Annotated in this window: 39 protein-coding genes; 12 read left to right on the top strand and 27 right to left on the bottom strand. The window is 73.1% G+C overall.

The genetic code is table 11. The annotated features are described in order from the left end of the window. Positions 1 to 107: 107 nt before the first annotated feature. From ccsB to hemL, 7 genes are all read right to left on the bottom strand, one after another. Positions 108 to 1,187, bottom strand: a complete 1,080-nt coding sequence (ccsB, locus tag ACZ6EJ_RS22045) for a c-type cytochrome biogenesis protein CcsB (protein ID WP_469269358.1) — start codon at positions 1,185 to 1,187, stop codon at positions 108 to 110. Continuing rightward, complete coding sequence (gene resB, locus ACZ6EJ_RS22040; RefSeq protein WP_469269356.1) at positions 1,184 to 2,947, bottom strand: cytochrome c biogenesis protein ResB; 1,764 nt, start codon at positions 2,945 to 2,947, stop codon at positions 1,184 to 1,186. Before resB ends, ccsB begins: the two co-directional genes overlap by 4 nt. Before the next feature lie 4 nt (positions 2,948 to 2,951). Next, positions 2,952 to 3,734: a cytochrome c biogenesis CcdA family protein gene (locus ACZ6EJ_RS22035; RefSeq protein WP_469269354.1), complete on the bottom strand. Its 783-nt coding sequence runs from the start codon at positions 3,732 to 3,734 to the stop codon at positions 2,952 to 2,954. A gap of 4 nt (positions 3,735 to 3,738) precedes the next feature. After that, positions 3,739 to 4,341: a TlpA family protein disulfide reductase gene (locus ACZ6EJ_RS22030; RefSeq protein ID WP_469269352.1), complete on the bottom strand. Its 603-nt coding sequence runs from the start codon at positions 4,339 to 4,341 to the stop codon at positions 3,739 to 3,741. 67 nt (positions 4,342 to 4,408) lie between these two features. Next, the gene (locus ACZ6EJ_RS22025) at positions 4,409 to 5,659 is read right to left on the bottom strand and encodes a polysaccharide deacetylase family protein (protein WP_469269351.1); all 1,251 of its coding nucleotides are present in this window, start codon (positions 5,657 to 5,659) and stop codon (positions 4,409 to 4,411) included. 299 nt (positions 5,660 to 5,958) lie between these two features. Continuing rightward, entirely contained in the window at positions 5,959 to 6,648 is a 690-nt protein-coding gene (locus tag ACZ6EJ_RS22020; RefSeq protein ID WP_469269349.1) for a histidine phosphatase family protein, read from the bottom strand. Beyond that, on the bottom strand, positions 6,645 to 7,916 hold the full coding sequence (gene hemL, locus ACZ6EJ_RS22015; RefSeq protein ID WP_469269360.1) for a glutamate-1-semialdehyde 2,1-aminomutase: 1,272 nt from the start codon (positions 7,914 to 7,916) through the stop codon (positions 6,645 to 6,647). The genes ACZ6EJ_RS22020 and hemL overlap by 4 nt, the downstream gene beginning before the upstream one ends. A gap of 330 nt (positions 7,917 to 8,246) precedes the next feature. Between hemL and ACZ6EJ_RS22010 the strand changes: the two genes are divergently transcribed. Next, positions 8,247 to 8,831 (top strand): hypothetical protein, encoded by a 585-nt coding sequence (locus tag ACZ6EJ_RS22010; RefSeq protein ID WP_469269348.1) that lies wholly within the window; start codon positions 8,247 to 8,249, stop codon positions 8,829 to 8,831. Between the two features lie 293 nt (positions 8,832 to 9,124). Then, the gene (locus ACZ6EJ_RS22005; RefSeq protein ID WP_469269346.1) at positions 9,125 to 9,883 is read left to right on the top strand and encodes an SDR family NAD(P)-dependent oxidoreductase; all 759 of its coding nucleotides are present in this window, start codon (positions 9,125 to 9,127) and stop codon (positions 9,881 to 9,883) included. Positions 9,884 to 9,914: 31 nt separating this feature from the next. On the opposite strand, the gene ACZ6EJ_RS22000 is transcribed toward ACZ6EJ_RS22005, so the two are convergent. Beyond that, entirely contained in the window at positions 9,915 to 11,108 is a 1,194-nt protein-coding gene (locus ACZ6EJ_RS22000) for an RtcB family protein (protein WP_469269344.1), read from the bottom strand. 173 nt (positions 11,109 to 11,281) lie between these two features. Between ACZ6EJ_RS22000 and ACZ6EJ_RS21995 the strand changes: the two genes are divergently transcribed. The 3 genes from ACZ6EJ_RS21995 to ACZ6EJ_RS21985 all read left to right on the top strand — a co-directional run bounded on the left by ACZ6EJ_RS21995 (position 11,282) and on the right by ACZ6EJ_RS21985 (position 14,795). Beyond that, positions 11,282 to 12,097 carry a DUF3558 domain-containing protein gene (locus ACZ6EJ_RS21995; protein ID WP_469269343.1) on the top strand — a complete coding sequence of 272 codons (816 nt, stop codon included), beginning with the start codon at positions 11,282 to 11,284 and terminating at the stop codon, positions 12,095 to 12,097. A 194-nt stretch (positions 12,098 to 12,291) separates the two neighbouring features. Beyond that, the gene (locus ACZ6EJ_RS21990) at positions 12,292 to 13,158 is read left to right on the top strand and encodes a DUF3558 domain-containing protein (protein ID WP_469269342.1); all 867 of its coding nucleotides are present in this window, start codon (positions 12,292 to 12,294) and stop codon (positions 13,156 to 13,158) included. A gap of 194 nt (positions 13,159 to 13,352) precedes the next feature. After that, a complete protein-coding gene (locus tag ACZ6EJ_RS21985) occupies positions 13,353 to 14,795 on the top strand; it encodes a DUF2637 domain-containing protein (protein ID WP_469269341.1) in 1,443 nt (480 codons plus the stop codon). Positions 14,796 to 14,869: 74 nt separating this feature from the next. On the opposite strand, the gene lysS is transcribed toward ACZ6EJ_RS21985, so the two are convergent. After that, positions 14,870 to 16,639 (bottom strand): lysine--tRNA ligase, encoded by a 1,770-nt coding sequence (gene lysS / locus ACZ6EJ_RS21980; protein WP_469269339.1) that lies wholly within the window; start codon positions 16,637 to 16,639, stop codon positions 14,870 to 14,872. Positions 16,640 to 16,839: 200 nt separating this feature from the next. Here lysS and argS point away from each other — a divergent pair, with 200 nt between their 5' ends. After that, positions 16,840 to 18,621, top strand: coding sequence for an arginine--tRNA ligase (gene argS, locus ACZ6EJ_RS21975; protein ID WP_469269337.1), 1,782 nt, complete (start codon positions 16,840 to 16,842; stop codon positions 18,619 to 18,621). Positions 18,622 to 18,709: 88 nt separating this feature from the next. Here the strand turns inward: argS and ACZ6EJ_RS21970 are convergent, their stop codons facing one another. From ACZ6EJ_RS21970 to ACZ6EJ_RS21955, 4 genes are all read right to left on the bottom strand, one after another. Further along, positions 18,710 to 19,057: an antibiotic biosynthesis monooxygenase family protein gene (locus tag ACZ6EJ_RS21970; protein WP_469269335.1), complete on the bottom strand. Its 348-nt coding sequence runs from the start codon at positions 19,055 to 19,057 to the stop codon at positions 18,710 to 18,712. Between the two features lie 145 nt (positions 19,058 to 19,202). After that, complete coding sequence (locus tag ACZ6EJ_RS21965; RefSeq protein WP_469269333.1) at positions 19,203 to 19,640, bottom strand: hypothetical protein; 438 nt, start codon at positions 19,638 to 19,640, stop codon at positions 19,203 to 19,205. A 155-nt stretch (positions 19,641 to 19,795) separates the two neighbouring features. Continuing rightward, positions 19,796 to 21,004, bottom strand: a complete 1,209-nt coding sequence (locus ACZ6EJ_RS21960) for a phospholipase D-like domain-containing protein (RefSeq protein WP_469269331.1) — start codon at positions 21,002 to 21,004, stop codon at positions 19,796 to 19,798. 121 nt (positions 21,005 to 21,125) lie between these two features. Then, positions 21,126 to 22,532 (bottom strand): helix-turn-helix domain-containing protein, encoded by a 1,407-nt coding sequence (locus tag ACZ6EJ_RS21955; protein WP_469269329.1) that lies wholly within the window; start codon positions 22,530 to 22,532, stop codon positions 21,126 to 21,128. A gap of 210 nt (positions 22,533 to 22,742) precedes the next feature. Here ACZ6EJ_RS21955 and ACZ6EJ_RS21950 point away from each other — a divergent pair, with 210 nt between their 5' ends. The 3 genes from ACZ6EJ_RS21950 (at position 22,743) to ACZ6EJ_RS21940 (ending at position 24,945) form a co-directional block, all read left to right on the top strand. Then, positions 22,743 to 23,480 (top strand): DUF4232 domain-containing protein, encoded by a 738-nt coding sequence (locus ACZ6EJ_RS21950; protein WP_469269327.1) that lies wholly within the window; start codon positions 22,743 to 22,745, stop codon positions 23,478 to 23,480. Between the two features lie 198 nt (positions 23,481 to 23,678). Then, positions 23,679 to 24,467, top strand: coding sequence for a DUF4253 domain-containing protein (locus ACZ6EJ_RS21945; RefSeq protein WP_469269326.1), 789 nt, complete (start codon positions 23,679 to 23,681; stop codon positions 24,465 to 24,467). Between the two features lie 112 nt (positions 24,468 to 24,579). Further along, a complete protein-coding gene (locus ACZ6EJ_RS21940) occupies positions 24,580 to 24,945 on the top strand; it encodes a hypothetical protein (RefSeq protein ID WP_469269324.1) in 366 nt (121 codons plus the stop codon). Between the two features lie 123 nt (positions 24,946 to 25,068). Here the strand turns inward: ACZ6EJ_RS21940 and hemB are convergent, their stop codons facing one another. The 6 genes from hemB to ACZ6EJ_RS21910 form a co-directional block, all read right to left on the bottom strand. Next, complete coding sequence (hemB, locus tag ACZ6EJ_RS21935) at positions 25,069 to 26,079, bottom strand: porphobilinogen synthase (RefSeq protein WP_469269323.1); 1,011 nt, start codon at positions 26,077 to 26,079, stop codon at positions 25,069 to 25,071. Positions 26,080 to 26,182: 103 nt separating this feature from the next. Next, positions 26,183 to 27,850: a bifunctional uroporphyrinogen-III C-methyltransferase/uroporphyrinogen-III synthase gene (locus tag ACZ6EJ_RS21930; RefSeq protein WP_469269322.1), complete on the bottom strand. Its 1,668-nt coding sequence runs from the start codon at positions 27,848 to 27,850 to the stop codon at positions 26,183 to 26,185. Then, complete coding sequence (gene hemC, locus ACZ6EJ_RS21925) at positions 27,847 to 28,833, bottom strand: hydroxymethylbilane synthase (protein ID WP_469269321.1); 987 nt, start codon at positions 28,831 to 28,833, stop codon at positions 27,847 to 27,849. Before hemC ends, ACZ6EJ_RS21930 begins: the two co-directional genes overlap by 4 nt. Then, positions 28,830 to 30,317 carry a glutamyl-tRNA reductase gene (locus tag ACZ6EJ_RS21920; RefSeq protein ID WP_469269319.1) on the bottom strand — a complete coding sequence of 496 codons (1,488 nt, stop codon included), beginning with the start codon at positions 30,315 to 30,317 and terminating at the stop codon, positions 28,830 to 28,832. Before ACZ6EJ_RS21920 ends, hemC begins: the two co-directional genes overlap by 4 nt. Further along, positions 30,314 to 31,075 (bottom strand): redox-sensing transcriptional repressor Rex, encoded by a 762-nt coding sequence (locus ACZ6EJ_RS21915; protein ID WP_469269318.1) that lies wholly within the window; start codon positions 31,073 to 31,075, stop codon positions 30,314 to 30,316. Before ACZ6EJ_RS21915 ends, ACZ6EJ_RS21920 begins: the two co-directional genes overlap by 4 nt. Before the next feature lie 272 nt (positions 31,076 to 31,347). Next, a complete protein-coding gene (locus tag ACZ6EJ_RS21910; RefSeq protein ID WP_469269317.1) occupies positions 31,348 to 31,623 on the bottom strand; it encodes a glutaredoxin family protein in 276 nt (91 codons plus the stop codon). Positions 31,624 to 31,759: 136 nt separating this feature from the next. Between ACZ6EJ_RS21910 and ACZ6EJ_RS21905 the strand changes: the two genes are divergently transcribed. From ACZ6EJ_RS21905 to ACZ6EJ_RS21895, 3 genes are all read left to right on the top strand, one after another. Next, positions 31,760 to 32,719, top strand: coding sequence for an HAD family hydrolase (locus ACZ6EJ_RS21905; protein ID WP_469269316.1), 960 nt, complete (start codon positions 31,760 to 31,762; stop codon positions 32,717 to 32,719). Positions 32,720 to 33,080: 361 nt separating this feature from the next. Beyond that, positions 33,081 to 33,860 (top strand): ECF subfamily RNA polymerase sigma factor, BldN family, encoded by a 780-nt coding sequence (locus tag ACZ6EJ_RS21900; RefSeq protein WP_469269315.1) that lies wholly within the window; start codon positions 33,081 to 33,083, stop codon positions 33,858 to 33,860. Positions 33,861 to 34,148: 288 nt separating this feature from the next. Continuing rightward, entirely contained in the window at positions 34,149 to 35,348 is a 1,200-nt protein-coding gene (locus ACZ6EJ_RS21895) for a DUF5667 domain-containing protein (RefSeq protein WP_469269314.1), read from the top strand. Positions 35,349 to 35,429: 81 nt separating this feature from the next. On the opposite strand, the gene ACZ6EJ_RS21890 is transcribed toward ACZ6EJ_RS21895, so the two are convergent. From ACZ6EJ_RS21890 to ACZ6EJ_RS21855, 8 genes are all read right to left on the bottom strand, one after another. Beyond that, complete coding sequence (locus ACZ6EJ_RS21890) at positions 35,430 to 36,452, bottom strand: lysophospholipid acyltransferase family protein (RefSeq protein ID WP_469269312.1); 1,023 nt, start codon at positions 36,450 to 36,452, stop codon at positions 35,430 to 35,432. A gap of 15 nt (positions 36,453 to 36,467) precedes the next feature. Then, the gene (locus ACZ6EJ_RS21885) at positions 36,468 to 37,556 is read right to left on the bottom strand and encodes an NAD-dependent epimerase/dehydratase family protein (protein ID WP_469269311.1); all 1,089 of its coding nucleotides are present in this window, start codon (positions 37,554 to 37,556) and stop codon (positions 36,468 to 36,470) included. Positions 37,557 to 37,749: 193 nt separating this feature from the next. Next, positions 37,750 to 37,848 (bottom strand): 30S ribosomal protein bS22, encoded by a 99-nt coding sequence (locus tag ACZ6EJ_RS21880; protein ID WP_003948845.1) that lies wholly within the window; start codon positions 37,846 to 37,848, stop codon positions 37,750 to 37,752. Between the two features lie 120 nt (positions 37,849 to 37,968). Then, positions 37,969 to 38,181 carry a helix-turn-helix domain-containing protein gene (locus tag ACZ6EJ_RS21875; RefSeq protein ID WP_469269309.1) on the bottom strand — a complete coding sequence of 71 codons (213 nt, stop codon included), beginning with the start codon at positions 38,179 to 38,181 and terminating at the stop codon, positions 37,969 to 37,971. A 128-nt stretch (positions 38,182 to 38,309) separates the two neighbouring features. Continuing rightward, positions 38,310 to 39,125 carry a phosphatase gene (locus ACZ6EJ_RS21870; RefSeq protein WP_469269308.1) on the bottom strand — a complete coding sequence of 272 codons (816 nt, stop codon included), beginning with the start codon at positions 39,123 to 39,125 and terminating at the stop codon, positions 38,310 to 38,312. A gap of 198 nt (positions 39,126 to 39,323) precedes the next feature. After that, positions 39,324 to 40,496 (bottom strand): acetoin utilization protein AcuC, encoded by a 1,173-nt coding sequence (locus ACZ6EJ_RS21865; protein WP_469269307.1) that lies wholly within the window; start codon positions 40,494 to 40,496, stop codon positions 39,324 to 39,326. Beyond that, positions 40,465 to 41,652: an MFS transporter gene (locus tag ACZ6EJ_RS21860; protein WP_469269305.1), complete on the bottom strand. Its 1,188-nt coding sequence runs from the start codon at positions 41,650 to 41,652 to the stop codon at positions 40,465 to 40,467. The genes ACZ6EJ_RS21865 and ACZ6EJ_RS21860 overlap by 32 nt, the downstream gene beginning before the upstream one ends. A gap of 41 nt (positions 41,653 to 41,693) precedes the next feature. After that, positions 41,694 to 42,338, bottom strand: coding sequence for an HAD family hydrolase (locus ACZ6EJ_RS21855; protein WP_469269303.1), 645 nt, complete (start codon positions 42,336 to 42,338; stop codon positions 41,694 to 41,696). Positions 42,339 to 42,453 lie beyond the last annotated feature (115 nt).

The following is a 42,453-nucleotide window of genomic DNA, read 5'->3' as shown; positions in this document are numbered from 1 at the left end:
TCCCTCTCCCTCCCCCCCTCCCCCCCCCCCCCCCCCCCCCCCCCCCCCCCCCCCCCCCCCCCCCCCCCCCCCCCCCCCCCCCCCCCCCCCCCCCCCCGTCGCCGGGCTCAGACCCCCGCGTAGGAGTGCAGACCCGAGACGAAGATGTTCACGCCGTAGTAGTTGAACAGCCAGCAGCCGAAGGCGACGAGCGCCAGGTAGGCGGCCTTGCGGCCCTTCCAGCCGGCGGTGGCGCGGGCGTGCAGGTAGGCGGCGTACGCGACCCAGGTGATGAAGGACCAGACCTCCTTGGGGTCCCAGCCCCAGTAGCGGCCCCAGGCGTCGCCCGCCCAGATCGCACCCGCGATGATCGTGAACGTCCACAGCGGGAAGACGGCCGCGTTGATGCGGTACGAGAACGTGTCCAGCGACGCGGCCGAGGGCAGCCGCTCCAGGACGGACGAGGCGAACCTCCCCGGCGTGGAGCCGGCGGCGACCCTGCTCTCGTAGCGGTCGCGGAAGAGGTAGAGCACCGTGCCGACCGCGCCGAGGTAGAAGACGGCGCCGCAGATGATCGCGGTCGAGACGTGGATCCAGAGCCAGTACGAGTGCAGCGCGGGCACGAGCTGGTCGCTGTCGGTGTAGAGCGTCGTGGTCGCGATGCCGAGGTCCAGCAGGACCGTGGTGACCAGCGGGAGGCCGATCCAGCGCGCGTTCTTCCGCAGCAGGAGCAGCACCAGGTAGGAGCCGACCGCCACCGTGGAGAAGGTGATGGAGAACTCGTACATGTTGGCCCAGGGCGCCCGCCGTACCGACAGGGCGCGGGTGACCACGCCCCCGGCCTCGACGAGGAACGCCACCGCCGTCAGCGAGACCGCGATCCGGCCCCACAGGTCGCCCTTGTACGTGCCGCCCGCCGCGCCCGGCCCGTCCGGCACGTCGCGGGCGCCGGCGGCGGAGCGGGTGACGACCCGGGGCCGCTCCAGCACGGCGGTGGCGCCGGTCCGCACCGCCGGGGCGGCGGAGGCGGGGGCGCTCGCCCCGGCGCCGGACAGCGCGGCGGCCGTGCGGCCGACCTTGCTGCGGCTGCCGAAGACCCACTCCGCGATGTGCGCGAAGAAGGCCAGGGTGTAGACGGCCATCGACGAATAGATCAGCACATTGCTGGTGTGCGCCAGGCTCTCGTTCGTTGCGGCGGCGAGATTCACTTCTCAGCCCCTTCGGCAGGTGCATCGGCAGGGTGGACGGGCCGGCTCCCGGCCTCGTTGGCAGCGTCGGGTGCGCCGGGGGCGCCCGGTGGGCCGGGGTCGTCCTCGGCGACGGGCGCGGCGGTGACGAGGGCGGCCGCGAGGCCGCCCAGCTCCTCGGGGAGCCTCGCGGACTCGCTGCGGCCGAGGCCCGCCATCTCCACGACGGTGACGCCGTCCGCGCCCCGCACCGCCCGCACCCACACCCGGCGGCGCTGGATGAACAGCGAGCCGGCGAGTCCGGCGACGGCGGCGACGGCCCCGGCGAGCGCCCAGCCGTTGCCCGGCTGCTGGGAGACCTGGAAGCTGGCCCACTCCTCGACGCCCTCGAAGGTGATCGACCCGCCGCCGTCCGGCAGGTCCAGCCGCTCGCCAGGGGTCAGCATCTTCTTGAGCAGCTCCCCGTCGGCGTCCTTGAACTCCTTCATCTTGGCGGTGTCCAGTTGGTAGACGTTCTGCGGCAGCCCCGAGTCGACGCCGAGGGAGCCGTGGTACGCGCTGAGCGCCAGGACCGGGAACTCCAGTCCGGGGAACTGGGAGAACATCTGGCCCTTGCCCTCGCCGGCGAAGGTCGGCACGAAGAACGCCTTGAAGCCGAGCTGGGTCTTCTTCCCGGCCGCGTCCCGGTAGCCGTCCATCACCTTGAGCGCGCCGGAGGAGGTGATGTTGTCGTCGATCGGCAGCAGCGGCACGGAGGTGCGCGAGACGACCTGGCCGCGGCCGTCCCGCACGGTGACGACGGGCGCGTACCCGTGGGCGATCAGGTAGACCTTGGTGCCGTCGACCACGAGCGGCTCGTTGACCCGGATCACGCCCTTGCGGTCGGGTCCGTCCACCCCCTCGGAGTACGTCACCCTGGCCTCGAACGTCCGCGGGGTGCCGCGCTGGGGGCCGCTCTCCTCGTACGTGCCGACGAAGTCGTCCAGCGTGAAGCTGAAGGGGGGCAGCGAGTCGGTGTCGTGCAGCGACCCGGCCCGGAAGTCGTCGTACTGGGTGAGCGTGTTGGAGAACCCGTCGCCCTCGACGATCAGCTTGCCGCCCTCGGACTTGAAGAGCTGCCCGGCGGCGAACGCGATCAGCATCACGATCAGCGCGAGGTGGAAGACGAGGTTCCCGGCCTCGCGGAGGTAGCCCTTCTCGGCGGCGACGGCGCCGCCCACCGGGTGCGAGCGGAAGCGCCGCTTGCGCAGCAGCGCGAGGGCCGCCCCGTGGACCTCCTCGGGCGCGGCGCTCGTACGCCAGCTCGTGTACGCGGGCAGCCGCGTCAGCCGCTTGGGCGCGCCCGGCGGGCGGCTGCGCAACTGGCCGATGAACTGCCCGGTGCGCGGCACGATGCAGCCGATCAGCGAGACGAACAGCAGGAGGTAGATCGCGGAGAACCACACCGAGCTGTAGACGTCGAAGAGCTGGAGCTTCTCGTAGATCGGGGTGAGCGTGGTGTGCTGGGCCTTGAAGTCCTGGACCTTCAGCTCGTCGACGCTGGTCTGCGGGATCAGCGATCCCGGAATGGCGCCGAGGGAGAGCAGGAAGAGCAGGATCAGGGCCACGCGCATGGAGGTGAGCTGGCGCCAGAACCAGCGGACCCAGCCGATCACGCCCATGGCGGGCACGGTCCCGCCGGTGTCCGCCGCCTCCTCGCGGGGTGCGGTGGAGAGCCGCTCCCCGGCCGCGCCGAGGGGGGCCTCCCGCTCGCGCTCGTCCGTGCCGTTCGCCTTGCTCATGAACTCAGATCCCCACAACGAAGCCGCTGGACCAGCCCTGCATCTGCTGCATCAGCGCGGCCCACGCGCCGGTCAGCAGCAGGATCCCGGTCACGATCATCATGCCGCCGCCGATCCGCATGACCCACGCGTAGTGGCGCTTGACCCAGCCGAACGCGCCGAGCGCCTTGCGGAAGGCGATCGCGGCGAGGACGAAAGGGACGCCGAGTCCGAGACAGTACGCCACGGTCAGCACCGCACCGCGTCCGGCGGTGCCCTCGGTGAACGCGAGCGTGCTCACGGCGGCGAACGTCGGGCCGATGCAGGGCGTCCAGCCGATCCCGAAGAGGGCGCCCAGCACGGGCGCGCCGACGAGCCCGGTCGCCGGCCGCTTGTGGAAGCGGAACTCGCGCTGCGTCACCCCGGGCAGCCGGCCCATGAAGAAGACCCCCATGAGGATCATGAGGACGCCGAGGACCTTGTTGAGCAGCTCGGCGTGCACCTGGAGCTCCCGGCCGAAGTAGCCGAAGAGCGCCCCGCCGGAGACGAAGACGACGGTGAAGCCGAGCACGAAGAGCGAGGCGCCGGCCACGACCCGGCCGCGCCGGGCGTCGGCCAGGTCGGTGCCGGCGACCCCGGTGACGTAGCTCAGGTAGCCGGGGACGAGCGGCAGGACGCAGGGGGAGAAGAAGGAGATCAGCCCGGCCAGCAGGGCGATGGGCAGGGAGACCAGGAGGGTCCCGCTCAGCACGGCGTCGTTGGCCGCGGCGAGCGTGGCGGTCCCCTGGTACGCGGTGAGCGCGGTCACCGGGTCACTTCTCCGCGATGATCGGGTCGATCATCTCGCGCAGCTCCTCGGCGTCGAGCGCCTGGAGCGTGCGGGCCGCGATCCTCCCGTCCCGGTCGACGACCACGGTGGACGGGATGGCCTGCGGGTTCAGCGTCCCCTTGGGGAAGCGGAGGATGAGCTTGCCGCTGGGGTCGAAGAAGCTCGGGTAGGTGATCCCGTAGTCCTTCTCGAAGTTCACCGCCGCGTCCCGCTGGGCATCGCGGGTGTTGATCCCCAGGAACTGGACGCCCTGGTCCGCCGTCTCCTCGGCGACCTGCGCGAAGTACTTCGCCTCCAGCCGGCAGGGGCCGCACCAGGAGCCCCAGACGTTGAGCACCACGACCTTGCCCCGGTGGTCGGCGAGGTCGAGCGGCTTGCCGGCCAGGTCCGTGCCGTCGAGCTTCGGCGCGGGCGCCCGCTCGCTCCGGGCGACGGTGGAGACGCCCCCGCTGCCGGTGACGAAGTTCGTGTTGCCACCGCCGCCCGCCGTGTCGCCGCCGCCGCACGCGGACAGCGTCAGGGCGCCGGCCGCGGCGGTGGCGGCGAGCAGGGTGAAGCGGCGTCGGGGTGCGCGGCCAGAGCTCATGTGAAAAGTTTCGCATGGCAGTTCCGGAGATCCCCCGCGCCCCCCTCGGTGCCCGGAAAGCCCCTTGTCAGGGCTGTTTAAAGAAGGAGTTCCAGCCCCCGGCGGGCGACTGCCCGACGTCCAGCGTCCGGAGCTTGTCGAGGACGGCGGGATTCTGCACGTCGAGCCAGTCGACGAACTGCCGGAACGAGACGAGGCGCACATCGTCGTGGCCCGCCACTTTCTTGATCACCTCTTCGACGGCGTCCATGTAGATGCCGCCGTTCCACTCCTCGAAGTGGTTGCCGATGAAGAAAGGCGCGCGGTTCGACTCGTACGCGCGCCGGAAAGCGGCGAGATACGCCTCGGTGGCCTGGGTGCGCCAACCGGGATAGCGCGAGGGCATCCCCTTGGTCGAGTTCCGCGACTGGTTGGCGAGGATGTTGTAGTCCATCGACAGGACCTCGAAGGAGTGTCCGGGGAACGGCATCGCCTGGAGCGGGAGGTCCCAGAGGCCGCCGCGCTTCACCGGCCAGGTCTGGCGGCCGCCGGGCGAGCTGGCGTCGTAGCGCCAGCCCAGCTTGCGGGCGGTCGGCAGCAGGTTGTCCTGGCCGAGCAGGCAGGGGGTGCGGCCTCCGACCAGCTCCTTGCGGTAGTCGAACGGAAGCGGATCCTCGTCCTCCCAGCCGGTGTTGGTGCGCCATTCGGTGACGAAGGAGACGGCCTGGTCGATCTCGTTCTGCCATTGGTCGGGCGTCCAGCGCTCCACCGAACCGGACCCGCCGCAGAAGTGCCCGTTGAAATGGGTGCCGATCTCGTGACCGTCGAGCCACGCCTGGCGCACGTACGTCAGCGTGTCCTTGACGTGCTCGTCGGTGAGGTATCCGATGTCGGAGGCGCCGCGGGGATTGTTCGGCGGGCGGTAGAGGGATTTCTTCGACTCGGGCAGCAGATAGATGCCGGAGAGGAAGAACGTCATCGCCGCGTCGTGCTCTTTGGCCAGTTCGAGAAAGCGGGGGAAGAGCCCGTTGCCGACCTCGCCCGCGCCGTCCCAGGAGAAGATCACGAACTGCGGCGGCGTCTGGCCGGGTTCGAGCGGGACGGGCGCGGCGGGCTGGCGGGGCTGCTTGCCGGTGTCGGCGGTGGAGCCGTCGCCGATCAACCGGACCGGGCGCTTCGGGGAACCGTTTCCGCTGCCGCTGCCGCCTGCGGCACCGCCGCCGCCCCGGCCCTCTCCCCCGCTGCCGGAGGGGCCCGAGTCGCCGCAACTGGCGAGCCCGATCGCGGCCGCGGCGCCGAGGCCCGCCCCGAGGAGTCCCCTTCGGTTGATGTCGCGCATACCGTCCCCATCTGCGGTCGTTTCATCTCAAAGTCATATGAACTGCTGAGATGTTAGATGGGGTGTGCATCAAGACGGTTCCGCGTGCTCGACGAGTTTCTGCACGCTTTACCCGGCGGCCCCTCCGGGAGCCCCCTCCCAGACGGGCGGGCCGGCGCCGCCGCCCCGCCCGTACGCGCGGGCCGCAAAAGGGGACGGGACCGGCCCCCGCCCGTGGCGGCGGCCGGTCCCGTCGTGTCCCGCGTACGCGTGTGCTGTCGGGCCCCCGCGTACGCCTCCCGTCGTCCCGTGCGCGGCGGCTACGAGCCGAACGCCTTGGACTGGCCCGGCCGCCTCCTGGCCGGCTTGGCCCCGGCCAGCAGGTGCGCGGGGACCAGGTCGCGGGCGGGCTCCGTGTAGCCGACCGAGACGATCCGATCGCCCCGGTAGGTGAAGCTGGTCAGCGAGGCCAGGGTGCACTGCCGCTTGCGCGGGTCGTGCCACAGCCGGCGGCGCTCCACGAAGGAGCGGACGATCCAGATCGGCAACTGGTGGCTGACGCAGACCGCCTCGTGCCCGCGCGCCGCGTCGCGGGCCGCGTCGAGCGCGCCCATCATCCGGACGACCTGCTCGATGTACGGCTCGCCCCACGAGGGCTTGAACGGGTTGGTGAGGTGCTTCCAGTTGTCCGGCCGGCGCAGGGCCCCGTCGCCGACGCCGAAGGTCTTGCCCTCGAAGATGTTCGCGGCCTCGATCAGCCGCTCGTCGGTGGCCAGGTCCAGGCCGTGCGCCCGGGCGACGGGGGCGGCCGTCTCCTGGGCGCGCTCCAGCGGGGAGGAGACGACGTGGGTGACGTCGCGCTTGCCCAGGTGCTCCGCGACCCGGTCGGCCATCTGCCGGCCGAGGTCGGAGAGGTGGTAGCCGGCGCGGCGCCCGTAGAGCACGCCGTCGGGGTTGTGCACCTCGCCGTGGCGCACCACGTGCACCACCGTCAGCTCGTCGCCGCTCATGCGGTGGCCTCCGCGGCGGCGCGGGCGGCGGCGGGCAGGGCGGCGGCGACGCGCTCGACCGCCCGCTCGTCGTGGGCGGTGGAGACGAACCAGGACTCGAAGGCGGAGGGCGGCAGGTAGACGCCCCGCTCCAGCATCGCGTGGAAGAACGCGGTGAAGCGGAAGGCGTCCTGCTTCTTCGCGTCGTCGTAGTCGCGGACCGGCTCGTCGGTGAAGAAGACGGAGAACATGTTGCTCGCGGCGGAGACGGTGTGCGCGACGCCCTCCTTGGCGAGCGCGTCGCCCACCAGGGTGCGCAGCTCGGCGGAGACGGCGTCGAGCTTCGCGTACGCCGCGTCGTCCAGCAGCCGCAGTTGGGCGAGCCCGGCGGCGGTGGCGACCGGGTTCCCGGAGAGGGTGCCCGCCTGGTAGACCGGGCCGGCCGGGGCGAGGTGGGCCATGACGTCGGCGCGGCCGCCGAACGCCGCGGCGGGGAAGCCGCCGCCCATCACCTTGCCGAAGGTCATCAGGTCGGGCCGGACGCCGTCGACGCCGTACCAGCCGGCCCTGGAGGTACGGAAGCCGGTCATGACCTCGTCGGAGATGTACAGGGCGCCGTGGGCGGCGCACAGCTCCTTCAGCCCGGCGTTGAACCCCTCGGCGGGCGGCACGACGCCCATGTTGCCCGGCGACGCCTCGGTGATCACGCAGGCGATCTCACCGGGGTGCGCGGCGAACGCGGCCCGCACGGCCTCCAGGTCGTTGTACGGCAGCACGACGGTGTCCCCGGCCGTGGCGCCGGTCACCCCCGGAGTGTCGGGCAGCCCGAAGGTGGCCAGGCCCGACCCGGCGGCGGCGAGCAGCGCGTCCACGTGCCCGTGGTAGCAGCCGGCGAACTTCACCACCTTGGCCCGGCCCGTGAAGCCGCGGGCCAGCCGGATCGCCGACATCGTCGCCTCGGTGCCGGAGGAGACCAGGCGGACCTGCTCGACCGGGGCGATCCGGGCCACGATCTCCTCGGCCAGCGCGACCTCGCCCTCACCCGGCGTGCCGAAGGAGGTGCCCCGCGCGACCGCCTCCTGGACGGCGGCGATGACCTCGGGGTGGGAGTGGCCGAGAATCATCGGCCCCCACGAGCACACGAGGTCGACGTACTCGCGGCCGTCGGCGTCGGTGAGGTACGGACCGGAGCCGGACACCATGAACCGGGGCGTACCGCCCACGGCCCGGAAGGCACGCACGGGTGAGTTCACGCCGCCGGGCGTCACGACGGACGCCCGGTCGAACAGCGACTGCGAAACTGGGGCTTCGTATGAATACGCCACTTTGGTCCTGATCTGCGATTCGGTTAGCGGGAGGCCGGGCCGGAAAATCCTGAGAATCTCGGCCACCGGTGAGCGGGGAGCGCCCTCCCCTCGTATCACGAAAGGGCGTCAGCCCCCACGGGTCTGCGAAACTGGGGCCTCATAGGGAAAGCTCACACATGCCATGGTGTCAGAGGCACGGACGGTCTTGCGGACTGGTGTTTCACCGCACGCCCGTGGGGGAGGTCACTGACACGATGATCGGGTTGCGCGGCGGGGGCCGTGCCTCCTAAGAAGTAGTCGGGTGGATGAGATATGCATCGCGGTGGCGGAGTGGGCGAAGGGACGGACGGCCTGGGGCCCGAGCCTGCCCGTCGAGGGCGGCACCGGCGCAGGGCCGAGCGCGTACAGGGCAGGGGCCCGGAGGGCACTCCGGCGCCCCGGAGCAGGAGCGGTGGCGGGATGGGGGTGACCTACAAGTACTTCGGCGCCCCGGACGGCGCCACGGCCGCGCGGGTGCCCATCTCGATGCGCCCGGAGGAGCTGGGCGGTGACGAGCTGGGCATGGGCGGCATGTTCACCAAGATCAAGCCGGAGACGGTGGCCGCGATGGTCCTGACCGGCATCCAGGGCATACCCCTGCACGCGGTCCCCCCGCTGGAGCTGGTCGTCCTCCACCCCGACTACGCCGTGGTCAAGCTCCCGATGACCGTCGTCGACCCGCTGCGCGGCGTCGGCGAGGAGTCGGTCGGCGCGGCGGCCTTCATATGGTCCACGGTCCCCGACCGCGGCGGCCCGCGCGACGCGTTCAACGTCTACCAACTCCTCCACGAGTGGCAGGACTTCTCCCACCGCCTGCACGACGCGGGACACCAGGCGTACTGCCTGGTGTGGCCCTGAGCCGGGGCCGCCCGGAAAAGGGGGAGCCCCGGCCCCGACCGGGTCAGCCGCCGGACCGGCGCCACCCCGGATCGCGTCCCGTCACGGCCGGCAGCCGCGCGAACGCTCCGGCGCCCTCCGCGACCGGGAACGGCTCGCCTAACACCCTCGCCTGCCGCGCTCGGGGCGCCGGGGCGGGGCGGCCGTGCGCGCCCGGTCCCCGGCAGGCGGCCCCGTCCTCCCACCGCCGACCGGCGTACGCCCGCGCCTGCCTATCCTTGCGCGTAACCGACCCGTCGCCCGAGGAGATCGCCATGGCCGCCACCCCCACCGCCGTCGTCACCGGTGCGAGCAGCGGGATCGGCGCGGCGACCGCGCGTACGCTGGCCGCCGCCGGCTTCCGGGTCGTGCTCACCGCCCGCCGCAAGGACCGCATCGAGGCGCTCGCCGCCGAGATCACGGAGGCGGGGCACCGGGCGACGGCGTTCGCGCTGGACGTCACCGACCGGGCGGCCGTCGACGAGTTCGCCACCGCGTTCCGCTCCCTCTCGCTGCTGGTCAACAACGCGGGCGGGGCGCTGGGGGCCGACCCGGTGGCGACCGGCGACCCGGCGGACTGGCGGCAGATGTACGAGACCAACGTCATCGGCACCCTCAACGTCACCCAGGCCCTGCTGCCCGCCCTCACCGCGAGCGGTGACGGCACGATCGTGGTCCTGTCCTCGACCGCGGCCCTGTCCACCTACGAGGGCGGCGGCGGTTACGTGGCGGCCAAGCACGGCGAGCACGTCCTGGCCGAGACCCTGCGCCTGGAGATCGTCGGCACCCCGGTCCGCGTCATCGAGGTGGCCCCCGGCATGGTCCGGACCGAGGAGTTCGCCACCACCCGCTTCCGCGGCGACACGGAGAAGGCCGCGCGGGTCTACGCGGGCGTCGACGCCCCCCTGACCGCCGAGGACGTGGCCGACACGATCGGCTGGGCCGTCACCCGGCCCAGCCACGTCAACATCGACCTCCTGGTGGTCCGCCCCCGCGCCCAGGCCTCCAACACGAAGGTCCACCGCACCCTGTAGGGATGCGGTGGACCGGGCGGGGAGAAGGGCCTCACCCCTTGACGCACACGAGCTGCCTCAGCTTGGCCACCACCTCGACCAGGTCCCGCTGCTGGTCGATGACCTGCTCGATCGGCTTGTAGGCGCTGGGGATCTCGTCGACGACGCCGGAGTCCTTGCGGCACTCCACGCCCCGCGTCTGCTCCTCCAGGTCCTTGGTGGAGAAGCGCCGCTTGGCGGCGTTCCGGCTCATCCGGCGGCCCGCGCCGTGCGAGGCGGAGTTGAACGATGCGTCGTTGCCGAGCCCCTTCACGATGTACGAGCCGGTGCCCATGGAGCCCGGAATGATCCCGAGGTCCCCCGCGCCGGCGCGGATCGCGCCCTTGCGGGTGACCAGCAGGTCCATGCCCTCGTACCGCTCCTCCGCCACGTAGTTGTGGTGGCAGGAGATGACCGGGTCGAAGGTGACCCGCGCCTTCCTGAACTCCTTGCGGACCACGTCCTGGAAGAGCCCCATCATGATCGCCCGGTTGAACTTCGCGTACTCCTGCGCCCAGAACAGGTCGTTGCGGTAGGCGGCCATCTGCGGGGTGTCCGCGACGAACACCGCGAGATCGCGGTCGACCAGGCCCTGGTTGTGCGGCAGTTTCTGCGCCTGGCCGATGTGGTGTTCGGCCAGTTCCTTGCCGATGTTGCGCGAACCGGAGTGCAGCATCAACCAGACGGAACCGCTCTCGTCGAGACAGAACTCGATGAAGTGATTTCCCGAGCCGAGCGATCCCATCTGCTTCGCGGCACGTTCGCGGCGGAATTTGACCGCGTCCGCGATCCCGTCGAACCGGCCCCAGAAAGCGTCCCAGCCCGCCGTGGGAAATCCGTGCAGCCGCCCCGGCTCCACGGCGTCGTCGTGCATCCCCCGGCCCACCGGAATGGCCCGCTCGATCTCCGAGCGCAGCCGGGACAGGTCGCCGGGCAGGTCGTTCGCGGTCAGGGACGTCCTGACGGCCGACATCCCGCAGCCGATGTCCACCCCCACCGCCGCCGGGCACACCGCGCCGTGCATCGCGATCACCGAGCCGACCGTCGCCCCCTTGCCGTAGTGGACGTCCGGCATGACCGCGAGCCCCTTGATCCACGGCAGCGTGGAGACGTTCCGCAACTGCTGCATCGCGACGTCCTCGACCGAGGCGGGGTCCGCCCACATGCGGATCGGGACCTGCGCCCCCGGCATCTCTACATACGACATAATCCCTCTATTCCCCCGAAAAGCCTGGAAGCGCAAAACCGGTGCCGAGGTCGACAAAAACGACGGCCGACCGGCATACACGGCAGCGCGTGCGATACACATTGTCTCCATCGGCCGCCTGCGGGCGGCAACCCGTTTTTCCGTACCGAAGGGAGCCTGGGACGGTGCGACACATGGCGTACGTACCCGGCGTCGCGCTGCTCGCGGCGCTCGCCGTCGGCTGCAGCGCCGGCTCCGGCGACGACGCGAGCGGCGGCGACAGCAAGCCGGACAGCCCGGCTGCCACCTCCGCGCCCCCCGGCCGGTACCTGACCCTGCCCGCGCCCTGCCGCGCCGTGCCGCCGGGAACGCTCAAGGACCTGCTGCCGGGCGCGGCGCAGTTGCCCCCCGAGCAGCGCGAGAAGGTGCTGCGGGGGTCCGCTTCGCTCACGTACGACACCGATCGCAAGGTCGGGTGCAGTTGGAAGTCCGACGCGCCGGACGCCTCCCGGAGCCTGTCGATCGACTTCGAGCGCGTCGTGTCGTACGACCCCGCCGTGAGCGACGACGACCGCGCCGACGCGGCGTACGCGAAGAAGGAGGAGGCCGCGGGCCTGTCGGGGGCGACGGAGCCCGTCCCGAGCGCGGGCGCGAGCACCGCCGGAGCCACCGGGAGGCCCGGAGCCGGGCCGACCGGCTCGCCGGGCGCCTCCGCCACCCCCGGCGCCCCGTCCTCAGCCCCGTCCGCCGGAAGCGGCGCCGGCCAGGATCTGCGGCCGCGCGTCCTGGAGGGCCTCGGGGACGCCGCGTTCCTGGACGACCTCCTCACGCGGGCCGGTTCCACCGCGCAGCACCGCACGGTGAGCGTGGTGTTCCGCACATCGAACGTCATCGTGACCGTCCGGTACGGCGAGCAGCCGGCCCTCGTCACCAAGGTGCCCGACAGCGCGGAACTCCAGGAGAAAGCGCAGGCCCTGGCCCGCGGACTGGCCGACGCGCTCAGCGAATAGGCCCGGACCCCGTCGGCCTCCGTCGGCCGGGGTCCGGCCGCGGGCGACCCGCGACGAGGGCGCGGGACGTCCGCGGCCCGACGTACGGTGGCTCACCGAAGAGTCCGTACGACGCACCGCCCGCCACCGAGCCCGCCCGCACACCGCACGACCGAGCCCCCCAGCGGGGCCCGTGCCATCCGAGTGAAGGAACCATGCACCGATCCGCTCCGCGCCTGTCCCGCCTCCTCGCCTGCGCCGCCGTACCGGTGATGCTCGTAGCCGTCGGCTGCTCGTCGGACTCCGGCTCCGGCGACAGGAAGAACGCGGGCTCCTCGTCGTCCGGCACCGCCGGCGCCAAGCCCACGGAGCCCGCGCTCGAACCGGCGAAGTTCGCCGACCTGCCCGACCCGTGCACCTCCGTGAAGAAGAAGACGATCGAGGACCTGGTCCCCGACGCCAAGAAAGAGAACGGGACCGCCGGCCAGTCCAACGACCTCTCGGTCCGGGCCAGTTGCTCGTGGAACGGCCTGGACGACAAGGGTGTCAAGGGCTCGCAGTACCGCTGGCTCGACGTCGGCTTCACCCGCTTCGACTCGGACCGCGCACTGGGCAGCGGCGCGCGGCGCGCCACGGCGGACTACACGAAGCAGATCACCAAGGCGAAGGCCGCCGAGGGCGCCGAGAAGGTCGCCGCCCAGCCCGCCGCCGGCATCGGCGAGGCGGCCACCCTCGTCACCTACGGCCTCACCAAGACGGGCGAGGACTTCTCCTACGCCACCGTCGTGGCGCGCACCGGCAACGTCGTCGTCACCCTGACCTACAACGGCGCGGGCTTCGCCGGCGCCAAGTCCCCCTCCACGGCGGACATCGCCAAGGACGCGCAGAAGGCGGCGAAGGAGGCCGTCGCCGCCGTCGGGGCGGCCCCCGACGCGGACGCCACGCCCAAGCCCACGGCCCCGACGAAGGACGCGGCCGCGAAGGACGCGGGCAGCGGCGCGGGCGCGGACGTCAGCTCGGGCGACGACAGCGACGACAGCGACAGCAGGAAGACCGGCTCCAAGACCAGGACCAAGTCGTGATCTGACGGCCCCGCACCCCGCCGACCACCGGGTCCAGCAGGCGGTTCGGCGGGCCCGGCCCTCCCCGAGGGCCGGGCGCCCCCCGCCCCTGGCCGACGCCGCTCGCACGTGTGTGCCAGGCTGTCTCCTCGCCGGACGTCCACCGCCCGGCCGCTGAACGGCGTCGGGGACAACAGTCGGGGAGGGGATCGCGCGTGGCCGCGATGCCGCTGACACGCACGCACCGCATACTCATCGGGGTCGTCGTGGCCGGCGCGGTGCTCATCGCCGCGATCGGTTTCGCGGGCTCCTACTCCGCCGTGCGCGAGCTGGCGGAGGAGAAGGGCTTCGGACAGTTCTCCCTGGTCTTCCCCATCGGCATCGACGCGGGCATCTGCGTCCTGCTCGCCCTGGACCTGCTGCTGACGTGGATGCGCATCCCGTTCCCGCTGCTGCGCCAGACGGCGTGGCTGCTGACGGCCGCGACGATCGCGTTCAACGGCGCCGCGGCCTGGCCCGACCCGCTCGGCACCGGGATGCATGCGGTGATCCCGGTCCTGTTCGTGGTCTCCGTCGAGGCCGCCCGCCACGCGGTGGGCCGGATCGCGGACATCACGGCCGACAAGCACATGGAGGGCGTCCGGCTCACACGCTGGCTGCTCTCCCCCGTCCCCACGTTCAAGCTGTGGCGGCGGATGAAGCTGTGGGAGCTGCGCAGCTACGAGCAGGTCATCAAGCTCGAACAGGACCGGCTGATCTACCAGGCCCGGCTCCAGGCCCGCTTCGGCCGCAACTGGCGGCGCAAGGCCCCCATCGACTCCCTGATGCCGCTGCGCCTGGCGAAGTACGGGGTGCCGCTCGCGGAGACCGCCCCGGCCGGGCTCGCCGCCGCGGGCATCGAGCCGGTCCTGCTGCCCTCGGTCGAGCCGGTCCGCCCGCAGGCGGAGCTGGGGCCGTACGCACCGCGGCGGGAGCACGAGCAGGCGTACGAGGGCGAGGCCGGCCGCCCCTACGGGCAGGTCCCCGAGCGGGAGCGCGAGCAGGGCCACGACCAGCGGTCCGGCCACGGCCAGCCGCCCGGCCACGACCAGCAGGCCGGGCACGAGCAGCCGCCCGGCCGCGGCGACGACCCGGTCCGCGCCCGGACCCGCCCCGACCAGGGCCCGACCGCCGCGCTGCAGCCCCAGCACCCGCAGCCCCAGCCGGTGCCCGCCACCCACGAGAGCCCGTGGTTCGCCGCCCAGCGCCTGCCGGACAACGCGCGCGAGACCGCGTACGACCCGGACTACGTCGAGGGGCTGGAGCCCGTACCGGTCAAGATCCCCTCGGGCCCCACGCAGGCCCAGCCGGCCCAGCAGCCGCGGCCGACGCCGGCCGCACCGCCGGTGGAGGCTCCCCCCGTGCTCGACCCCGAGGACGCTCCGCAACTGGAGGAGTGGCCGCAGGAGGACGTCGACTACGCCGAGCTGGCCTTCGAGGCGTTCAGCGCGTACAAGGACCGGGAGGGCCGCTCCCCGAGCGTGGCGGCCCTGGACGCCCACCTCGCCGACGCGCGCAACGCCCGGCATCCCGGCTCGGCGGACCTGCTCCGCCGCCTGATGCCGGAGTTCGAGCGGGCGTACGACCCGCAGTCGGCGGCCGTCGACCGCACCCCCTGACGGACACCCGCCGCGTACGGCGGAGGGCCGCCGCCCGGTGATCCGGACGGCGGCCCTCCGTCATGCCCGCGGGGTTACGCGCCGAGCAGCCGCCGCACCCGGTCCGCCCCCACCGCGAGGAGCAGCGTGGGCAGGCGGGGGCCGGTGTCGCGGCTGACGAGGAGCCGGTAGAGCAGGGCGAAGAAGGACCGCTGGGCGGCCTTCAGCTCCGGCGTCGGCTTGGCGTCCGGCTCCAAACCGGCCAGGACCTTCGGCACGCCGTAGACCAGCGTGGTCAGCCCGTCCAGCGACCAGTGCGTGTCCAGGCCCTCCAGGAGGAGGCGCAGGGACGCGCGGCCCTGCTCGTCGAGCGAGCCCAGCAGCTCCTTGTCGGGCTCGTCCCGGACGATGGTGCGGGCCTCGGCCGGGACCTGGGTGGTGATCCAGTTCTCGGCGCGGTCGAGGCGGGGGCGGGCCTCGTCCAGCGAGGTCAGCGGGTTCTCCGGGTCCAGCTCGCTGAGGATGCGCAGCGTCTGGTCCTCGGCGCCCGCGGTGATGTCCGCGACCGAGGCGAGCGTCCGGTACGGCAGCGGGCGCGGGGTGCTCGGCAGGTCGCCGGCGGCGGTGCGGACGGCGCGGGAGTACGCGGCGGCGTCGGCGGGCAGCACCGTGCCGTCGGCGACCTTGCGGCCGAGCGAGTCCCACTCGTCGTACAGCCGCTGGATCTCCTGGTCGAAGGCGATCTTGAACGACTGGTTGGGCTTGCGGCGGGCGTAGAGCCAGCGCAGCAGCGGCGCCTCCATGATCTCCAGCGCGTCGGCCGGGGTGGGGACCCCGCCCTTGCTGGAGGACATCTTGGCCATGCCGGAGATGCCGACGAAGGCGTACATGGGCCCGATGGGCTGGACGCCGCCGAAGACCTCGCGGACGATCTGGCCGCCGACGACGAAGGAGGAGCCGGGCGAGGAGTGGTCGACGCCGCTCGGCTCGAAGACCACGCCCTCGTACGCCCAGCGCATCGGCCAGTCGACCTTCCAGACCAGCTTGCCCCGGTTGAACTCGGAGAGCCGGACCGTCTCGGCGAAGCCGCAGGCCGAGCAGGTGTAGTTCAGCTCGGTCGTGTCGTCGTCGTAGGAGGTGACGACGGTGAGGTCCTTCTCGCAGTTGCCGCAGTAGGGCTTGTACGGGAAGTAGCCCGCGCCGCTGCCGCCGCCGTCGTCCTCGGAGGCGGCCCCCGAGCCCTCGGCGGCCTCCAGCTCGGCCTCGTCGACCTTCTTCTGCTGCTGCGGCTTCTTGCCGCCCTGACCCTGCGCGCCCTCCGCCGGGTCCTTCTTGGTGCGGTAGCGGTCGAGGACGGCGTCGATGTCCGCGCGGTGCTTCATCGCGTGCAGGATCTGCTCGCGGTAGGCCCCGGCGGTGTACTGCTCCGTCTGGCTGATCCCGTCGTACTCGACGCCCAGCTCGTCCAGGGCCCGGCTCATGGCGGCCTTGAAGTGCTCGGCCCAGTTCGGGTGCGCGGAGCCGGCCGGGGCGGGCACCGAGGTCAGCGGCTTGCCGATGTGCTCGGCCCAGGACGCGTCGACGCCCGGAACGCCGGCCGGGACCTTGCGGTAGCGGTCGTAGTCGTCCCAGGAGATCAGGTGGCGCACGGTGTGCCCGCGGCGGCGGATCTCGTCGGCGACCAGGTGCGGGGTCATGACCTCGCGGAGGTTGCCGAGGTGGATCGGGCCGGACGGGGAGAGACCGGAGGCGACGACGACCGGTTTGCCAGGCGCACGACGCTCCGACTCGGCGATGACATCGTCCGCGAAGCGGGAGACCCAGTCGGTCTCGGTGCTGGTCTGACTCTCGGCCACGGTCGGCACGTCCTTCTCTCGTCATTCGGTCCCGGTGGGGCGGGACCCATTCTCCCAGGTGCGCCCCGCAGCGCGAAAACGGCTTCACGCCCGCGGGACGCGGCACGAGAACCGCTCCGCGCCCGTGGGACACGGCGCGAAAACGGCTTCACGCCCCGTGGGATACTGGGGAGATCCCTCGTCCCCCTACGGAAACGGCAGCCCGTCCCATGCCTGAGCACGGCTCGGTCCCCTCCCTCGCCTCCTCGCTCCAGCAGCAGCTCGCCCACGCCCTGACGGCGGCGCTGCCGGACGCCGGCGCCGCGGACCCGCTGCTGCGCCGAAGCGACCGGGCCGACTTCCAGGCCAACGGCATCCTGGCGCTCGCCAAGAGGCTCAAGGGCAATCCGCGCGAGCTGGCCGCGCAGGTGACGGCCGCCCTGCCGGCGGGCGAGCTGATCAAGGACGTCGAGGTCTCCGGCCCCGGCTTCCTCAACATCACGCTGGCGGACCGGGCGATCATCGAGACCCTGGCGGCCCGGTCGGCGGACGCCGGCGGCCGGCTCGGCGTGCCGCTGAAGGAGCCGGCCGGGACGACGGTCGTCGACTACGCCCAGCCGAACGTGGCCAAGGAGATGCACGTCGGCCACCTGCGGTCGGCGGTCATCGGCGACGCGATGGTCCGCATCCTGGAGTTCACCGGCGAGAACGTGGTCCGCCGCCACCACATCGGCGACTGGGGCACCCAGTTCGGGATGCTCATCCAGTATCTGATCGAGCATCCGGGCGCGCTGGAGCACGAGCACGGCGCGGCGGACGGCGAGGCCGCGATGTCGACGCTGAACCGCGTCTACAAGGCGTCGCGGGCGCTGTTCGACGCCGACGAGGAGTTCAAGGCCCGGTCGCGGGACCGCGTGGTGGCCCTCCAGGCCGGCGACCCGGAGACGCTGGAGCTGTGGCAGGGTTTCGTCGACGAGTCGAAGATCTACTTCCACTCGGTGTTCGACAAGCTCGACATGGAGATCCGCGACCCCGACATCGTCGGTGAGTCCGGCTACAACGACATGCTGGCGGAGACCTGCCGCATCCTGGAGGAGACGGGCGTCGCCGTCCGCTCCGAGGGCGCGCTGTGCGTGTTCTTCGACGACGTGAAGGGCCCGGACGGCAACAAGGTCCCGCTCATCGTCCAGAAGACGAACGGCGGCTTCGGCTACGCGGCCACCGACCTCTCCGCGATCCGGGACCGGGTGCGGGGCCTCAAGGCGGACACCCTGGTGTACGTGGTGGACGTCCGGCAGTCGCTGCACTTCAAGATGGTCTTCGAGACGGCCCGCCGGGCGGGCTGGCTGAACGAGGACGTCAAGGCGGTCCAGCTCGCCTTCGGCACGGTCCTCGGCAAGGACGGCAAGCCGTTCAAGACCCGCGAGGGCACGACCGTACGGCTGGAGGACCTTCTGGACGAGGCGGTCTCCCGCGCCACGGCGGTCGTCCGGGACAAGGCCGACAAGGTGGGCCTGTCCGAGGAGGAGATCGTCGAGAACGGCCGGTACGTCGGCATCGGGGCGGTCAAGTACGCCGACCTGTCGACCTCCGCCGTACGGGACTACAAGTTCGACCTGGACCAGATGGTGGCGCTGCACGGCGACACGTCGGTCTACCTCCAGTACGCCTACGCCCGTATCCAGTCGATCCTGCGCAAGGCGGGGGACACCGCGCCCGCGGCCCACCCGGAGCTGGAGCTGGCCCCGGCGGAGCGGGCGCTCGGCCTGCACCTGGACCAGTTCGGGGAGGTGCTCTCCGAGGTGGCGGCGGGGTACGAGCCGCACAAGCTGGCCGCGTACCTGTACCAGTTGGCCTCGCACCTGACCACGTTCTACGACCAGTGCCAGGTCCTCAGCCCGGACAACGCCCCCGAGGTCGTCGAGAACCGCCTCTTCCTGGTCGACCTGACCGCCCGGACCCTGCACCGGGGGATGGCGCTGCTCGGCATCCGCACGCCCGAGCGGCTCTGACCCCGCCCCTCGTCCGTACGGCGACGGCCCCGGCGCGGCGCGTGCCGGGGCCGACGCGCGGGGCGGCGAGGGGGCGCGGCGGCGGCGCTCAGGGGGCGGTGAGTTCCACGACGACGTCGTAGACCGCCGGGTTCGGCGTGACCGGGCGCTCACGCGCGGCCTGGGTGCGGGAGGCGAAGTCGGGGTCGGCGGTGGCCGCCTCCCACGCCTCCTGGCTCTCCCAGTGGGAGACGTTGACGAGCTGGAAGCGGGACTCCGCCGAGCGGGCCCGGTGCATCCGGGAGTCGATGAAGCCGGGCTTGTCCCGCATGAGGCGGGCCCGCTCCTCCCACGCCCCGACGAACGCGTCGAGCTCGTCGGCGGCTATCTCGAAGACGTTGATGAAGGTGACGGACGAGTCCGGCGCACCGGCGGCCGGGCGGTTCTCTGCGGTCATGCCGAAAGCGTAGTCACCGGGCGGGAGTCAGGACCGGCGACCCGGTCGTGGAGCGGCCCGGCCCGGACGCCCGGCCGCCGGGCGCGGGCGGCGGCGAAGCCCGCCCCCGAGCCGGCGGCCGGGGTCGGAGAAGGAGGCGGTCCGCCTACTGCGGGCGGCCCAGCGCCCATCCCGACACGTCGGAGAGCCGGCCGCGCCAGAGCGGCAGGGAGACCGCGCTCATGGAGCCGGAGACCAGGGTCACGTCCCGCAGGTGGATCCAGCGCGGCAGCCGGGCCGTGTCCGCGTCCTCGCGGGCGTACAGCTCCCGGACGCCCTGGTCGACGGTCTCGGGGAACTCCGCGAGGAGGTTGGCCCCCTCGCCCTCGACCTGGCGCAGGCTCCTGGCCCACTCGGCCTTCCACTGCTCGTGTCCGATGACGTCCCCGTGCAGCAGGCCGCCGGGGTGCGTGAGGGTGAGGGGCAGGCTGGAGCGCGGGTCCTCGTCGAGGAGTTGGATGAGCAGTTGGAGCTGGAGGTCGGGCAGGGGCTCGGTGATCACCGCGGCGGTCGGCGCCGGCGAGGTGTCGGCTGAGGCGCTCATGGGGCCCTTCCCTTCACATGGCGGAACACGGCGTAACGCGACCGGCGGGCCGGACACGGCGAAGCGCTGCGGGCACCGGACGGGACGGGCGGCGCCGCTGTCCTCCCGCCTGCCCGCCGGGGCCCGCTGTCACACCCGTACGCGCGGGCCCGTCCTCACAGGTAGCGGCGGATCGGCACGACGGCCGCCTCCTTGGCCCGCTGGAGGAGGTCGCGCCGCTTCCACCGGCCGCGCTCGATCAGCACGCTCTTCTCCCGGTCCTCGTCGAAGTGGCCGTCGAGGGCGGCGGTGAAGTCCCGGTCGAGGACGGCGAGCATGACCTCCTCGTCGTGGTCGAGGGAGCGCCGGTTGAAGTTGGTGGAGCCGATGAGCGCGGCGACCCGGTCGATGGTGAGCGCCTTGGTGTGCAGCATCGTCGGCTGGTACTGGTAGATCTTCACGCCGCAGGCGGTCAGGTCCTCGTAGTAGCGCTGCCCCGCCAACTGGCAGACCCGCTTGTCGGTGTGCGGGCCGGGCAGCAGGATCTCGACCTCCACGCCCCGCCGGGCGGCGTCGCACAGCAGCCCGGAGAAGTAGGCGTCGGGGGCGAAGTAGGCGGTGGTGAGGCGGATGCGCTCCTCGGCGGACTCCAGGACGACCCGGAGCAGCGTCTGCATGTCCTGCCAGCCGAAGGAGGCCGAGCCGCGCACGACCTGGACGACGGCGTCCCCGTCGTGCTCGCCCACGACGAACCGGTCGCGCTCGTCGAACAACTCGTCGTGGCACTCGGCCCAGTTCTGGGCGAAGGCGGCGGCGAGGCCGTCGACCGCGGGGCCGCGGACCTGGACGTGGGTGTCGCGCCACTCGTTCTCGTTGCGCGCGTCGCCGCACCACTCCTCGGCTATGCCGACGCCGCCGGTGAACCCGGTCCGCTCGTCGACGACGAGGACCTTGCGGTGGCAGCGGTGGTTCTGCTTGAGGGGCGAGAGGTAGAGGGGCTTGCGGAACCAGGTCACGGTGACCCCGGCCTCCTCCATCATGGCCAGTTGGCCCTTCTCGATGAGCCGGCAGCCGAACCCGTCGAGCATGAGCCGCACCCGGACCCCGGCGCGGGCGCGGTCGGCCAGCGCCTCGGCGAACCGGAGCGCGATGTCGCCGCGCCAGTAGACGAACGTCATCAGGTCCACGGTGTGCTCGGCGCCCCGGATCGCGGCGAGCATCGCGCCGAAGATCTCGTCGCCGTTGCGGAGCGGGATCAGGGAGTTGCCCTCGGTGGCGGCGATGCCGATGAGGCGCTCCAGTCGGCGTCTGAGCCGCAGGGACCGCTCCTCGCAACTGCGGGAGTCCGGTCCCATCCGGTCGGCGGATTGGGTGGTGGCGGACATCGTTTCACCTGGTCGTAGCGGGGCGGAGCGGCAGACCGGCCCAAAGCCGGACGAGCCGCGACGGACGCGCCGACTGTACTCCTGTGCGAATCCGGACGGAATCGGCCCACCCCCGCCCCGGTCACAGGGGTACCCATCCGACGTCGGCGTTGCCGTAGGTGTACTCCGGCCGCCCCTTCATCCCGCTCGTGCGGAACGGCTTCCCGCGGTCGTCGATCCGCAGCATCCCCGTGCGGTCCCCGCTGCTCCACTCCAGCTCCAGGTACCAGGTGACGTCGTACCCCTCGACCCCCACGTCGAGGTTGAAGACCTCCGGGTCCTCGGACGACACCCGGAACGGGAAGTCCACGGCCGGCACGGTCAGGTCCCCCTGCGTGCCGGGGACCGGGGTCATGACGGGGTGCCCGGCGTCGAGGTCGGCGGCGAAGGACTGCGGGGTGATGCCGCTGCCGCAGCCGTTCCCCATCAGGTACGCCGACCAGGGCAGCGGGGCCTTGCGGGACAGCACCCGCACGTGCAGGCCCTTCAGGACGACCGCGTCGCGGGAGGTCCCCTGCACGGTCAACTGGAGCAGCATCTTCCCGGCGTCCACCCCGCCGAACGCGGCCGCCCAGCCGCGGGTGTCCTGCGGCGGGGGCGGCGGGGAGACCCGCGCCGGCTCGTGGTCCAGGAGGTAGTACTGCCCGCAGGGCTCGTCCCAGTTGTACGACGTGATGCTGACGGCGGGCGGCGCGCCGAGCCCCGTGCCGCCCTCGGGCCGCCGCGGTCCGGGGTCCGCCGGCGCCCCGGCCGCGGCGGGCCGCTCGGCGGAGGGCGCGCCCGAGGGCGTGCCGGAGGGGGCGGGGGCGCTCGAAGTCGGCTGGGTCGCGCTCGCGGAGGGCCGGGGCGTGCCGGAGGCGGAGGCGCGCGGCCCCGCCGTCGGGACCGCGTCCTCGCTCTCGGCGCGCTCCGGCGCGCTCGCGCGGGGCTCCGCGCGGGAGGGGAGGAGGTCGGCGGCGACGACACCGGTCGGCACGGTGAGCGCGGCGACCACGGCGGCGGCGAGGAGCACCCGCGTACGCCGGGTGAGCCGGCCCCACCGCGAGGGCGGCCGGGCGGCGGTGGACGTCACCACCGGTACGGCGCCGTCGCCTTCCCCGCTCTCCGGGGCCGCCTCCGGATCGGGAACATCGGCCGAAACCGACGGTACGACCGGGGGCACGGCGGCGGGCTCCACGACGGGCGCGGCAGGCGGCGCGGCAGCGGGACCCGCGGGCCGGGCCTCCGCCGTCGGGGGCCGACGCCGCGCCGCGTCCGCCACGATCCACCGCCGGTGCACCTCCACCAACTCCTCGCCCGTCGCCCCGCACAGCCGCGCCAGCCGCTCGACGGACGCGAACTCGCTCGGGACCGCGTCCCCGTTGCAGTACCGGTGGAGGGTCGACGTGCTCACGTGCAGCCTCTTGGCGAGGACCCCGTAGCTGAGCCCCGAACGGTCCTTCAGTTCCTTCAGCAGCGCCGCGCAATCCGCGGCCTCCGGCGTCGCCACGACGGCGTTCCCTTCCTCGGGCGTCCCGGAACGGCGTTCCAGGCACACGGGATTCCCGCAGGTCACCGTACGCGTAGACGTTCCAGCATCCCCAATGGTCGAGCAGGCGTTGCGGCCGGAATCCGCCACCCCACAAGCTCGGACCAGACCGCAGCACCACCGGCACCACCGGTCCACCGGACCACCGAACCAACGGGGAGAACTTCCACCATGCGCAGCAACCGCGTTCGCACCACCGCCCTCGCCGCCACCGCCCTCCTGGCCGCCCTCTCGCTCACCGCCTGCGGCGGAAGCGACAAGGACGGCGCGGCGGCCCCGGCGGCCGCGGAGAGGCCCGCCGCGACGAGCACCGACGGCAAGGCCGCGACGGCCACCACCGCGCCGGTCGAGGACGCCGCGTCCGAGGCCGACACCCCCGCCCGCAGCGTCTCCACGCCCGCCGAGGGCAAGCACGCCGGCGGCAACGGCGACGGCGCCGCCCGCGGTGGCAAGGACACCGCGACCCCCGCCTCCGCCACCAGCGTGAAGGCGCCCGTGGCCTGCACCGCGTCGAACACCAGGGTGACCGTCTCCCAGGTGAGCCGGCCGATCAACCACCTGCTGCTCACGGTGAAGAACACCGGCTCCCGCGCCTGCGACGCCTACTTCGCCCCGCGCCTGCGCTTCGACGACGCCCAGTCCGTCTTCCCGATCCTGGAGAGCAGCAAGCCGCAGGCCGTGGTCACGATCGCCCCCGGCGCGTCCGCCTACGCGGGCATCGGCCTCGCGGGCGACCCCGGCGAGGCCGAGCCGTACGCGGTCGAGAACCTGTCGGTCTTCTTCGCCACGCGGGGCGACGCGTCGTACGACACCCCCGTCGACCTCAAGCTCCCGGCCGGCACCCACGTGGCGAGCAACGGGTTCGTCACCTACTGGCAGTCGGACATCGGGGACGCCCTCGGCATCTGACCAGCGGCCCCGACCTGACGCGGCGGCGCCGCGCGCCCGACCCGTACGGACGTCTCGTACGGGTCGGGCGCGCGGGTCCGTGACGCCCACCGGAAGACGACCGTCCGGGCACGCGCGTCGATGAGGAGGCGCGCGGGCGGGCGCGCCGGGCCGGACGGCCGCCGCGCGTTGTCAGTGGCCCGCCCTAGGGTCACCACCATGGCGACGCTCCCGAACCCCCTGCCCTCCCTGGCCTCCTCCGGCCTGGACCTCCCGCCCGGCGCCCTGGTGGACGCCACGCTCGACGGCCCCTGGCACGAACCGCTGCTCTGGTACGCGGACGGGCCGGCGACCCCGCGCGACTGGCCGGCCCTGCGCGCGGCCGGGCGGCGGCTGGGGCTGCTGCCGGTGCTGGTCTCCGGCGGCGCGCAGGGCCGGTGGCCCGAGCGGTGGGACCTCCACCCCGGCGCGGCGTCGTATCCGGGCGACCACGACGCCGCCGAGGTGCTGGCGAGCCACTGGCCGGCCCACCCCGCCAGCGGACCGGACGACGGCTCGTCGGGCGCTCCCCGCCGCCCCGGCCTCGCCCCCGCCCCGGAGCAGGAGGGCGCGGCCGACCCGGACGCGGTGGCCGCCGGGGTGGCCGGCGTCGTCACCGCCGACCCGGACACCCGGATCGCCCTCGTCCCGGCCCGCCGCAGCGCGGACATACCGGCGTCCATCGGCTGGTCGGGACCGGTGAACCACGAGGACGACGTGGCCCGCCTCTGCGCGGTGCTCCGCTCCTGGGAGGACCGCTACGACCTCCGGGTCGTCATGCTCGGCTTCGACACGATGGTCGTCTCCGTCGGCCGCCCGCCCACCACGCTCCCCGAGGCCCGCGCCCTGGCCGCCGAGCACTACGCGTTCTGCCCGGACAACATCGACCAGGTCCCGCCGCACGACATCGACGCCTACGCGGAGAAGCACCTGCTCGGCCAGGAGGCCTGGTTCTTCTGGTGGGACTGATGCCCCGCCCGCGGGAGGGCCGCCCCGCCCTCGGCCCGTGCGCGGACCGAGGACCGGAAGCTGAGTCGCCGTACTCATGCCGGCGCCGGGCCCCGGAGGTTGACTCGTACGCGTGAACGACGACAGCCGCACCACCGCCCCCGCGAACGCCCCGGACCGCCGCGCCTGGATCGCCCCGCTGATCTCCACGGTCGTGACGCTGCCGACGGGAGTGCTCGCCCTCCTCGTCGCCGGTCTCACGACGATGGCCTGCGGCTCCTGCGACGAGGCGGCGGCCGACCGGTTCGACGCCGTCCTCCCGGCCGCGTGGACCGTGCTCTGGACGGGCCTGCTCCTCGCCCTCGCCGTCCTCGTCGCGAGCTGGGCCCTTCCCCGGCGGACCCGCGAAGCCGCCCGGCGCCTGGGCCTGGCGGCGGCCGCCCCCGCCGTCGCGGTGCTCGCCTTCGTCGTCTTCATGGCACTGGTCGACCGGACCTGACCCCGCGGAGGGCGTCCACCCCATGAACGCCACCCGCCACCCGGCCCGGCCGTCGCCACCGCGCGGGTCCCTCGTACGGGACGGCGCCCGCCGCTCCCCCGACGGGGCCCGCCGCCTCCGGGCTCAGCCCCGGCCGCGCCCGTCCCCCAGCCACCCGGCGACCTCGGTCGCCCAGTAGGTGAGGACCATCCGCGCCCCGGCCCGCCGGATCCCGGTCAGGCTCTCCAGGATCGCCCTCTCCCTGTCGATCCACCCCTTCTCGGCGGCGGCCTCGACCATCGCGTACTCCCCGCTGATCTGGTACGCCGCGACCGGCACGGCCACCGACTCCGCGACCTTGGCGAGGATGTCCAGATACGGCCCGGCGGGCTTCACCATCACCATGTCCGCGCCCTCCTCCAGGTCGAGCGCCAGCTCGCGCAGCGACTCGCGCGCGTTGGCCGGGTCCTGCTGGTAGGTCTTGCGGTCACCGGTGAGCGAGGAGCCGACCGCCTCGCGGAAGGGCCCGTAGAAGGCGGAGGAGTACTTCGCGGTGTAGGCGAGGATCGACACGTCCTCGTGCCCCGTCTGGTCCAGCGCGTCGCGGACCACGCCGACCTGGCCGTCCATCATCCCGCTGGGGCCCACCACGTGCGCCCCGGCGTCCGCCTGGACCTGGGCCATCTCGGCGTACCGCTCCAGCGTGGCGTCGTTGTCCACCCGCCCGTCGTCCGTCAGGACCCCGCAGTGCCCGTGGTCGGTGTACTCGTCCAGGCACAGGTCCGACATGACGACCAGCTCGTCCCCGACCTCCTCGCGCACCGCGCGCAGGCCGCGCTGGAGGATGCCGTCCGGGTCGGTGCCCGCGGTGCCCGCGGCGTCCTTCTTCGCGTCCTCCGGCACACCGAAGAGCATGATCCCCGACACCCCCGCCGCGACCGCCTCGACGGCCGCCTTCCGCAGGGTGTCCAGGGTGTGCTGGTGCACGCCGGGCATGGCCGAGATGGCGACCGGGGCGTCGATGCCCTCCCGGACGAAGGCGGGGAGGATCAGGTCCGCGGGGTCGAGCCGCGTCTCGGCGACCATCCGCCGCATCGCCGGGGTCGTCCGCAGCCGCCGGGGGCGGGAGCCGGGGAAGTTTCCGTACGCAGTCATCCTTCGACGATAGACCCGCCCGCACCGGGCGCTTACCGACACCGGCGCCGGAAAAGGAAGCGGGCCCGGCCGCCGAGGCGACCGGGCCCGACGCTTCACCCGCTCAGGTCGTCGTCCGGCGCCTGCGCGCGCCCGGACGCCGCTCGCTCGGCCGGGTCACCGGGTCGCCGGCCTCCTTCGCCGCGTCCCGGCGCTGCGCGCCGAAGGCGGCGAGCGCCTCCGCGAGCTTGTGCACCGAGGGCTCCGGGGAGAGCACGTCCACGCGCAGGCCGTGCTCCTCGGCGGTCTTCGCGGTGGCCGGGCCGATGCACGCGATGACCGTCACGTTGTGCGGCTTGCCCGCGATGCCGACCAGGTTGCGCACCGTCGAGGACGACGTGAACAGGACCGCGTCGAAGCCGCCGCCCTTGATCGCCTCACGGGTCTCGGCCGGCGGCGGCGAGGCGCGGACCGTGCGGTACGCGGTGACGTCGTCGACCTCCCAACCCAGCTCGATCAGCCCGGCCACCAGGGTCTCGGTGGCGATGTCGGCGCGCGGCAGGAACACCCGGTCGATCGGGTCGAAGACCGGGTCGTAGGGGGGCCAGTCCTCCAGCAGCCCGGCGGCGGACTGCTCGCCCGAGGGCACCAGGTCCGGCTTCACGCCGAAGTCCACCAGGGCCGCCGCGGTCTGCTCGCCGACCGCCGCGACCTTGATCCCGGCGAAGGCGCGGGCGTCGAGCCCGTACTCCTCGAACTTCTCCCGCACCGCCTTGACGGCGTTCACGCTGGTGAAGGCGATCCACTCGTAGCGCCCGGTCACCAGGCCCTTGACCGCCCGCTCCATCTGCTGGGGCGTGCGCGGCGGCTCGACCGCGATCGTCGGGACCTCGTGCGGCACCGCGCCGTAGGAACGCAACTGGTCGGAGAGGGACGCGGCCTGCTCCTTCGTGCGCGGGACGAGGACCTTCCAGCCGAACATCGGCTTGGACTCGAACCACGCGAGCTGGTCGCGCTGGGCGGCGGAGCTGCGCTCTCCGACCACGGCTATGACCGGCCGGTGCCCCTCCGGCGACGGCAGCACCTTCGCCTGCTTCAGGACCTGGGCGATGGTCCCGAGCGACGCCGTCCAGGTGCGCTGGCGCGTGGTCGTGCCGCCGATCGTCACGGTGAGCGGGGTGTCGGGCTTGCGGCCCGCGGAGACCAGCTCGCCGGCGGCGGAGGCGACCGCGTCCAGCGTGGTGGAGACGACGACCGTCCCGTCGCTGGCCCCGACCTCGCTCCAGCACCGGTCGGAGGCGGTACGGGCGTCGACGAACCGGACGTCCGCGCCCTGGGCGTCCCGCAGCGGCACCCCGGCGTACGCGGGCACGCCGACGGCGTTGGCGACACCGGGGACGACCTCGAAGGGCACCCCGGCGGCGGCGCACGCGAGCATCTCCGCGCCCGCGTCCCCGTCCAGGCCCGGATCGCCCGCGACGGCGCGGACCACCCGCCTGCCGCCCTTCGCGGCCTCCATGACAAGATTGGCCGCATCCCTGAGAACGGGCACACCAGCGGCTGACGGTGCGTCAACAACCGTCAGCTCAGGCGTGCTCACCCCTGCCCGCGCGTGCACGCGGACGACGTCGAGCACGTCGGGCTCGGCGACAAGGACGTCCGCGCTCGCAAGCGCCTCGACGGCGCGCAGGGTCAGCAGTCCCGGATCGCCGGGACCGGCGCCGAGGAAGGTGACCTGCCCTTGCGCGGACAGAACCGGAAAGTCGGATGCGGCGGGGCCGGTGGGGCTCAAAGTGCTCGCTCCCCCATAAGACCGGCCGCACCCTTGGCGAGCATCTCGGCCGCGAGCTCGCGACCGAGGGCCGCCGCGTCGTCGTGCGACGTGGGGACGGGACCGGTGGTGGATAGCTGCACCAGCGAGGAACCGTCGGTGGTACCGACGACTCCGCGCAGGCGCAGTTCGTTGACAACCTGCCCGTCGACCAGGAGGTCGGCCAGCGCGCCCACAGGTGCGGAGCAGCCGGCCTCCAGGGCGGCGAGCAGGGCGCGCTCGGCGGTCACGGCGGCCCGCGTGAACGGGTCGTCGAGTTCGGCGAGCGCGGCGGCGAGGTCCGCGTCGGACGCGGAGCACTCGATCGCCAGTGCTCCCTGGCCGGGAGCGGGCAGGACGGTGTCGACCGGCAGGAACTCGGTCACCTCACCGCTCCGGCCGAGACGGCTGAGCCCGGCGGCGGCCAGGACCACCGCGTCCAGCTCGCCGTCGCGCACGAACCCGATCCGGGTGTCGACGTTACCCCGGATGGGGACGGTCTCGATCCGCCTCCCGTGGGCGCGGGCGTACGCGTTGAGCTGCGCCATCCGGCGCGGCGAGCCGGTGCCCACGCGGGCGCCGGACGGCAGGTCCGCGAAGGTCAGCCCGTCCCGCGCCACCAGGGCGTCGCGGGGGTCCTCGCGCTGCGGCACGGCGGCCAGCAGCAGCTCGTCGGGCTGGCTCGTCGGCAGGTCCTTGAGCGAGTGGACGGCGAAGTCCACCTCGCCCCGCGCCAGCGCCTCGCGCAGCGCGGCGACGAACACGCCGGTGCCGCCGATCTGCGCCAGGTGCTCGCGGGAGACGTCCCCGTACGTGGTGATCTCGACGAGTTCGACGGCGCGCCCGGTCACCTCGCGGACCGCCTCGGCGACGAGCCCGGACTGGGCCATCGCCAGCTTGCTGCGCCGGGTGCCCAGCCGGAGCGGCGCGGAGCCCCGCGCGGCCGGGGGTGAGTTGTCGGTCATGACCGCCCTCTATTCGGGTCGTTCAGGTCGGCCCGTGAGACGGCGGCCACCGTCTGCGGGTCGAGGTCGAAGAGTTCTCGCAGCGCGTCCGCGTACCCGGCGCCGCCGGGCTCGCTGGCCAACTGCTTGACCCGCACGGTGGGCGCGTGCAGGAGTTTGTCGACGACGCGGCGCACCGTCTGGGTGATCTCGGCGCGCTGCTTCCGGTCGAGGTCGGGGAGGCGGCCCTCCAGCCGGGCGATCTCGCCGGCGACCACGTCGGCGGCCATGGTGCGCAGGGCGACCACGGTCGGGGCGACGTGCGCGGCGCGCTGGGCGGCGCCGAAGGCGGCCACCTCGTCGGAGACGATCGTGCGGACCCGGTCCACGTCGGCGGCCATCGGGGCGTCGGCGGACGCCTCGGCGAGCGTCTCGATGTCGACCAGGCGCACCCCGTCGACGCGGTGGGCGGCGCCGTCGATGTCGCGCGGCATGGCGAGGTCGAGCAGCGCCAGCCGGACCGGCCCGGCCGACCGCGCGGGCACGGCGGCCCGGCGTGCGGCGGGGGCGCCGTTCTCCACCCAGGCGGCGTGCTGGTCCACGTCGGCCGGGGCCGGGGCGGCCGGGGCGACGGGCGCGGCGGGCGCCTCGTCCGGGGCGACCGGCTCGACGCCGAGGGCGTCCGCGAGGGCGTCGGCGGTGAGCACGAGACCGGTGGCGCCGGTGCACGACACCACGATGTCGGCACGTGTCAGTTCGTCGCCGACCGCGGACATCTCCACCGCGTGCGCGCGCACCGAGGTGTCGTCGCCCTGCTGGAGGATCTCCACCAGCCGGTCCGCGCGGGCGCGGGTCCGGTTGGCGACGACGATCTCGGCTACGCCGGTGCGGGCGAGGGTGGCGGCGGCCAGCGAGGACATCGAGCCCGCGCCGATGACCAGGGCGCGCTTGCCGCGCGCCCAGAGCTCGGGATCGGCCCCGGCGGCGAGCTGCTGGAGCCCGAAGGTGACGAGCGACTGCCCGGCCCGGTCGATGCCGGTCTCGCTGTGGGCGCGCTTGCCGACCCGCAGGGCCTGCTGGAAGAGGTCGTTCAGCAGGCGTCCGGCGGTGTGCAGCTCCTGGCCGCGCGCCAGCGCGTCCTTGATCTGCCCGAGGATCTGGCCCTCGCCGACGACCATCGAGTCCAGTCCGCAGGCCACCGAGAACAGGTGGTGGACGGCCCGGTCCTCGTAGTGGACGTAGAGGTGGGGGGTCAGCTCCTCCAGCCCGACGCCGCTGTGCTGGGCGAGCAGGGTGGACAGCTCGGCGACGCCCGCGTGGAACTTGTCCACGTCGGCGTAGAGCTCGATGCGGTTGCAGGTGGCCAGCACGGCGGCCTCGGTCGCGGGCTCCGCGGCGAGGGTGTCCTGGACCAGCTTGGCCTGCGCCTCGGCGGCGAGCGACGCCCGTTCCAGTACGGAGACGGGGGCGCTGCGGTGGCTCAGTCCGACGACGAGGAGGCTCATGCCGGCATCACGGCGGGCATGTCCCCGTCGGGTCCCTTCCGGCTCGCGGGGGTGGCGCGCATCGGGGGCGCGCCCGCGTCCTCGCCGGCGGTGTCCTCGCCGGCCTTGCGCTGCTCGTGGAAGGCGAGGATCTGCAGCTCGATGGAGAGGTCCACCTTGCGCACGTCGACGCCCTCGGGCACCGAGAGGACGGTCGGCGCGAAGTTCAGGATGGAGGTCACGCCCGCGGCGACGAGCCGGTCGCAGACCTGCTGGGCGGCGCCGGGCGGAGTGGTGATCACGCCGATGGAGACGCCGTTGTCGCTGATGATCCGGTCCAGGTCGTCGGTGTGCTGCACGGGGATGCCGGCCACCGGCGTACCGGCCATGGCCGGGTCGGCGTCGATCAGCGCGGCGACGCGGAAGCCGCGGGAGGCGAAGCCGCCGTAGTTGGCGAGGGCCGCGCCGAGGTTGCCGATGCCGACGATGGCGACCGGCCAGTCCTGGGTGAGCCCGAGTTCGCGGGAGATCTGGTAGACGAGGTACTCGACGTCGTACCCGACGCCTCGGGTGCCGTAGGAGCCCAGGTAGCTGAAGTCCTTGCGCAGCTTCGCCGAGTTCACGCCGGCCGCCGTGGCCAGCTCCTCGGAGGAGACCGTGGGGACCGATCGCTCGGAGAGCGCGGTCAGGGCGCGCAGGTACAGCGGAAGTCGGGCGACGGTGGCCTCGGGAATTCCTCGGCTGCGGGTCGCCGGTCGGTGCGTTCGGCCAGTTGCCACGGTGCTCCTGCGGGATGAGCGGGGCTGCAGGCGGCCGTATGTCCCAAGACCGCCCCGTCGAGTGAAGGCTATGTCTTTGTGAACGCGTGCACAAAGATGGTGTCCGTTTTGTCCGGTCAAAGTGACCGGGGTCACGCACATTCCCCGCGCGATCCCGGAACCAAGGACCGCATCAGCCCGTTGCAGCCACGAAGGGGGCAAAGCAGAACACACTCCTCACATCTCAGCCCCCGAGACCACTCAAAACGCCCATGATGGTAACCGGGTTTCCCTCAGCCACCCAGCGCCCGGCGCAGCCTCGCCGGGTCCACGCGCCAGAACGTGTGCTGCTCTTCATCGATCAGCACCACCGGAATCTGCTCCCAGTACTCCTTGTGCAGCTCCTCGTCCCGAGTGATGTCCTTCTCCACCCAGGACGCCCCGGTCTCCGCGCAGACCGCGCTCACCACCGCCCGCGCCTCGTCGCACAGATGGCAGCCGGGCTTCCCGACCAGGGTGACCACCCGGTCGGCGGGCCTCTTCCTCATACGTCGCAGCAGAGCACTCATGCCCCTCATTCTGCGCCCCGCCGCCCGCAGGGCCGACCGCCCGGAATCACCCGATTCACCACCCCGCCCCCGAGCGTTCACGCCCACGCATCGCGGCAGGTCGGACGCGTACCGGCCGACTGGTTATGCTCACCGCATGGCCGCACTTGGATGGCTCACCCCCCGTAGGCGCTCCGCGACCGCACGGAGCGTCCTGGCAGGCGAGGCGGCAGCCGAGGCCGCGCGCAGGACGTCGGCCGCCGCCGACGCCTCCCCCCTCCTGACCGGCGTCCCGGAAGCGGCGGACCGCACGCCCCCCGCCGAGCCGGTCTTCCCGGTCGCCGGCGACGACCGCGCCGCCGCCTTCTTCGACCTCGACAACACGGTGATGCAGGGCGCCGCGATCTTCCACTTCGGCCGAGGCCTGTACAAGCGGAAGTTCTTCCAGCGCCGCGAGCTGACCCGGTTCGCCTGGCAGCAGGCCTGGTTCCGGCTGGCCGGCGTCGAGGACCCCGAGCACATGCAGGACGCCCGCGACAGCGCGCTCTCCATCGTCAAGGGCCACCGCGTCTCCGAGCTGATGTCGATCGGCGAGGAGATCTACGACGAGTACATGGCCGACCGCATCTGGCCCGGCACCCGCGCCCTGGCCCAGGCCCACCTGGACGCCGGGCAGAAGGTCTGGCTGGTCACCGCGGCCCCCGTCGAGACCGCCACCATCATCGCCCGCCGCCTCGGCCTCACCGGCGCGCTCGGCACCGTCGCGGAGTCCGTCGACGGCGTCTACACCGGCCGCCTGGTCGGCGAACCCCTGCACGGCCCCGCCAAGGCCGAGGCCGTCCGCGCCCTCGCCGCCGCCGAGGGCCTGGACCTGGAGCGCTGCGCCGCCTACAGCGACTCGCACAACGACATCCCGATGCTCTCGCTGGTCGGCCACCCCTACGCGATCAACCCGGACGCCAAGCTCCGCAGGCACGCCCGCGCCCTCGACTGGCGGCTGCGCGACTACCGCACCGGCCGCAAGGCGGCCAAGGTCGGCATCCCCGCCGCCGCCGGGGTCGGCGCGCTCGCGGGCGGCACCGCCGCCGCCGTCGCCCTGCACCGCCGCCGCCGCTGACCCGCCCCAGACGCGGCCGGTCGCCGCGCGCCGCCGCTCGTACGGCCGTACGGCCGCACACGGGCCTTCCGCAGCCGCCCCGGACCCCCTCCGGCCAGTCGGATCACCGTGACCCGACCACAACCCGTCGCCCCCATAGGCAGATCGCGAAGTAATCCGATCAGTAAACGGTCACCAATTGCTACTTGATCCGTCACTTAGCGATAACAGAAGCGACGGAACCGGTGATTTAGACAACTGGGTGTAGCGCGTCCTGCACGAAGCGTTATTCTCCTCAGACGCATCACGGAGACCGCCACTCGCTACGACGGGTGACGCTTTTCGAACTGCTCGTGATGGAAGCTCTGCCTCTGGGAGTCCCGTGTACCCACACGTCGGGGTTGACGCCTCGGGCCTGGCTACGCTGCGTGCATCGGTCATCGACCGCTTGCGCGGCTTCGTCCCCACCGCGTACGCCGTCCCCGCCTTTGCCACCCCTGCACCTGCCGACCCGTGCTACGCCCTGGCCGAACGCAGCGCGGCGGTCGGAAGACGCAGCGCCCGCGCCGCCTCCTCGACCACGTCGACCGTCCGCCGTCCCACCGCCGACAGCGACAGCGCGCGCATGATGGACCTCGTCGAACGCGCGCAGGCCGGCGAGGCGGACGCCTTCGGCCGCCTGTACGACCAGTACAGCGACACCGTGTACCGGTACATCTACTACCGCGTGGGCGGCAAGGCGACCGCGGAGGACCTCACCAGCGAGACCTTCCTCCGCGCGCTGCGCCGCATCTCCACGTTCACCTGGCAGGGCCGTGACTTCGGCGCCTGGCTGGTCACGATCGCTCGCAACCTGGTCGCGGACCACTTCAAATCCAGTCGCTTCCGTCTGGAAGTGACCACCGGCGAGATGCTCGACGCCAACGAGGTGGCGCGCAGTCCCGAGGACTCCGTCCTGGAGTCCCTCTCCAACGCCGCACTGCTCCAGGCGGTGCGCCGACTCAACCCCCAGCAGCAGGAGTGCGTCACCCTGCGGTTCCTCCAGGGCCTCTCGGTCGCGGAGACCGCGCGGGTGATGGGCAAGAACGAGGGCGCGATCAAGACCCTCCAGTACCGCGCCGTGCGGACGCTCGCCCGGCTCCTGCCGGACGACGCCCGCTGACCCACCGGACGGCGCCCGTCGAACGGCGGTCCCCCGCCGTTCGCACCGGCCGCCCGTCCGACAGCACACGACCGATGACCGGACCTCCGCGTGACCGTTCCCTCACCCACTGGTCCGATCATCCTTCGTGCGTAACCCAAGTGCCGCGCGTCTCGTTGTGTCGGTTGCAGGCCCCCTGCCGTCACCCCCTGTCCGTCGCCACTCACTCCATCGAGTGGAAACGCTCAAGGTGTGCAACTTCCGGACCGCCAGGGGAGTCGACCGTCATGACGAGAGGAGGTGCCGCCAGTGATCGCAAACGTTTCGGCACACCGGCGGGCGAACGCCTTCGCCCAGGCCCTGGAGGAGCAGACCCCCCAGGGTGCGGCGGCCGTACAGCCCGAGGAGACGGCCGAACAGGCCGACCGCGGACCGCTGTTGGCCCTGGCGAACGGCCTCGGTGAGCTGCCCGGGCCGCAGTTGGACCCCGAGGTCAAAGTGGTGCAGCGAGCCCAGCTCGTCGCCGCCATGGAGGCCATGTTCGCCGAGGGCGGCGCTCCCGCGGTGCCCGAGCAGCGGAGCAAGGGGGCCCACCGCGCCTCCCCCCTGCGGAGGCTGCGCCCCCGCTCCCGCTGGGCGAAGGGTCTCACCGCCGGCGGGCTCACCGTCGGCGTGGCCGCGGGGGCGTTCGGCGGAGTGGCCGCGGCCAGCTCCGACGCCCTCCCCGGCGACTCGCTGTACGGGCTCAAGCGCGGGATGGAGGACATCAGCCTGGGCATGACCAAGGGCGAGACCGATCGCGGCGAGGCCTACCTCGACCATGCCTCGACCCGACTCAGCGAGGCCCGCCGCCTCATGGAGCGCGCCCGCGCCGGCCACATGGACCACGAGTCCCTCGGCGCGGTCAGACGGGCGCTCAACGGCATGTCACACGACGCCTCCGAGGGCCATCGGCTGCTCCACTCCGCATATCAGCGCGACGGATCGATCGGCCCGATCCAAACCCTGGACTCCTTCTCCCGTTCGCACCGCGACACCTGGAGCCGCCTCCGCGAACGGCTGCCCGTCCAACTCGCCGACGTCGGCGACCAGGTCAGCTCGGTCCTCGACGCCATGGCGGAGGACGTCGCGCCCCTCCAGTCACTCCTCCCCCACCCGCCCGGCGGGGACGCGGACACCCGCCGCCCCCATGCCACCACCCCGCACACCGGCGCCCCCCGGCCGGGCGCCCCCGACCCCGCCCCGCCCCGCACGTTCGACGAGCGCCCCTCCCCCAGCACCGCCCCCCGGCCCTCCGACCCGTCCGCGTCCGCCGACTCCTCCCCGGACGGCGGCCTGCTCGACGGCGGTGCGGACGGACTGCTCGACGACCTCCCCACCGACGGCCTCACTCAGCCGTCCCCCGAGAACCGTCCCAGCTCGTCGCCCGCCCCGGACATCACGCTGCCCCCGCTCCTTCCGGGCCTCCTCCCCGACCTGGGGATCACCGGCGAGGACAGCAGGCCGTAGCACCACGGGCCCCGACCGACCGGAGGGCCGGTACGCGCATCGCGTACCGGCCCTCCGCCGCCCTCCGCCCGGCCGCCCGCGTCAGAAGAAGACCGACCGCCGCTGCACCAGCAGCTTGTACAGGGTGTGCTGGATCTGCTCGCGCACCTGGTCGGTCAGGTTGAACATCAGCATCGGGTCCTCCGCCGCCTCCGGCGGATACCCGTCCGTGGGGATCGGCTCACCGAACTGGATCGTCCACTTCGTCGGCAGCGGCAGCATCCCCAGCGGCCCCAGCCACGGGAAGGTCGGCGTGATCGGGAAGTACGGGAAGCCCAGCAGCCGGGCCAGCGTCTTCGCGTTCCCGATCATCGGGTAGATCTCCTCGGCCCCCACGATCGAGCACGGCACGATCGGCGTGCCCGCCCGCAGCGCCGTCGACACGAACCCGCCCCGGCCGAACCGCTGCAGCTTGTAGCGCTCGCCGAACGGCTTCCCGATGCCCTTGAACCCCTCCGGCATCACCCCGACGATCTCGCCCCGCTCCAACAGGCGCTGCGCGTCCTCCGCGCACGCCAGCGTGTGACCGGCCTTGCGCGCCAGCTCGTTGACGACCGGCAGGTGGAAGACCAGATCGGCGGCGAGCAGCCGCAGACGCCGGTCGGCCGGGTGGTGGTCGTGCACCGCCACCTGGAGCATCAGCCCGTCCAGCGGCAGCGTCCCGGAGTGGTTGGCCACGATGAGCGCCCCGCCGTCCGACGGGATGTTCTCGATGCCCTTCACCTCGATGCGGAAGTACGTCTCGGCCAACGGCCGCAGCAGCGACATCAGGACCTGGTCGGTCAGCTCCTCGTCGTAGCCGAACTCGTCGACCTCGTAGTCACCGGTGATCCGCCGCCGCAGGAACGCGAGCCCGCTCGCGACCCGCCGCTCCCAACCGCCCGCCGCCTCCCGGTCCCGCCCCTGCTCCGCCTCCGGCGGACCGGCGGCGGGGTCGGGCGGCCGCACCCCCGGCAGCGCGCTCACCGGGGCCGCGGGGCCCTCGCCGGGCCCCCCGGTCCTGCGGCGTGCCGCACCGGACCGCGAGCGGTCGTCGTCGAACGGGATGACCTTGGCGTCCGCCATCGTCGCTGCGCTCCTCTACCTGGCGCCGTGAGTCGTCTGTGCCGCACCGTCCCCGCGCTCCCGCGGACCGGCGCTCGCGGGCAGCGGCAGCGCCGCCAGCCGGTCCACCGCCCTGCCCACCGCCTCCGGCGGCAGCAGCCCCGGCCCCCGGCTCCGCGCGAACTCCGCGAAGGTCCGGGCCGTGGTGAACGCCGGCCGGAAGCCGAGGGTCTCGCGCATCTGCACCGTCGAGACCACCCTGCCATGGGTGAGCAGCCGGATCTGCTCCGGCGAGAAGTCGCTCAGGCCGATCGTGCGCAGCGCCGAGCCGACCCAGGTCACCGCCGGCAGCAGCACCGGCACCGTCGGGCGCCCCAGCCGCCGCGCGCACTGCGACAGCAGCAGCACGCCGTCGCCCGCGATGTTGAACGTGCCGCTGTTCAGCGTGGCGCGCCGGGGCTCGTTCGCCGCGATCACGAGGACGTCGATCACGTCGTCCTCGTGCACGAACTGGAGCCGCGGGTCGTAGCCGAAGACGGTCGGCAGGACGGGCAGCGACAGGTAGTCCGCCAGCGGCGAGTCCGGGCGGGGCCCCAGGATGTTGGCGAACCTCAGCACGCACACCGCCACGTCGGGCCGGCGGCGGGCGAAGCCCCGCACGTACCCCTCGACCTCCACGGCGTCCTTGGCGAAGCCGCCGCTCGGCAGCGACTTGGGCGGGGTGGTCTCGGTGAACACGGCGGGGTCGCGGGGCGCGGACCCGTAGACGCTGGTGCTGGACTTCACCACGAGCCGCTGGACCGTCGGGGACTTCTGGCAGGCGCCGAGCAACTGCAGGGTGCCGATGACGTTGGTCTCCTTGAGCGCCTGACGACCGCCCGCGCCGAGCGCCCGGCCGGAGACGTCCAGGTGCACGACCGTGTCGACGGAGTGCTCGGCCAGGATCCGGGCCAGGGCGGACTGCCGGATGTCCGCCCGCACGAACTCGGCGTCGCCCAGCTCGTGCGGGGGCGTGACCGCGTCCACGGCGATGACCCGGTCCACATCCGGCTCGCGCTGGACGCGCCGGACGAACCGACCCGCCAGTTGCCGGGCCACTCCCGTGACGAGGACGACCTTTCCCACGCTCAGCGCCTTCCGTCGGTCCGGGAAGCCGGAGCCGCCCGCCTGCTTCCCGCGGTGACTTCCCTGGCCGTCACCGTAGCGGGTGCACGCCGTTCTGTGACGTCCGGCGACGCACCCGGCTCCGTCCCGGAACGCACCGCAGCCCCCCCGCCGGATCGGCGGAGGGGCTGCGGATCTCACGAACTGCGTTCGCCTACTTCTTGTTGCGACGCTGAACGCGCGTGCGCTTGAGCAGCTTGCGGTGCTTCTTCTTGGCCATCCGCTTACGCCGCTTCTTGATAACAGAGCCCACGACTACCCTCGCTCACTTCATCTTCACTGGTGCGGGGCGTCTGGGCCCACACGACCTACGTCGGCCTAGCCTACCCGCCACCGCGTGAGGGACGTAATCCGCAGGCGACGGCGGCCCGACTCAGGCCGAATCCACCCCCACGAAGGAGTCCTGGAGATACCCGTGCACCGCCTGCTCCGGCACCCGGAAGGACCTGCCCACCCGGATCGCCGGCAGATGACCGCTGTGCACCAAGCGGTACACGGTCATCTTGGACACCCGCATCACCGAAGCGACTTCCGCCACGGTCAGAAACTTGACCTCGTTGAGAGGCCTCTCGCTGCCAGCAGCCATGACCCACCTGAACCTTCCGCACCGGACGCGCACCGGCTTCCCCTCCGGTGACTCTTCGTCGCTGTGCGCTCACGTTCCAGATTAGGGGCGGGTGGTACGAGTGGGGAAGAGGAGGGACGACCGGGGCATCACAGGGACAGTCGGGCCCGTTGCAGCACGTAGAGCGCCAGCGGCCGGTAGAACGACGCCCGTACGCCGTCGTCCAGCGGAACGACCACCGACACCCGCCCCTCGGCCTCCCCGACGAACAGCGCCGGATCGTCCGTGTCCCCCGGCCCGATCGCCTCGATCCCGAGCTGACCTGCGCCGCAGACCCAGCCGTGGTCCCCGATCACCAGCTCGGGCAGCACCCCCAGCCGCTCCGCCGCGTCCTGGAGCGCGAGCCGCACCGGTAGCGGCGAGTGGGTGTGCGCGCCGATCTCGCCGCCGGTGGGCCGTCCCCCCGGTTCGCGCACCAGGGCCACGCCCCGTACGTAGTCCAGGTGGTACGTGCGTACGCCGAACCGGGTCGCCATGTCGACACATCGCCCCTGCGCGGGGGTGAGGACAGGGCAGCCCGCCGCCGACAGGGCGTCTGCCAGCCCGGCGTAGAAGTCGAGCAGCCGGTGCGGATGGCCGGTGCCCAGCAGCACCGGGACCCGCCGCTCGGCCGCCCGTGCGATCCGCTCGGCGAACGCGTCCAGCCCGGCCACCGTCCGCTCGGGGTCGATCGCGTCCTCGCCGACGACGTGCGCGGGGTCCGCAGAGACCCCGCACCGGTCCGCCATCAGCCGCAGCAGCTCCGGCAGGTCCCACGCCCGCTCGGGCGACAGCCCCAGCGTCACCCGCGGGTCCCGCGCGGCGAACAGCCGGTAGCTGCGCAGGCTGTTCTCGCGCGGGGTGGCCACGGGCCCGGCCAACCGGGCCGCCAGCAGATGGGCGCGCAGCGCCCCGGTGCTCAACACCCTCGGGATGCTCCCGTACCGGAGAGCCGCGCGGGGCCGATTCGGGCCGCGCCCCACCGTCGGGGTTAACCGCACGGGACCGGGCCCCGCACCTCCGCGGCATCCGGTATACGGGCGTACGCGCGGACCACCGGGCGCATCGCCGCTCCACCGGCGTACGCCCCCGGCTCTGCGCACCTCCGACGCGCGCCGTTCCGATCAGGCCAGCAGCCCCCGCAGCGGGAACGCCGCCTTCCGGGTGGCCAGCACCGCCTGGTCCAGCCGGTCCGCCGGGTCGTAGCCGTCCTCCCAGGACTTCCACGCGGGCGCGCGCCCGTCCGTCATCCGGCCCGGCCCCCGTTGCCGCGTACGGGCGTAGACGAGGTCGCGCCAGGACGCCGGGACCAGCGACTCCGGGTCGACCGGGGCGTGCGCGGCGATCCCGACCAGGTGCGTCCAGGACCGCGGGACCACGTCCACGACGGCGTACCCCCCGCCGCCGAGCGCCACCCAGCGCCCGCCCTCCGCGTACTGGTGGGCCAGGTCGTGGCACGCCTCCATGACCGCGCGCTGGGCGTCCAGGGAGACCGCGAGGTGGGCGAGCGGGTCCTCGAAGTGCGTGTCGGCCCCGTGCTGGGTGACGAGCACCTGCGGCCGGAAGTCGGCCAGCAGCTCGGGCACCACCGCGTGGAACGCGCGCAGCCATCCGGCGTCCCCGGTCCCGGCGGGCAGCGGCACGTTCACCGCGGAGCCCTCGCCATCCCCGGCGCCGGTCTCCTCCGACCACCCGGTCTGCGGGAAGAGCGTCCTCGGGTGCTCGTGGAGCGAGACGGTCAGGACGCGCGGGTCCTCCCAGAACGCGGCTTGCACCCCGTCACCGTGGTGGACGTCGACGTCGACGTACGCGACCCGTTCGGCGCCCAGCTCCAGGAGCCGGGCGATGGCGAGGGCCGGGTCGTTGTAGACGCAGAAGCCGGCGGCCGCGCCGGGCATGGCGTGGTGCAGCCCCCCGGTGAAGTTCACCGCGTGCTCGCTCTCCCCGCGCCACACGGCCTCGGCGGCCCCCACGGACAATCCGGCGATCAGCGCGGACGCCTCGTGCATCCCCGCGAACGCCGGGTCGTCGACGGTCCCGAGCCCGTAACCCTGGTCGGCGGCCCGCGGGTTCGCGGAGGCCGCCCGCACCGCCGCCACGTAGTCCTCGCGGTGCACGAGCCGCAGGGTGGAGTCCCCGGCGGACTTCGCCGACCGCAGGTCCACCGCCCCGTCGAGCCCGAACGCCCGCACCAGCCCCATCGTCAGGGCCAGCCGGACCGGGTCCATGGGGTGGCTCTCCCCGAAGTCGTAACCCGTGACTGCGTCATCCCACATCAACTGTGCGCGGCCGCTCATGCCCGCCACCGTATCGGGCGGCCCCCGGCCCGAACGAGCGGGCGTACGCTGCCGCCGCCAGCACCAGCGCCATCGGCACGAGCATGGCCCCCCGCGGGCTCCACACCTCCCCCAGAGCGCCCACCAGCGGCGATCCCACCAGGAACCCGGCATAGGTGGAGATGTTCAGCCGGGCCACGGCCGCGTCGCTGTTCCGCGGGAACATCCGCCCGGCCGCCGCGAAGGTCTGCGGCACGATCACGCAGAGCCCGAGCCCGAGCAGGGTGAAACCGAGCAGTCCCGTGCGGACCCCCGGAGCGGCGGCCACCACGGCGAACCCCCCGGCCGCCAGCAGGCTCCCGCCCCGCACCACGGCCACCGCCCCGAACCGCCGCACCCCGAGGTCCCCGACGGCCCGCCCCAGCAGCGTCATGACCATGTAGACGTTGTACGGGACGGTCGCCGCCGCCTCCGAGCCGCCGAGGACGTCCTGGAGGTACGCGGCGCCCCAGTTGGAGACGGTCGCGTCCCCGATGTAGGCGAAGCCCATCACCAGGCAGAGCGGCAGCAGCGGCCGGAACGGCACGGCGGGCGCCGACGCTCCCGTTCCGCCGCCGTCACCGCCGGTGTGCCACCGGCCGACGACGAGCACGGCGGGCAGCAGGAGCGCCACGACCGGGAGGCAGGCGGCGAACAGGGACACCTCCCACCGGGCCGCCGCCCACGCCAGCGAGGCGCCGACGATCCCGCCGAGGCTGTACGCGGCGTGGAAGCCGAGCAGGATGCTGCGCCCGTAGGCCCGTTGGAGGCTGACGCCGAGCATGTTCATCGAGGCGTCCAGCGCCCCGACCGCCAGGCCGAAGAGGCCGAGCGCGACGGCGGCGTGCCACACCTCCCGCCCGGCCCCGACGCCGAGCAGCGCGAGCAGGACGAGGGGCTGGGCCCACCGCAGCACCCGTTCGGGCCGCACCCGCGCGACCGCCTTCCCGGCCGCCACGCTGCCGGCGCCCGCCAGGACGGGGACGGCCGCGAGGAAGGCGGGCAGCAGCCCGTCGGATATCCCGTACCGGTCCTGGACGGCGGGGATGCGCGTCACCAGGAGGGCGAAGGCCACCCCTTGGACGCCGAAGGACAAGCCCAGTGATGCCCTGCCGCGCCGCAAGCCCGCATCCGTCATGGCGGCGAGCGTAGGGCCGGGCGCCGCCCGCGGACAGCGGTTCAGGCGAGCAGTGCCGGGAGTTGCGCCATGTCCGAGAAGTACCCGGTCGCTCCGGGCAGCCGGTCGGCGGGCATCATCGACGTGAACGCGTACACGTCCATCCCGGCGGCCCGCGCCGCTTCCACGCCGAGCGGGCTGTCCTCGACGACGACGCACCGCTCGGGCGCGACGCCCATCCGCTCGGCGGCGTGCAGGAACAGGTCCGGCGCCGGCTTCCCCCGCCCGACGTCCTCCGAGCTGAAGATCCACTCCTCCTCGAACCACTGGTCGAGCCCTGTCCTGCGGTGGCCGACCCGGATCTTCTCGTGGGTCCCGGACGAGGCGACGCAGTAGGCCACTCCGTCGGCGACGAGCTTGCCGAGCAGTTCGTCGACCCCGTTGACCGCCACCAGCTCCTGCTGGAAGGCGGCGAAGGTGCGGGCGTGCAGCTCGTCCTCGAAGTCGGCGGGAAGCTTCTCCCCGCCCCGCTCCTCGACGAGGTCGTGCACCCGGTGCACGGCGGCCCCCATGTAGTCGCGGAGCGACTCCTCGTACGAGGTGGGGTGACCGAGTTCGGTCAGATAGCCGGAGAGGACGGTGTTGGCGAGCGGCTCACTGTCGACGAGCACGCCGTCGTTGTCGAAGATGACCAGTTCGTAGCGCATGGTCCGACCCTAGACGTTCAGAACGCAGAAAAGCCCCGTGCCACAAGGCACGGGGCTTTCCCGGAAAAATTGTTCGGCGGCGTCCTACTCTCCCACAGGGTCCCCCCTGCAGTAC

Source organism: Streptomyces sp. NPDC041970 (assembly GCF_055588985.1).
This window is presented reverse-complemented; position numbering and strand designations above follow the sequence as displayed.

Coding starts and splice junctions, on each gene's coding strand:
- ACZ6EJ_RS21875 (WP_469269309.1), bottom strand. CDS start 38,181: ATGGCTGCTGGCAGCGAGAGGCCTCTCAACGAGGTCAAGTTTCTGACC.
- ACZ6EJ_RS21995 (WP_469269343.1), top strand. CDS start 11,282: ATGGCGTACGTACCCGGCGTCGCGCTGCTCGCGGCGCTCGCCGTCGGC.
- argS (WP_469269337.1), top strand. CDS start 16,840: ATGCCTGAGCACGGCTCGGTCCCCTCCCTCGCCTCCTCGCTCCAGCAG.
- hemC (WP_469269321.1), bottom strand. CDS start 28,833: ATGACCGACAACTCACCCCCGGCCGCGCGGGGCTCCGCGCCGCTCCGG.
- ACZ6EJ_RS21960 (WP_469269331.1), bottom strand. CDS start 21,004: ATGTCCGCCACCACCCAATCCGCCGACCGGATGGGACCGGACTCCCGC.
- resB (WP_469269356.1), bottom strand. CDS start 2,947: ATGAGCAAGGCGAACGGCACGGACGAGCGCGAGCGGGAGGCCCCCCTC.
- ACZ6EJ_RS21905 (WP_469269316.1), top strand. CDS start 31,760: ATGGCCGCACTTGGATGGCTCACCCCCCGTAGGCGCTCCGCGACCGCA.
- ACZ6EJ_RS21920 (WP_469269319.1), bottom strand. CDS start 30,317: ATGAGCCTCCTCGTCGTCGGACTGAGCCACCGCAGCGCCCCCGTCTCC.
- ACZ6EJ_RS21890 (WP_469269312.1), bottom strand. CDS start 36,452: ATGGCGGACGCCAAGGTCATCCCGTTCGACGACGACCGCTCGCGGTCC.
- ACZ6EJ_RS22000 (WP_469269344.1), bottom strand. CDS start 11,108: ATGTCGTATGTAGAGATGCCGGGGGCGCAGGTCCCGATCCGCATGTGG.
- ACZ6EJ_RS21860 (WP_469269305.1), bottom strand. CDS start 41,652: ATGACGGATGCGGGCTTGCGGCGCGGCAGGGCATCACTGGGCTTGTCC.
- ACZ6EJ_RS22025 (WP_469269351.1), bottom strand. CDS start 5,659: ATGCGCGACATCAACCGAAGGGGACTCCTCGGGGCGGGCCTCGGCGCC.
- ACZ6EJ_RS21945 (WP_469269326.1), top strand. CDS start 23,679: ATGGCGACGCTCCCGAACCCCCTGCCCTCCCTGGCCTCCTCCGGCCTG.
- ACZ6EJ_RS21865 (WP_469269307.1), bottom strand. CDS start 40,496: ATGAGCGGCCGCGCACAGTTGATGTGGGATGACGCAGTCACGGGTTAC.
- ACZ6EJ_RS22020 (WP_469269349.1), bottom strand. CDS start 6,648: ATGAGCGGCGACGAGCTGACGGTGGTGCACGTGGTGCGCCACGGCGAG.
- ACZ6EJ_RS21910 (WP_469269317.1), bottom strand. CDS start 31,623: ATGAGTGCTCTGCTGCGACGTATGAGGAAGAGGCCCGCCGACCGGGTG.
- ACZ6EJ_RS21970 (WP_469269335.1), bottom strand. CDS start 19,057: ATGACCGCAGAGAACCGCCCGGCCGCCGGTGCGCCGGACTCGTCCGTC.
- ACZ6EJ_RS21950 (WP_469269327.1), top strand. CDS start 22,743: ATGCGCAGCAACCGCGTTCGCACCACCGCCCTCGCCGCCACCGCCCTC.
- ACZ6EJ_RS22010 (WP_469269348.1), top strand. CDS start 8,247: ATGCATCGCGGTGGCGGAGTGGGCGAAGGGACGGACGGCCTGGGGCCC.
- ACZ6EJ_RS22030 (WP_469269352.1), bottom strand. CDS start 4,341: ATGAGCTCTGGCCGCGCACCCCGACGCCGCTTCACCCTGCTCGCCGCC.
- ACZ6EJ_RS22005 (WP_469269346.1), top strand. CDS start 9,125: ATGGCCGCCACCCCCACCGCCGTCGTCACCGGTGCGAGCAGCGGGATC.
- hemB (WP_469269323.1), bottom strand. CDS start 26,079: ATGACTGCGTACGGAAACTTCCCCGGCTCCCGCCCCCGGCGGCTGCGG.
- ACZ6EJ_RS21965 (WP_469269333.1), bottom strand. CDS start 19,640: ATGAGCGCCTCAGCCGACACCTCGCCGGCGCCGACCGCCGCGGTGATC.
- ACZ6EJ_RS21990 (WP_469269342.1), top strand. CDS start 12,292: ATGCACCGATCCGCTCCGCGCCTGTCCCGCCTCCTCGCCTGCGCCGCC.
- ACZ6EJ_RS21855 (WP_469269303.1), bottom strand. CDS start 42,338: ATGCGCTACGAACTGGTCATCTTCGACAACGACGGCGTGCTCGTCGAC.